Here is a 53,083-nt window from a genome sequence, read left to right as displayed (position 1 = left end):
ACGAGCGTCCGCACGAGCGACAGCCCGCCGCCCTCGCTGTCCGCGGGGGACTCGAAGAGCGCCTCCTGCTCCGCCTCGGGGATCCCCGATCCGTTGTCGCTGACCCGCAGCGTGACGGCGTTCGGATCCCGATCGACGACGATCTCGATCTCGGGCTCGTCGGCGTCGTTGTGCTCGGCGGCGTTCTCCAGGAGGTTGTCCACGACCGACCGGAGTCCGGCGTTCGCGGTGACGGGCGCTCGGTCCGGCAGGTCGGCCACGACCGGGATGTCGAACGCGTTTTCGGTCCGGGTGGCGATTTCGGCGGTCATCGACGCCAGATCGACCGTGTCGAGGTCGGGCTCGCCGATCAGCGTGTTCGTGATCGCCCGCGTGGTCTCGATCCGCCTGAGCGCTTCTTCGGACTTCTCTTCGATGGTCGCCGCGGAGTCGGGACCGCGGGCCGCGTCGCCGCTCTCGTCGCCGGCGAGGAGTTCGGCGTGGCCGCGGATCACGTTCAGGTCGTTGCGGAGGTCGTGCCGGATGAGGCTGTTGACGAAGGTCAGCGCGTCGGTGACAGTCCGCGCCCGGCGGGCGTCCCGCAGCGCCTGGACGTTGTAGTACCCGGACACGACGCCGGCCAGGCCGCCGGCCTCGGCCGCGATCAACAGCGGGAAGACGGGCTCTGTGGGCGTCCGCCCCTCGAAGAGCCGAACGAGGAAGGTCGCGCCGATCGCCGCCACGAACAGCGCGCTCCCGCCGAAACACCACTGGGCGATCCGGCGGTGGTCCGGGGCCGAGAGCCCGCGCGTGGAGAGCCAGTACCCGGCGTATGCGAGCGCGAGCGCGGGCACGCCGTCCATCACGAGCGCGGCGACCGGCCCGCCCACGCTGCGCAGGGCTCTGGTCTCTTGCCTGTAATGGACGAGCGCGCCCAGGAACAGCATCACGCCGTACCCGACGATGAGCCACGGGTACGGGTCCCGGCCTCTTCGATCCATACTCGCACATCGTCGGTGCCGGTGATGAGTATTGTGACAGACGAATCCGCCGACCGCGACCCGGTGGATTCCGTTCTCGAAGCGGGGTTTCGTTTCCTCGGCGGCTCACCACAATGGGGCTCGATGCCCGTCGATTTCTCCTAATAGTCCTGACAAGAGCGGGGATCGAAATACTGCGATGGGGAAGTGGGCATTTAGCGTTACGTCGATGGTTCTTTTTCTTTCTTTCAGACCCTATCTGACGTAAAACACCGCGTTAGATCCGTATGCGCCGGCCGGGAATCCCGCGAGTGAACCGAGTGAGCGAGGGGGACGTCGGCCGGCAAACGACCGCGGGGAGTGCGCCGGCCGGGAATTGAACCACGGTCGCTCTGCTCGCTGCGCTCGCGACGCTCCCTGATTCAATTCCCGTTTGCGATTTCGCTGCTCACTTCGTTCGCAGCAGAAATGCGCCGGCCGGGAATTGAACCCGGGCTAGTGGCTTGGGAAGCCACTGTCCTACCACTGGACCACCGGCGCGCAGTTGAAATAGAGCCACAGCCTCGACTTAAGGATGACGGAACGCCGAACCGCCGTCTCACGCGTCCAGCCGGTAGAAGAGCGCCTCGAAGTCGTCGCCGCTCAACTCTTCCATATGCGACTCCGACTCCGCTCTGAGCTCTTGGATTTCGGCCTCCAGGCTCTGGAATCGCTCGTCGGACTCCAGTTCCGACTTCGGCAGTTCGGCGAGCAGCGCCTCCCGCTGTGAGAGGCGCATAAAGAACTCCCGGACGGTTTTTGTGTACTCCGACCGGCGGAGCAGTCGGTCGATGACGTCCCCGAGTTGGCTCTCCTCGACCGGCTTTGTGATGTAGGCGTCGAAGCCCATCTCCAGGATGTCGAAGTCGGGATCGACGGCCGTGATCATCGCGACGGCGCACTCCGGGAACTCCGCGCGGACCTTCTGGAGCACCTCGTCGCCCGACATCCCCGGCATCCGACGGTCCAAGAGTACCACGTCGACTGACTCGTCCACCCGTTCGACCGCGGTCGTGCCGTCGTAGGCCGTCTCGACGGCGTAGTCGTCCGCGAGCCACGACGCATACAGGTCGGCCAGGTCGCGCTCGTCGTCGACGATCAGAACGTTCGGACGGTCGGCCATTGTGTCGGCTCTACTGATTTGTGGGTCGTCGGAGAAATAAGTCTTCTTCCGGCCGCCGGGCCCTCGTGGCGTCTCCGTCTTCTGACCTAGCCACGCGCCGTTCTGCGACGATTCCGGACGTCAAGATTTATTGTCCGCCTCCAGTAGTGTTCGGTATGCGAGACGACGAGGACGAGTCCCACGCGGTCGACGACGACCGCTCCTCGTCGCTTTCGGACCTTGCCGATCGGCTCGACGACGATCCCGAGGTCGACACGGACAGGGGCATAGACGACGCCGACGAGGGCACCAAGCCGACGCTCTCGGACCTGGCCGACTCGATCAGCCGACGGCGCGGGGCCGGCGCCGACGTCGACGACGCGGACCTCGCGGAGTGGGACTTCGTCTCCGGCGACGCGGCGGACGGCGAGCCGCTGGACCCCAAGACCGAAGCCGTCCTGGAGCTGACCGGCGAAGCCGCGAACGTCCTCCTCAGCGGCCCCGGAGACGTCCCGGCCGAAGAGAGCCTCTGCTCGCGGCTGATGTCTTCTTCGGACGATGGGCCGGTCAATCTGCTCGTGATCGCGATCACCGAGACGCCGAGCGAGCGGCTCTCGGTCCTGGAGAACTACCTCTCGGGGCCGGTCGGCGAGACGGCGGTCGTCGACGTCCGGAACTACAACCGCGAGGTCAACTACGAGCAGTACGACGGCCCCGTCGACGTCCGCACCGTCTCCAGTCCGCAGGACCTCCGCCGGATCGGCATCGTGACGAGCAAACTCCTCTCCAACTGGGAGGAGGCGCCCGGCGAGACGCGGCTGTGCTTTCACTCGCTGTCGGACCTGCTCCGCCTGAACGACGACCGCCAGCGGGTGTTTCGATTCCTCCACGTGCTTCGGGGTCGGGTCCGCGCCGCCGGCGCGCGCGCGCACTTCCACCTCGATCCCACCCGACACGACGACCCCGACGTCGGGACGTTCGAGTCGCTGTTCGATACGGTGTTGCAGTTCGACGAGGACGGCTCCGTCTCGCTGTTGTAACCGAGCTTCGCCTGAGGACCTGGCCGCCGCCCGCTACGCGTCGCCGTCGCCGTTCTCCTCGCGCCGGAGCTCTTCGAGGTCGCCGAACGGACTGTCGCTCCGTGTCGGCTCCGCGTCCCGTTCGGACGCGTCAGACGTCGATCCGTCGCTCGCGTCCCCCGAGTCCGCTGTCCCGCCGAACTCGAACCCGGAGCCGTCGTCCGAGCCCGTCGACCCGGTCGAGTCTGTCGTGTCCACGGGATCGTCCGCCCGCCGTTCGTCGGCCTCGCTCCCTCCGCCGAGCGCGGATCCGTCGTCGCCGAAGGGGGTCTCCAGGTCGATCGACTCCGGCGGCCGCTCGACGTCGTCGTCGCCCTTGTCGATATCGCCGGCGTCGTCGGCCTCGGTGTGTCGCTGGCCACGGCTTCGACCTCCCGGCTCCGCGCTCGCGTCCGCGTCGTCGCTCGCGGCCGACGAGGGGCCTCCCGAGGTCCGATCGTCGACGGTTTCGTCCAGTTCCGGCGGGGTGTCGAGCCCGTCGGCGGGCTCTGTCGGTCCGCCGGTCGGCGGTGCGTCCGTCCCGCGGTCGTCAGAGCGACCCCGCCTCGGCTCTCGCTCCTCTCGCGTCCGCTCTCCACTCGGCAGCGGTCCCGAGCGGTCTCCCGTCGCTGACCGGCGCCCGTCGCGTCCGTCGCTCGCGGTCGTCACGACGGTGTCGGTGAAGAGCCACCATCGACTCTCGGTCTCGACGCCGGACAGCGGTGCGTCGCAGTGCGGACAGTACGGCTGGGCGAGCAGATCGAGGTCGATCTCCTCCCCGCAGGCCGCACACTCGCCGGCGTGCGCGTCGTGGGCCGCGGCCTCCTGTTTGATCGACTGGAGGGCGTCCCGCTCCTCGCGGAGCCGTTCGAGCTCCCGTTCTTGGCGCGACCCCGCGCTTTCGATCTCGTGTTCGAGCCCGTCGGTCCGATCGAGGAGGTACTCCAGGATCGTCTGGAGGCTGTCGAACTCCGCGTCCAGCCACGCTTCGACCTGCTCGTGTTCGTCTTCCAGCGCGGCCTGTCGATCCGTGAGCTCCGCTTCCACGGCTTCGATCCGCCCCGTGAGTGCCGTCTCTGTCGACTCCGTGCTCGCGGCTACCTCGTCGAGTTCCGACTCGACCTCGCTCAGGCGCTCCGCGAGGGCGTCGAACAGCTGGTCGAGCGTCTGCCCGTGTTCGACTTCGGACTCCAGGCCGGTTTCGAGCGCTTCCAACTCCGATTCGAGGTCGTCGATCCGTGCTTCGAGTTCGGCGGCCGTCGGCGTCGCCTCCGCCCGTGAGTCGTCGGCCTCGCCGTGCTCTCCGTCGGGCTGGTCGCGGCGCCGCGGCGCGGATCCGTTGCTCGGTTGTCCCGGCTCGGAGCCGTCGTCGTCGGGAAATCGATCCCCGCTTCCGGGGGTCGCATCGCGTCTGCGGATCGGCGCTCCGGCCCCGCCGGAGTCGTCGAGCAGCTGGGTCATCTCGGTGAGCGTCCAGTACGACGAGACGAGCTGCTCGAAGACTTCCTCGCGCGACATTCCCTGGCTTTCGGCCTGTTGGTCGAGCCACGCCTCAAAGGACGTGCTCGCGGAGTCGTCGCCACCAGGGAATTCGTCGGACATTCGATGCGTTCCTGACCTGTGTAGCCACAGCGACGACAAAAGTTTTGTTGCGAAAGCGGTAATCCGGCGGTATGGCTCCGCCCGGCTGTCGCGTAATCCCTGTCTGTCTCCCGCCCTTCTCCACCGATGGCGTTTGAACACCGAGCCAAGCTGTTCGTCAGCGAGAACGTCCGCCTCATCGCGGGGGTGCTGCTCGTCCTGGGCCTCCTCTGTTTCGCCGGCGCGGGCTACGTGTTCGTCACGCCGACGACCCAGACGCTGACAGAACAGACCGACCAGCAGACCTTCAGCACGCGCGTCGACGAGAGCGCGCTCGTGACCCAGGCGACCCCGCTGTACGACGAGGGCGAACGGATCGAGAACCGCTCTGTGTACTTCACGGGGATCTCGCCCGAACTCACCTTCACGATGAACACGAGCGTCCCCGCCGACCAGCAGGTGGAGGTCCACCAGCAGCTGTCGCTGGAGCTCCTCGGCGTTCGGGGCGACCAGCCCTTCTACCGCTCGGAGCGGTCGATCGTTGATACGACCCGGCAGGTCCAGGACGGACTGGTCTCGACGACGGCCACGGTGAACGTCTCCGACGTCTCCCAAGAGCTCGCGGTGCTCGTCGAGGAGGTCGGCAACGCCGGGCAGTTCCTGCTCCGGCTCCAGATGAACGTCACCTACCGCACCGACGCGTACCAGGGGTCGTTGCAGTCGACGGTCCCCTTCGTCATCTCCGGGAACTCCTACTACGTCGACGGGACGCTCTCGGCCGAGCGCACGGAGTCGACGACGGTCACCCGGGAGATCACCCGACCGCCGAGCCCCGTCGAGTACGGCGCACTCGCGGTCCTCGGGCTCCTGATGGTCGGCGCCGCGGCCGCGGTCACGCGGGTCGAAGACCGGGTGGATCCCGAGGAGCTGCGGACGCGCATCGCCCACGACCAACACCAGGAGTGGATCTCCCGCGGGCAGTTCCCCACCGACTCCGAGAAGCAGTACATCTCGATTCTCACCCTCGAAGACCTCGTCGACGTCGCGATCGACACGAACCGCCGGGTCATCCACGACCCGCAGATCGACGCCTACGCGGTGATCGACAGCTCCGAGATCTACTACTACGCGCTGGAGGACGTCGAAGCCGGCGAGTGGCTGGAGATCTGAGTCGGCGGCGAAATCCCTCTCGGTATCGACAGCGACGTCGACGGCGATCCACATCCACATCCACATTCACATCGACGGCGACGTCGACACTGCCTCTTGCTCTCGCTCGCGCTCGCGCGCCGATCCCGGTACGCCTTCTCAGAGGAACCGCCGCTTGAGCTGCTGGACGAACGTGACGTTCCGCTTTTCGGAGCGCATCCGGATCGGGCCGATGCCGACCGCGATGAGCCCGCTCGCGACCGTGCCCAGCGTCAGGACGAGGTCGATCGCGGCGACGGCGGCGAGCGGATGCACGGCGTGCAGCGAGAGCAGCAGCGACCGCGGGAGGATCGGCAGGTACCGCCACTGTGAGATGCTCCGCGTGTACGCGCCCGTCTCCTCGGGCGCTGAGATCAGCAGCTGCGTCGTCTGCTCGGAGCGCATCTCGACGATGAACGCCGACCTAGACACCGACACCCCCTCGCTCTTCGGCTCGATCACCGTGAGGACGGGAATGTAGCCATCGTTGGTGACGGTGTACTCCACGGAGTTTTGTCCGCCGACGGGGAGCACGAGCGGGTCCTCGTTCGGCGACTCCGAACTGACGATGTCGAAGGAGGTCGTCCCCGAGGGCAACACCATACTGGCGGTCGCCGGCGCCGTGACGATGAGGACGAGCACGACCAGGAACGTCGAGGTCTTGATGTAGTTCCCGCGGCGCCTGTTCCGCCCGCCGGTCGACCGGTCGCTCGTCACCGCGTCGACGACGAAGCCGACGGCGATGATGGCGACGCCGACCCACACGAGCGACTGCGCCGACCCGCCCCCGCCGAGGAGCGCGCCGATCCCGGTCGCCGCCATCGCGCCGGTGGCGAACTCCTGGACGGTGACGACGGCGACGCCGAGGTTCCGGAGCACGATCACCTGACCGTTGAATTCGAGCGCCTGCGCGACGATCTGCTCCCGGTCGACGGGCGGCTCGGCGCCCGCCTGGTCGGTGAAGGGGTTGGCGTCGCCCCTGGTGATGTACCCCTCCTCCGTCTCCCTGACGATCCGGTGGGTCGTGAGCCCGCCGCCGTGGAGCTCCTCGGCCTGGAACGTGACCACGTCGCCGGATTCGATCGGCCCCGCGACCGCCATCGGGACCGCGACGAAGCCGTCGCCGGGGTTCATCGTGGGCGCCATACTGCCGGTCTCGACGTAGCCCAAGAGCACGGGCTGGCCGGCCGCCTGGCCGAACAGCATCGCGCCGACGGCCGCAAAGAGCAGCAGCAAGACCGCGTACTCCAGGACCTTCGAGACCTTCACGCGCGGCGATAGGAAGTCGATCGGTATAACGCTTGATCCGCGGCGCGCTCGCGACGCCACTCTACGGCGCGGCGGACTCGACGGCCTCCAAGAGCTCCTCCTGGTCGTAGGGCTTGACCAGGTACACGTCGGCGCCCGCCTCCAGCGCGCGCTCGCGCACGTCCGCGCCGGCGGCGACGGTGCTGACGACCACGCCGACGCCCCGATCGATCTCCTTGATCGCCTCGGTCGCCTCGATGCCGGTCCCCTCGTGGAGATTGAGGTCCATCACGACGACGTCGGCCCCGTTCTCGCGGACCGCCTCGACCGCCCCGTCGGCCGTCGTGACGATGTCGACGACGTCGTGGACGCCGCGGAGATACCGCTCGATGAGGGTCGCTTGCATACCGATGTCTTCGGCGATCAGGACGTCTGCCATCTCGGTGGGGGCTCCTCGCCGACCGCGTGGTGCTCCAAGCCGACGCGTCTCGGACCGGGGGCGTGCTACGAATCGCTAACACACCGTACGCAACTGCTGGAGATAACGACCCGCTGGACTTGAAACTGTCCCTTAGGCCGGTCAATGTCTGTGTGAAAACCGTAGATGACGACGAATTCCGACTGTCGAACATCTCACGCCAAATTTAATGCGGCAACTACGTGAGAGGAAACACGGATGACATATTTCCTCGCTCGAACTGCGTCAGGTACGGTGAGGGGATCTGCATTCCGTGTGTCGATGCTGTCGCAGTCGTCTTCGACCCCTCCGACTGTATTGGATGCGACAGAACAGACGCCGGATCTGCACCTCGGATCTAAACAGGAAACGATGATATGACGCGCGATCACTCTGGAGATGTCTCGGACGGCCAGTCGGAGGACACAGCGAGCCGTCGCGCATATCTCCTCGGACTCGTGAGCGCGGCCTTCGCGTTCGGGGGAGTCAAACTGGTCCTCGACGGTGGTGCGTTCGCATCTGAACCCCAGTCGAGGGAGGTGAGCCTTGATGTTGCCGAGGATCAGTCGAACGCCGTCGTGGGGGTGGCAGTCTCCAGTCCGGTCGGACGGAATCCGAAAGACCCGCTGGTCACCCTCGAAAACAACACCCTGTCGAGTGCGACGGCGACGGTCTCACTCGATGACCCTGCCGATGGAACGCTGTACGGGCCCGAAGGAGACACGGGAGCGTCGGTCACCTTTCCCCTCCCGTTCGGTGAGTCGGAGTCCGTCGAGATCCGATCGGCAGTCGACGATGGCGAGAAAATCGCGTTCACGATCGCAGTCAGAAGCTCCGAGTTCACGTTCGAGGCCCAGCGGGAGACGACCGCGGTGAAGCGTGCGGTCCGGATTACCGCTCTGGACCAGTTCGTCTCCAACCCCGACCAGAACAGTTGGTCCGTGGGCGGACTTCGGATCCGCGACAACGACGCTGACGACGATCTGCGCGAGGTCGAATACGAGATCGCGGACAGCGACGGAACAGTACGAGCGACTCGGACAGACACCGCGACCGGTGGCGAGTATCGCGTTGACTCACTCGCGATCCATCCCGACGATTCTGCATACGACGTCCGATCGGGACATCCGTACACCCTGCACGTCAGGGCCCTCGACGCGGATGGCAACTATGCTCAGATCTCTCGAACGGCGTCCTCCTCGGACGACAGCGTCAGCGGCGACAGTTCGACCGCGGTCTCGTCGGAGTAGCCGAAGCCACAGAACACGGATGCGTCTTCGCCGAATTCGGCTGGAAAATCCGGATAAATAGCCGATTAAGCGCAGTCTAGTCCGCTACAAGCCCGCCTTTCGATTTGCTCGCTCGGCTTGAATCCGCTTCAAGCGGCGGAATACAAAGTGGGTGTAGTGGTAAGGAGTAGGTGGAGGCGCGGTCCCCCCGCGCCAAGGAGCACACAACAATGGCACTCAACAGACGCAACATACTGGTCGGACTCGGAGCATTGGTCGGCGGTGGCGGAGCACTCGTGGGTACGGGCGCGTTCACTAGCGTGAGCGCGGCTCGTTCCGTGAGCGTGGAAACGGCTGGAGACGGAAGTGCGTTCCTCGGCATCAGCGAGAATAGTGAGTACATTGTCGACGATTCAGACGGTACTATGCGGTTTGAACTGGCCGGATCGGATTCAACTACTGCCACCAGTAATAACAGTAGCACTGGGTTCAACAATAACGCAATAACGACACTAGCCAACGTTGCAACTCTTACGAACAACTCACAAGACGGTGATCAGGTCTCGATCGGTCTAGCATCTGACAGTAATGCATCTGCTAACGCCGATGCAAACTCGGATGAGGCTACTGTCGAACTACCTGATGCCGATGTCACTTTCCACGTTGGACAAATCGATGACAGTGATGATTCTGCTGTCCCGGTTTCTTCCGGCAGTTCAACGAGTCTCCACGTAGTCGTCGACACGACAGTGTCAAGAGGAGGCAGCAACTCAGGTAATCTCACGATTATCGCAGAAGACGAAAGCGAAAATCCGGGAACGGGAACGTCCTCGTAATAGTTCCGTCACTTACAAGTACTCGACATTCACCAACGTTAACATATGAAACGCAGACAAGTCATCACGGCATTCGGAACGCTCGCAATCGGCACTGGGACGGCGCTCGGGACGGGCGCGTTTAGCGCGACGTCGTCGAGTAGTCAAGCATCGATGAGTATCGTCACGCAGAGCGACGCTAATCTGGACGTTGTCCCCGGAAATGGCGTTTCCGGAGGTAGCGACGATATGAAAAATGGACGGCTGACGGGGGCCGAAATCAGCGACCTGGGTTACGACGACCTACCGCTCGCAGTCGTTGAGGATGTCGGACAGGGAATGGTGAACGTTCAGGTGTTCGTCGCAGTCGGAACGACGACGGACTTCAGCGAACTGCTCCAGATCGACAACAACGACGATGGGGCCTACAACGTGGGCTTCGAGTTCACCGGGTTCGGAGCTGCGGTCAACGGTGGCCCGATAAAGGAAAGTAACGTTCCGAACATATTCACGTTCTATAAGGGTGCCAACACGAGCGGCGAAATTTCGGGACTCAATCTCGAATCCGGCGGCACTCCCGACACGAGTAAGATGGTCGAGGTTGGTAGCGGAAGCAGCTCGCAGGTCACTCTGGGATACGACGGTACCGTTACCGACCTCACAGACGCCTACAAATCTGCCGCAGGGAACTTCAGCGGCAACACGAACAAGGACTGGATAGGCGACGGTAACGGGTATGAGGATAATGATGACGACGACTCGGCCACGGACACGAAGGAACTAGTCAATCAAGTTACCGCAGTCGCCAGCGCGGTCGAATAGAGCGAATAACGACAGCGGTATCCGACGACGGACTTCACAGCCACCCTTCGTGGCTCACTTATCACTACCATCCCTCCACAATATGAGATAATCAGATGCTCACCCGCCGCCAACTCGTCGCCGGCCTCGGAAGCGCCGCGGTCAGCGGCGGCATCGTCAGTTCCACGGCGGCCTTCACCGCGACTTCGTCCAGCTCCGAAGCGTCCTTCACCATAGTCTATCCCGACCTCATCGAACTCCGCGCGGTCAACGACCCGCCGGTCCACGTCGAGACGAACGACGCGGGCCTCGTCACGAAACTCACGCCCGGTGCCGACACGGGGCTCAACGAACGCGCGATCACGCGCTTCGCGGAGATCGTGAAGGTCGTGAACTCCGGCACGGTCGACCTCACCGGGATCTACTTCGACTTCGAGGTCGAGAGCGACGTCCTCAGTTCCGGGACGATGGACGACATCGAAGCGGCGCTGTCGATCACGGCGGGCCCGGAGACGCTCGATTCGACCGGCACGTCCGGCGACGACCTCCTCGCCGTGAGCGACGCGCCCGACGTGACCGACGGGGTTCTCTCGCCGGGCGAATCGGTCCCGTTCGGCCTCCAGGTCGACCTGATCCCCGACCACGGCGACAGTTCGCTATCGGCGCTCCCGCCCGACAACGGGGGCGTCTCGGCCGACGACTACTCCGTCACGCTCAGCGTGACCGTGACCGACGAGTGACCGCAGACCAAGATTATTTGTAAGTGTCGGCAAATATGTTGGGTAGTCAATGGGACAGCGCGCGTCAGGTGAGTTGCAGGCCGATACGGACGCCGACGCGGGGGACTCCGCGGACGAAGCTCTCCACAAAGACGAGATCTTCGACCTGATGAGCAATCACCGCCGCCGGTACGCCATCCACTACCTGAAGGGGGCCGACGATCCCGTCCCGCTCGCGGAGCTCGCCGAACAGGTCGCCGCGTGGGAACACGACAAGCGGGTCGAGGAGATCGCCTCCGCCGAGCGGAAGACGACCTACACGTCCCTCCAGCAGACGCACCTCCCGCGGCTCGACCGCGCCGGCGTCGTCGACTTCGAGGACGGCGAGGTCGAACTCGAAGACCGGGTCGAGCGGCTCGACATCTACCTCGACATCGTCCCGGCGAACTCGATCTCGTGGGGGATGTACTACCTCGGGCTGTCGGCCTTCGCGATTCTCGTGCTCGCGGCGCTGTGGGTCGATTTCCTCCCGACCGACGGGGTCCCCGTGTTGGCGTATCCCGCGGTCCTCATCGCGATGTTCGCGGTCTCTGCGGGATACCACGCCTACGTGAATCACAAGTACCGCTTCGAGAACTTGGAGCGGCCGCCGTGAGGGACCGGGACGACGAACGTCGAACGCCGACCGGTCCCGATCTTCAGCCGGCCTGGACGCTCCCCTGCGCGGGCGTCCCGGTCACGGTCACGCCGCTCGGACTGTAGACGACCGTCGAGTCGCGGTCCTGAAGCACCGCCTTGTCGATCGCGAGCGTCGCCGACGCCTGATTGAGGGTGAGCGTCGCCTGACCGTTCGTCGAGGAGATCTCGGCGCCGTCAAGCGTCATATCGCCCGACGAGGTGAGCTTGATCTTCTTGCTCGTCTCGATGACTGCACTGCTCGCGCGCAACTTCGCGTTCGACTTGAGCTTGATCTTTCCGTTCTTACTCTCGACGGTCGCGTCCGTGACCGTGAGTTCGCCCGACTCTGCGGTGAGCTTGGTCTTCTTGGCCGCCGTGATCGTCGCCCCCGACGCGTCGACACTGGGACCTTTCAGCTTGACCTTCCCGTTCTTGGAGTCGACGGTGGCGTCGGCGACCGCGAGCGTGCCGGACTCCGATTCCATTTTGATCTTCTTGGTCGTTGTGATCGTGGCACCGGTCGCGTCGACCGGATAGCCCTTGAGCTTGATCTTCCCGTTCTTACTCTCGACGGTCGCGTCGGCGAGCGTGAGCGTGCCGGACTCCGATTTCATTTTGATCTTCTTGGCCGCCGTGATCGTCGCCCCCGACGCGTCGACACTGGGACCTTTCAGCTTGATCTTCCCGTTCTCGGAGTCGACGGTGGCGTCGGCGACCGCGAGCGTGCCGGACTCCGATTCCATTTTGATCTTCTTGGTCGTTGTGATCGTGGCACCGGTCGCGTCGACCGGATAGCCCTTGAGCTTGATCTTCCCGTTGTTACTCTCGACGGTCGCGTCCGTGAGCGTGAGCCCGCCCGACTCTGCGGTGAGCTTGACCTTCTTTTTCGCCGTGATGGTCGTCCCGCTGGTCGTGACCTCGGACGCCTTGAGCTTGAGCTTCTCGTTCTGGCTGTCGACGGTCGAGTCACGCAACGAGATGGCGCCCCCCTCAGCTTCGATCTTGAGTTTCTTGTTGGTCGCCAGCGTCGCCTCGCCGACGGTGACCGACTTCGCCTTGATTTGTACCTTCCCGGTGTAGTCGAGCGTCTCGCCGCCGGCCGCGATCACGAGGTGCGCGCTGTCGTTCTGGAAACTGGGAATCTCGTCGCGCGGGACGATCCGCTCGCCCTCGTCGTAGGCGTAGTCGTGATCGTCGTCGACGTACGCGACTGCGTCGCCCGGCGGCTGCCCCGGCTCCGGCGGTCGGTTCCCTGCGGTCCGCCCCGGACAGTCGTACTCGACCGGGACTTCGAGGGTCGCGTCTTTGATCGTCGCCGACTGTCCCGTCGCCTCGACGATCTCGACGGTCAGCGTCGCCGTGCCGGACCCGCCGTTCGGCGGCGAACAGGTAACCTCCAGGGGGGTGCGCCCACCCTGTCTGATCGTGGTGGTCTCGGAGGGGTTCTGGACCGCCAGGGCGTCCGTGTCCACGCTCGCTTCGTACTCGACGGTCATCGAGGACTCGAGGTTGTTCTCCAGTTCGGCGACCGTTGTCGCGCTCCCCGGCTGAGTTACCTCGTTGTTCGTGTCGATGATCGCGATGAACGCCTCGCTGTCTCCCGCGACGGCGACGTCGACCGGCCGGTCGCCCGCGATGGTGCTGAAGCTCCCCGTGGGCACGATGGTGAGCATCGCGCCCAGAATGACGAGCGACAGCCCGATATACTGGAACGACCGCTGCATCGGGATCTACGGGAAGCTACACACCGCATTGTCTTGTGTACTTCGACTGGCAGACACGTCTCGCGGCGGGAAGCCCGCTCGATCCCGCCCTCAGAGGTCGAGGCCCTCGCTGTGGCTGTGCCCGTCGTCGGGGAACGTCCCCTCTACGACCGCGTCCCGGTACGCCTCGATCGCGTCGCGCATCTCGCCGCGCACGTCGCCGAAGGCCCTCGCGAACGACGGTACGGACGGCGAGAATCCCACGGCGTCGTTGACGACGAGCACCTGTCCGTCGGTGTCGGGGCCGGCGCCGATCCCGATGACGGGAATCTCCAGGGCCTCCGTCACCGCGGCTCCGACCTCGCGGGGCACGTGCTCCATCACGAGCCCGAAGGCGCCCGCCTCCTGGTGGGCCTCCGCGAGGTCCAGAATCTCGGCGGCCTGCTCCTCTGTGGTCCCCTGGCGGGCGTACCCGCCGATGCCGTGGACGTGTTGCGGCGTCAGCCCGAGGTGGGCCATCACGGGAATCCCCACCTGGGTCAGCCGCTCTGTCAGCTCGACGGTGTGCGGCCCGGACTCGATCTTGACCGCCTGTGCGCCCGCCTCCTTCAGGAGCCGGCCGGCGTTCGCGACGCTCTCGGCGGAGTCGACGCCGTAGGAGAGGAACGGCAGGTCAGAGATGACGAGCGCCTCGTCGACGGCGCGGGCCACGGCCGCGGTCGCCCGTGCGACGTCGTCCATCGTCACCGGGATCGTCGAGTCGTAGCCGAGCATCGCGTTCCCCAGGCTGTCGCCGACGAGCACGCTGTCGATCCCCGCCTCGTCGACGAGCTCGGCCGTCGGGGCGTCGTAGGCCGTGAGCATCGTGATCGGCTCGTCCTGTTCCCGGAGGTCCGCGACTGTGACCATATCCCATCCATTCCCGAGGAGGCCCTTGAATGGCTACGCTCCGTCGCCGTTACCGTCACCGTCGCCGTCTCCGTTGCCGTCACCGTCGCCGTCGTCGGGGCTCTCCGTGTCCCCGTCCGGCCTCCCACGCCCGGATCAGCGTCCACAGCGTTCGGTTCGTGGGGACGTCGATCCCGGCCTCCCGCGCCCGCTCGACCACGTACCCGTTGATCACGTCGATCTCGGTCCGCCGACCCCGCCGGACGTCGTGGCACATCGACGACTCGTTTTCCGCGGTCGCGTCGACGACCGCCTCGACCGCCTCGATCGTCTCCCCCCCGCCGAGGTCGACGCCGACCGCCTGAGCCGTCGCGGCGACCTCGCGGGCGATCGGCGCCACGAGGTCGGCCGCCGGCGGAGCGGCGAGCGCGCCGTTCTCGACGCGAGCGAGCGCGGTCGTGGGGTTGATCGCGGCGTTGACCGCGAGTTTCTCCCAGAGCCGCTTGCGAATGCCGTCGGCGTCGGCCCGCTCGGCGTCGACCCCCGCCGCGCGGAACGCCTCGGCGACTTCGCCGGCGACGTCATCGCAGTCGCGCGGTTCCCAGGGACCGACGACGAGGTCGCCCGCGCCGTTCCACGCCACCTCGCCGGGGGCCTCCCGGACCGCGCCGTAGCTCGTCGTCCCTCCGAGGACCGGGCAGTCGAGCGCCTCCGCGAGCACGTCCTCGTTGCCCATCCCGTTCTGGAGCGAGCAGACCGCCCGGAAGTCCCCGGTCCGGAGCTCGCGGGCCGCGCTCTCGGTGTCGAAGGCCTTCACCGTCACGAGCGCGAGGTCCGCCGCGAGATCGGTCCCGTCGGTCGTCGCGTCCGGCCGGACTGTGAACGCCTCGCGACCGGTGATCCGGAGGCCCTCCTGCCGGATCGCGTCGACGTGGGCCTCCCGGCCGACGAGGGTGACGCCGTGGTCGGGAACGCGCGCCAGCAGGCCGCCGAGGAGGCTCCCGATGCTCCCCGCGCCGAAGACGACGATCTCCATATCGGGGCCACACCGCGGACCGAAAAAGCCGTTCCGCCCGCCGCTCCCGCCGCCTGCACCCTCCGCGAAAAGTGTACGCGTGTCCACAGATCCGCCGGGACGGGTGAGTATTAGTGTCCCGAGGCGGTACTCACTACCGATGACCACGGACCAAGCGGTCCTCGAAGCAGACGCACCGCTCGATCTCCGCCTCTCGGAGTCGGAACTCGAAGCGACCGCCGACCACCTCGCCTCGTTCGTCGCAGACACCGTCGAGGCCGCCGGCGCCAAGGGGGCCGTCCTCGGCCTCTCGGGCGGCATCGACAGCACCACGGTCGCGTACCTGGCGGCCGAGGCGCTCGGCCCGGAGCACGTCCACGGGCTCGTGATGCCGAGCGTCGCGAACACCGAGGACAACATGAGCGACGCCGAGTGGGTCGCCCAGGAGCTGGGGCTGGAGTACGACGTCGTCGAGATCCAGCCAATCGCCGAGACGTTCTTCGACGCCTTCCCGGAGGCCGCAGACGACCGCACCGCCGCGGGGAACGTCTACGTCCGCACCCGCGCCGTGCTGAACTACTTCGTCGCCAACCACGAGGACAAGGTCGTCCTCGGGACGGGCAACCGCTCGGAGGCGCTGACGGGCTACTTCACGAAGTACGGCGACCAGGCGGTCGACTGCAACCCGATCGGGAACCTCTACAAACAGCAGGTCCGCCAGCTCGCGGCCCACCTGGGCGCGCCCGAGCGCCTGGTGACGAAGACGCCCTCCGCGGAGATGTGGACCGGCCAGACCGACGAGGAGGAGATGGGCCTCGACTACGACACCCTCGACGCCGTCCTCGCGCTCCACGTCGACGGTCCGCTCTCCGTGGCCGCAACGGTCCGGCAGCTGGACGTGACCGAAGACCAGATCGAGCGCGTCGTCGAACTCTACGAGGGGAGCGCCCACAAGCGGTCGATGCCGCCCGCGCCGGAGCCGCTGCACCGCTGATCATTCTCCTCCGCACGCCCGTTCCGCGCCGTCCCCTGCCCGACCGCGATGCTTTTAGCCCGAGACCGACGATGCTCCGCCGATGCGACTCGGAATCCTCGGGACGCTCCAGCTGGCGGCCACGCTGATCTTCGCCGCGCCCGTCGCCGTCTTCGGCCTCTCCCGGCTCGCGGCCGGCGAGACGCTCCTCGGGGCCGGCGCCGTCGTCGTCGCCGTCGGGATGGTCGCCCTCCCGCAGTACCTCACGACGCCGAGCGACCTCCCCGGCGAAGCGGCCGAGCGGGTCGTCGGCGCGGTCGTCAAAGAGCCCGAGGACGACGAGAACTGACGCCTCCTCCGGCGGTCGGGCTCTATTTGCCGCGCCGAGGCGCGAACGACGGCTCGCCGTCGCCCACCGTCTCGTATCCGTCTTCCGTGACGACGACCGCCGCTCCCAGTCTGACACAGCCCTCGTCGGGATCAACGACGCTCGGCGCGACCGCCAGCACCGTTCCCGGCCGCAGTTCCGCACCGCTCGCGAACGGCCGCTCCCGCGCCGAGAGTCCGATTCCGTGGACCGTCGCGAGCGGCCCGCGCGCCGACTGCCCGCCCGGATCGAACCCGAACGCGGCCACCTCGGCGTCGGCCTCGCGGGCCACGGTCGCGGCGTCGACGCCGGGTTCGACCTCGCCGAGTGCGGCGTCGAGCGCGGCCTCGACCGCGACGTAAGCCCGCCGCTCCCAGCCGCCGTCGCTGTCGACGGCGAACGTCCGCGCACAGGCGCCGTGGTAGCCGTGCGGCCCCTGCGGCGCGACCTCGATCCGGATCGGTTCGGCCCGGCGGATCGCGCTCTCCGGCTCGGACGCGTCGCCGTCAGGCGTGGTCGCCCCCGCCGAGACGACCGTGTTGCCGGCGCCCCGGACCCCGCGCCGCGCGAGGTCGGCGTCGATCTCCCGCCGGAGCCGCTCGGCGGTGAGCGGCTCGTCCCGCCACCGGAGCCCGCCGTCCGCGACGTCGGCCGCCGCCAGAATCGACTCCGCGTGTCGGACGGCCCCGATCCCCGCCCGCTGGACGGCGCGGATCGCGCCGCGTTCGTCCGCCGATTTCGTCGCTCGCGCCGCTCGGACGGCGTTCGTCGAGCGCAGGCCGTAGCCCGCGCGTTCGAGGTAGACGGCGGCGTCGTGGGGGATCGTCGCGGGCGTGAGGACGACGGCGTCCGCGTTCGGTCCTGTGAGCGCGTCGTCGAGGACGGCCGCGGCGCGCTCGCCGGGCGGGGCTCTGAGACTCTCGGTCGCGACGCGCCCGTCGAACTGTCGGCGGGCGCGCTCCGTGTACCCCTCGGGCGCACACAGCACGCGCTCGTCGGCGACGCGGACGAAGGCGTACTCGCGCTCGGGGCCGTCGAACCCCGTCAGATATTCGAGATCGGCGTCGCTCCCGTCGCCGACCGCGACGAAGCCGACGGGGTCGTCGCTGCCGCCGCGCTCGTCCAGCTCGGTCAGCAGATTCTCCACGAAGCCGTCGTCGATCCGGGGCCGCTCGGGGAGGTCGTCTCCGGGCACGCTTCGCCGTCAGGCGTCCGGCTCGGGCGCCGGCGCCTCGCCCTCCTGGGCCGCCTCCAGCAGGTCCTCGACGGACTCGTCGCGGATCTCGTTGTGGAGGAGCACGCTCACCGGGAGCGTCGGCGCGCCGCTGACGAGGTTCTCGAGGAGGACGAGCCGCTCGCGCGCCCGCGACATCCCGACGTAGAAGACCCGGCGCTCGTTGTCGGTGAGGATCGGCACGGGGTCGGTGCTGGAGGTGAACTCCTCGACGCCCGCCACCTCCTCGTCGTCGACGGAGGCGGCCATCTGCTCGACGACCTTCTCGGTCAGGTCGGTCGCGACGAAGACGTGGTCGGCCTCGCGACCCTTCGCGGAGTGGATCGTCCCGATCCGGACGCGGTTCGGATCCATTCCCCTGTATTCGCCGTCGAAGTACGCCTCGACGGAGTTGCGCTGGAACGAAGTGACCTTCCGGAGCATGTCGCCCGCCGAGTCGGCGTCGGGCGCGAAGGGCGCGAACTCGTTGATCACGTCGGGGTCGACCGTCATCTCGGTCAGGTCCTCGACGCCCGCTTCCTCTTTCAGGTCGTCGATGCGGTCGAACAGCTCGTCGCGGTCGTTCGTCCCGAACGCCGAGTCCTGGAGCATGTCCGCGAGCCGGCGCGCCTGGAGGCCGTCCAGCGGCTCGTCGCGGTCGAGGGCCTCGATGCCGCGGACGTACTGGGTCAGCCGGTCGGTCCACATCCGTTGATCCGTCAGGGCCGAGAAGGGCATCCCCAGCGGGAGGAACTCGTCGATGAACTGGAACAGCTGGTAGCGCGCGCGGAACAGCACCATGATCGTCTCGTCGTCGTCGCCCTGCTCGATGGTGTAGCGGACGTTCCGCGCGAGGTCGAGCATCGACGGGGAGTCGATCCCCTCGACGGTGCCGCCCTCCTTCCGGGGCTTCAGGTCCTTCTCCTGGCGCTTGTCGATGTGGCGGATCTCCTGATTGACGACGTTCAGGACGCGCGAGGGGAGGCGGTACGAATTGGGAAGCACCTCGTCTTCGTCGCGCTCGGCGTCCAGGAGGAGGTTCGGGTCCGCGCCCTGCCAGGCGTAGACGACCTGGTCGTCGTCGCCGGCGATGAGGACCCGCTCCATGTGCGGCTTCCACTCCTCGTAGACGTCGTACTGGAGGGTCGTGATGTCCTGGAACTCGTCGATCACGAGGTAGTCGACGTGGGGGACGAGCGAGCGCTGCTTCACGCGTTCGAGCATGTCCGCGAAGCCGACGAGGCCGTGTTCGCCCTTGTGGGCGCGCCACGCGCGGATCACGTCCGGCACGTCGATCCGGTCGTCGTCGGAGGGCCACGTCGGGGTGTACTTGTTGCCCTCCTGGGCGTTCGGGTCGATCTCCGGCGGGAGCCGCACCTCGTCGACGTTCCACTGGAAGGGGACGTCGTACCAGTCGGCGACGTCCCGGCGGGTCCGCTGGAGCCACTGGCTCGTCGCGATGATCTTGTTGCCGATCGTCGTCGACCGGGCGGTCCGGCGGCCGGCGCCGCCGTACTCGTCTTCGAACTCGATGCCGTAGTCCTCGCAGAACTCCTTTTTGTCACTCTCGCCGACGACGTCGTTGCGAGAGAGGTCCAGTAGCTCGTAGGCCTTCGCGTGCATCGTCGCGACGTTGCCCTTCAGCGCCCGCGGGCTCACGTCGAGCCGCTCTGCGAGTCGCTCGCGCACCTCGGCGGCCGCCGCGCGGGTGTACGAGACGACGAGGATGTCGCGAATCGTGATTTCGTCCTGCTCTAGGAGTCCGTCGACTCGATCGAGCAGTGCCGTCGTCTTCCCGCTGCCGGGGCCACCGAACAGCCGGGTGACCGTCGCGTCCGAGTCGCTCATTGGACACGTTCACGCACTTGTACCTGATAAACTACCTGTTTCGAAAATGTAATTGTGGAGACGTTCGCGCCGCGCGAGGAACGGACTCAGGCCCGCGGATCCCACCCACAGACGCCGCAGTCGGTCGCCGCGGAGTCGTGAAGCGCACCGCACTCCGGACACTGCTTTTTGTTATACGATGTCTCCCACTCTACAGTTTCCATATCGTGACCGCGGTCGTCGAGGAACTGGTCGAACAGGGCATCGTCGGAGCTCGGTGCTGAGGCCATACACGCTATGGTATGGCGTACCAATACTTAGTTGTACTGCCGCGTTTCGCCCCGTGAGAATCAGAAAACTGCAGATCGGGTGTCAGCCTAGACCGAATCGAGCTCGTAGAGCGATCCGTACTTGTCGGTGACGTACTCGACGAAGGCGTCGGCGGTGAACGGCTCGCCGGTCGCCCGTTCGACCAGTTCGTCGGTCTCGTAGCGCGCGCCGTGGCGGTGGACGTTGTCGGTGAGCCACTCGTGGAGCGTCTCGAAGTCGCCCTCGCGGACCTCTTCGTCGAGCGCGTCCGCGCCGACGTCGTCCTCTATGGCGGCGTACAACTGCGCGGCCATCGCCGAGCCGAGCGAGTACGTGGGGAAGTACCCGAAGTTGCCGTGGCTCCAGTGGATGTCCTGGAGGCAGCCCTCGGCGTCGTTCTCGGGGCGGATTCCGAGGTACTCCTCGTACTTGTCGTTCCAGACCGCCGGCACCTCATCGACGTCGAGGTCGCCCGCGATCAGCGCGCGCTCGATCTCGAACCGGATCACGATGTGGAGGTGGTAGGTGAGTTCGTCGGCCTCGACGCGGATGAGGTTGTCCTCGTACACCTGGTTCGCCGTCTCGTAGGCCTCCCGCGGCGTCACCGACTCGGCCTGCGGGAAGTGCTCGGCGACGGTCGGCAGGAACGACTCCCAGAACGCCTGCGAGCGCCCGACGTGGTTCTCCCAGAGCCGCGATTGGGACTCGTGGACCGAGAGGTCGCGGTCCTGGCCCAGCGGCGAGCCGTAGTGCTCGTCGGGGAGCCCGAGCGTGTAGGTCGCGTGGCCGAACTCGTGGATCGTCGAGAGGAGCGACCCCAGCGGGTCGGCCTCGTCGAACCGGGTCGTCACCCGCGCGTCGAAGGTCGTCCCCGTCGAGAACGGATGCGAGGCGGTGTCGAGCCGCCCCCGCTCCCACGGGTAGCCGAGCGTCGAGAGCGCGTCCCGACAGAGCGCCTCCTGATCGTCGGCGGGGTACGTTCCCAGCGAGGTGAACGCGTCGGTCGTCAGGTCGACCTCCGAGGCCCTGATCTCCTCGATCATCGGCACGAGCGTCTCCCGGATGTCCGCGAGGATCGACTCCGCGCGCTCCAGAAAGAGACACGGCTCGAAGTCCTCGAAGAGCACCTCGTAGGCGTCGCGGTCGGGGTCGACGTGCTCGGCGTACTCCCGCTTGAGTTCGACGTGCTTCTCTAAGTACGGCGCGAACGTCTCGAAGTCGCTTTCGGCCTTCGCCTCCTCCCACGCCGACAGCGCCTCCGAGGAGGTCGTCGACATCTCCTCGACCAGCTCGGCGGGCACGGCGTCGGCGCGCTCGTACTCGCGGCGGATCTCGCGCACGACGGCCGCCCGCTCGGCGGTCAGCTCGGCCGCGTCGAGCTCGCCGAGCGCCGACCCGACCGCGTCGTCGGTCAGGAGGTCGTGGGAGACCGACGACAGCGTCGAGAGCTGCTGGGACCGAGCCGGCGTCCCGCCCTCGGGCATCATCACCTGCTGGTCCCACGAGAGGAGCCCGCCCGCCTCGCGGACGTTCGTCACGCGCCGGTACTGGTCCAGAAGCGTCTCGTAGGCCGCCGGGGGCTCGCCGCCCTCGCCGTCGCCCGTACCGTCGCCCGCAGCGTCGGATGCGTCTGTCGCCATCGTCGAAGCCTGGGAGGCGCGCGCGTATCAAGCCGACGCCTCCGGCGACGGGCCGGGACGCCGGCGATCGGACGTCGATCGCTCGCGGACGCGCCGCTACTCGGCCGGCCACCGCTCGGCGAGCCCCCGGTAGATCCGGTAGCACCGCGACAGGACGTCGAGGGCGACCGACTCCCCGGCGGTGTGGGCCTCGCCGGGCTCGGCGGCACCGACGACGACGCAGTCCGTCCCGGCGTCGGCGAGCCACCCCGCGTCGGTCGCGTGCGGCTTGGTGACGTGTTCGGGCGTCGCGTCCTGTGCCGCGCCGGCGGCGGCGAGCGCCGCGTCGGCGAAGCCGGCGTCGCCGCACGCCATCGGCGGGAGGTCCTGATCGACCGTCCACTCGACGCCGTCGACGGCCTCGACGCGCTCCAGCGGCGCGCGCTCCCCGGGGACGGTTCGCTCGTCGACGGTCACGGTCGCGGACTCGGGAATGACGTTCCACGCCGACCCGCCCTCGATCCCGGTGACGACGACGCTTCCGTTCACCGCCTGGCCCAGCACCGTCGCCGTCGGGGCGTCGAGGTCGCGGACGACGTCGACGGCGTCGCAGGCGCGGTAGACGGCGTTTTCGCCCGCCGCGGGCTCGCTGGCGTGCGCGGCGCTCCCCCGCGCGGTGATCGTCGACCCGCGGCGGCCGCGGTGGGCGACCGCCACGTCGGTCTGGCCGTCGCCCGCGTAGTTCGTCGAGCCCTCGCCGACGACCGCGTAGTCCGGCGCGAAGCCGTCGCCGAGTGCGGCGCGGGCGCCCACGCCGCCCTGCTCCTCGCCGACGAAGGAGGCGAAGACCAGTTCGGCCGCGGGCTCGGCGTCGCGGAAGGCGAGCATCGCGGCCGCCAGCGACCCCTTCATGTCGGCCGTGCCGCGGCCGTACAGCCGGCCGTCGCGCTCGTCGACGACGTACTCGGCTTCGGCTTCGGCCTCGTCTCCCCTCGCCCCCCGGCCCGATCCGTCACGGAGTTGTGACTCGTCGGGCTCGACCACGTCGTGGTGGCCGACCAGCGCGAGCGACTCCTCTCCCCGGCCCCGCCGGGCGAAGACGTTGCCGTGATCGTCCCGTCGGACTGCGGCGGTGGTCTCCTCGCGGAGCCACGACTCGATGGCGTCGCCCGCGGCCGTCTCGTCGTCGTGGCTCGGGATCGAGACCAGCCGTCGCGTCAGCGCCTCTACCTCGCTCTCGTTCGCGCGCACACCGGAGTGTCGCCGCCATCCGTTGAAAAGGCTCGGGCTCGCGTCTTGCCGCCGGCCCGGTGAAGCGGCGAATCTGTGGCCCAACGGAGCACAAAAGTGGCGAGCGCCCGAACCGACGGCGGTGCGAACCTACGAAGTCCAGGAGACAGACCCCGACTACGAGGGCGTGGTGTAGGTCGAACGCGACCGGCCGACTCCCGGCGCCGGCGAGGCGCTCGTCCGGATCCGGGCGGCGTCGCTGAACTACCGCGACCTCGCGATCGCGGACTCCGAACTGATCTACCCCGGCACCGACTTCCCGGTCGTCCCCCTCTCGGACGGCGCGGGCGAGGTCGTCGCGGTCGGCGACGGCGTCTCTGACCTGTCGGAGGGCGACCGCGTCGCGACGCCGTTCGCGCCCGACTGGATCGACGGCCCCAGCGCGCCCGAGAAAGTCGCGCGCTCGACCGGCGGCAACGTCGACGGCGCGCTGGCGGAGTACGCGGTCTTCCCCGCCGAGAGCCTCACGACGCTCCCCGAGCACCTCTCCTACGAGCAGGGCGCGACGCTCTCCTGCGCCGGCCTGACGGCGTGGCGCGCGCTTGCGGAGGACGGCGACCTCGGCGCCGGCGAGTCGGTGCTGGCGCTCGGCACCGGCGGCGTCTCGACGTTCGCGCTCCAGTTCGCGAAGCTCCACGGGGCGGAGGTCGTCGTCACCTCCTCCAGCGACGAGACGCTCGACCGCGCCCGCGACCTCGGCGCCGACGAGACGATCAACTACGAGGCGACGCCCGAGTGGGGGCCGGTCGTCGCCGAGGAACTGGGCGGCGTCGACCACGTGGTCGAGGTCGGCGGCTCCAACACGCTCGAACAGTCGCTCCAGGCCGCCTCCCACGGCGGCCACGTCCACCTCATCGGCGTCCTCGCCGGTCAGGCGGGCCAGGTCGACCTCTCGCCGATCCTGGCGAAGGCGCTCGACGTCGAGGGCGTCATCGGCGTCGGGAGCCAGGCGATGTTCGAGCGGATGACCGAAGCGATGCGCGTCGCGGGGCTGGAGCCCGTCGTCGACCGCGTCTTCGACTTCGACGAAGCGAGGGAGGCCTACCGCTACGTCGAGGCCGGAAACCACCAGGGCAAGGTCGTGATCAGCGTCGACTGAGAGCAATCAGTATGAGGATCAGGCCTCGACGGCCCGCTCTTCGAAGAACGCGAGGTCGTGGATCCGGCTGTCCTGGGTGAGTTCGGGGTGGAACGACGTCCCCACGACGACCCCGTCGCGGACGGCGACCGGGCGGCCGTCCCACTCGGCCAGCACCTCCACGCCGTCGCCGACCTCGTCGATGACGGGCGCGCGGATGAACACCGCCGGGAACGGCTCGTCGAGGCCGGCGACGTCCAGCGGCGCCTCGAAGCTGTCGACCTGCCGGCCGAAGGCGTTGCGGTCGACGGTCGCGTCCAGGACGTCGAGCGTGTCGACGCGGTCGTCCTTGGCGTCCCGCGAGGCGACGATGAGCCCCGCGCAGGTCGCGAGGACGGGCTTTTCGGCCTCGACGTGCGCGACGATCTCCTCGTCGATGCCCTCGCGGGCGAGGAGTCGCGAGATCGCGGTCGACTCCCCGCCCGGCAGGAGCAACACGTCGCAGTCGGGGACGTGCCCCGACTGTCTGATCTCGACTACCTCGACCTCCTCGCCGTGGGCCGCGCCGGCGCGCCGGATCGCGGCGGCGTGTTCGGAGACGTCGCCCTGGACGGCGACGACACCCGCTCGTAACATACGCGTGGCTCGGGGGTGAGTGGACAAAAAGCGTCCGTTCGTCCCGCCGATCTCAGATCGCGACGACGTTCAGGACGAGCACGCCGATCCCGAAGAGGAGTCCGAACGCGACGACGGTCTTGGGGTCGATGCGGATGGCGTTGCGATCCTCGGCGTCGAAGTAGCGAACGAGGCCCGCGCTCGACATCAGGCCGCCGCTGTTCTGGCCGCTGCTCATACTCCCCCGTCGGTGGTCCGGCGCCTAAACGTTTCGGATGCGCGGTTCCGCGGTCGCCGACTCGACCGGCCGCGACTGCGGCGGAGTCCGCTTCCGGGCGGATTTGATCCTGTGGAAACGCTTATGCGACGCCCCGCGTTACGTCGCTACGCACACGATGACCGTCCGAGTACTCGACTTCTACGCCGACTGGTGCGGCCCGTGTAAGAAACAGGACCCGATCCTCGACGAACTCGAATCGGAGTACGGCGACGTCGACTTTCAGAAGATCGACGTCGACGAGGAACAGGACCTCGCGAATCAGTACCAGGTCCGCTCGCTGCCGACGGTCGTCGTCGAGCGGGACGGCGAGATCGTCGACCGCTTCGTCGGCTTCACCCAGCGCGAGGACATCGAAGACGCGCTCAATCGGGCCGCCCAGCCGGCCGGCGCCTGACCCGGGCCCGACCACCGAATTCCGCCGCCGCCGCTCTATTCCGCCTTTTCGGCCCCGACCGCACGACCCGGAGTCGCCCGTCTCGCAAGCGTTATACTGCCGCGTCCGGTAGCAGGGCGTATGCCAAAGAACGAGGCCGCGGTCGACCGGATGCTGGAAAAGCAGATCTGTATGCGCTGCAACGCGCGGAACCCCCAGCGCGCCGAGCAGTGCCGCAAGTGCGGGTACAAGAACCTTCGACCCAAGTCGAAGGAACGCCGCACCGCGTAATCGACGGTCTCGCTTCTCTCGCCGTCTCCGACGCGTCAGCGGCAGCGCTCTTCTAACCGAATCTTCGGCGCCCGCCGACAGCGACCCACAAAAAAAGAACGTCGGACCGCTCTACGCCCCTCGGGCCCACAGCACCGTCGCGTCGACGGCGTCCGCGAGGTCGCGCTTGTGCGTCACCGCGAGCGCGATCGTCAGTCCGACGCCGTACAGCGCGATGGCGATCCACCCGTAGCCGACGAGCGCGGCGTCGATCCCGGCGACGAGCCCCGCCGTCCACGCGCCGGTGAAGACCGCCCACCCGACGAGCGCCGCGACGTACGCGTAGAGCGGCGCGCCGTTTCGGCCGCGCGGCGTCCGCTACGGCGCGTAGTAGTACTCGCCCTGTTTCTTCTGCTTGCGGTCCAGCTGCGATCCGGGCTTGTTGATCCGGGGGCGCTGGGTCCGCTCGTCGCGGCGGAACGTGATGTCCAGGTCCGCGAGGAAGTCGTTCATCCCCGCGCGCATCTCCTGGGGCGCCGCGGCGTGGCCGTACTCGGAGGGCTCGCCGTCGAACACCATCAGCCGGTCCGCGAGCAGGTCGATCATATAGATGTCGTGGTCGATGACGAGCACCGTCTCGTCGTGGTTCTCGGCGTACCGCCGGATGGCGCTCGTCGCCTGCACGCGCTGTTCGACGTCCAAGTGCGCCGAGGGCTCGTCCATCACGTACAGGTCGGCGTCCTCGGAGAGACACGCCGCGATGGCGACGCGCTGGCGCTCACCGCCCGAGAGGTCGTCCAGGTTCCGCTCTATGATCCGGTCGAGCTGGAGCGGGTCCGCGACCTCGGTCTTCCAGTAGGAGGTGCCGAAGTCGTCGGTGATCGACGAGAGGAAGGCGTCGACGCGCATCGGCTGGTCGATCTCGATGTACTGCGGCTTGTAGGAGATGTCGAGCCGGAAGTCGAGTTCGCCCTCGTCGGGGGAGAGCGCGCCCGTGAAGAGCTTCGCGAGCGTCGACTTCCCGATCCCGTTGGGACCGACGACGCCCAGGACCTCCGACTCGTAGATCGTCCCGGCCTCGACTTCGAGAGCGAACTCGCCCTCGCCGTAGGACTTCCGGAGCTCGGGGTAGTCGACGAGCGGCGTCGACTTCGAGGTCTCGCGGGGGGCGTGCTCGTGGAACTCGATCTCGTTCGGCCGGATCCGCATATTCTCGTTGGAGAGATAGCCCGTGAGGTACTCGTTGATGCCGTTCCTGACGGACTTCGGGTCGGTGATGACGCCGAAGGCGCCGGGCTCACCGTAGGCGACGTGGAGGGTGTCGGCGAGGAGATCCAGGATTGCGAGGTCGTGTTCGACCGCCAGCACCGCGCGGTCTTCCTCCTCGGCGAGCTCGCGGATCAGCCGCGCCGCCGTGACGCGCTGGCCGATGTCGAGGTACGGCGAGATCTCGTCGAGGAAGTAGAAGTCCCGGTCGCGAGCCAGCGTGGCCGCGAGCGCGACCCGCTGGAGCTCGCCGCCCGAGAGCGTATCGAGCGGCTGGTCGACGACCGGGCGGATGCCCAGCCGGTCGATGTAGTCGTCGAGCGCGCCGCGCTCGTCGGTCGACTCCAGGAGATCGATCGTCGTGCCGTCGAACTGCTTGGGGAGCTGGTCGACGTACTGGGGCTTGCGCGCGATCGACACCTCGTCGTTCCGCACGCGCTCGACGTAGGTCTGGAGCTCGGTCCCGCGGAAGCGGTCGAGGACGGCCTCCCAGGTCGGCTCTTCGTCGTGGGCGCCGAGGTTCGGCACCATCTCGCCCGCGAGCGCCCGGACGGCGGTCGTCTTCCCGATCCCGTTCGGCCCGAGGATCCCGGTCACGGAACCCGATTCGGGGACCGGCAGCCCGTAGAGCGCGAAGGCGTTCTCGCCGTAGCGGTGGACCGGCTCCTGGTCCAGCTCGGTGGGCAGATTGATGATCTCGATGGCGTCGAAGGGACACTTCTCGACGCAGATGCCGCAGGTCTCCCCGAGGCAGACCTCCTCCGAAATGCGAATCTGGTCGGGGTCGCCGTCGAAGGGCTCGTCCTCCTCGTAGTACTCGCCGCGTGTGACGATGCACTCCTTTCCGGTTCGATTGGGCGGGCAGTAGTTCGCACACTCGTAGCTGCAGCGGTCGGGCTGACACCGATCGAGATCGACGACCGCGATGCTGTCGTCCGCCATAGCTTACAGCGCGACGCCCTCGGTCAGGAGAATGCCGAACGTGATGAACCACAGCGCGAACGTCATGAACGCCACGTAGAGGTAGTCCTTCGCCCCGAAGTCGGAGACGTCGATCCCGCCCAGCCGCAGGATCGGGAACTGGAGGACGACGAACCCCGCGACGATCATCAGCGTCTGTCGGCTCGTCGCGGCGGCCGCGTCGGTCCCGACGACGCTCGCCGACGCCAGCGCGGCGACGACGCCGGCGAGACAGGCGAGGGTGGTGACCGTGACCCCCCGGAGGTGATCGGAGAGTCCGCTCTGCGTTTCCGTAGCCATAGGTACGCCTCCGATACCCGGCGTCAAAAGCCGTTCGTTCCCGTAGCGCCGGTGCGGCGCCCGGTCCGCATTCGAAGTCGTTAAGAGCGCCACGGCGGTAGCGTGACCAACTCGCTGGTCGAACGGGACGCCAGCGGGCACCCGAGGGATCGGGACGAAATGTGGGCCGGCGTCGAACGCCGCCCGAATCGCAAGCGCCCGTGGTGACACAATGGCACGAAGCTTCTACTCCCACATCAAGGACGCGTGGAAGCAGCCCGGCGACGGCAAGCTCGCCGAGCTGCAGTGGCAACGAAAGCAGGAGTGGCGCGACCAGGGCGCCATCGTCCGCGTCGACCGACCGACGCGCCTCGACAAGGCCCGCGAGCTCGGCTACAAGGCCAAGCAGGGCATCGTCGTGGTGCGCGTCTCCGTCCGCAAGGGCGGCGCCCGCAAGCAGCGCTTCAAGGCCGGCCGCCGGTCGAAGCGCCAGGGCGTCAACCGCATCGGCCGCCGCAAGAGCATCCAGCGCATCGCCGAGGAACGGGCCGCGCGCAAGCACCCGAACCTCCGGACGCTCGCCTCCTACTGGGTCGGCGAAGACGGCTCCCAGAAGTGGCACGAGGTGATCCTCGTCGATCCCGAGCACCCCGCGATCGAGAACGACGACGACCTCAACTGGATCTGCAGCGACGACCAGAAGGGCCGGGCGTTCCGCGGCCTCACCAACGCCGGCAAGTCCAACCGCGGCCTCCGGACTCGCGGCAAGGGCGCCGAGCACACCCGTCCGAGCATCTCCTCGGACCGCCGGCGCGGAAAGTAACGGCGCGGCCGTCCCTCGACGCTCCGATCGGACTCTCCGTTTTTTCGCGCGGACAATCCTGAGAGTGGCCACTTCGAGCACATAACGACGCCTTCGACTCCTCGCTCGCGAGAATCGCCCTCCTCTTTTTTCAATACCGACTGACCACCGCGGGTATGGAACTCGAAGGCGACTCACAGTGTCCGAAGTGCCGATCCGACGACGTCGAGGCCGAGGAGGGCGGCCTGCGGGTCTGCGGGAACTGCGGGCTCCGCTGGCAGGCCTGACGACGGCGGGTCCGGCCGCGACCACACCGTTTTTTCGGAGCTGATCCGCCAGCGGCGACTCCGTCGCCCGGTCAGAATGGCGCCTCGGGGCCGTTGGTCGGCCCCTCGTCGGGAGCGGCCGCCGATCCCGTCGACGATGAGCGGTCCTCGGTCGGGCCGTCCCAGGCGTCGAAGCCGCCGCGGAGGCTCGACACGTCCGTGTCGAGGTGGCGGTCCAGCATCGACGCGACCCGCTTGGAGCTCTTGCCGACGTAACAGGCGACGACGACCTCGTCGGCCCGCGCCCACGCCGCGTCGAGGGCGGCCGTCGAGAGGCGGTTCGGCGGGACGTTCACCGCGCCCGCGACGTGGCCGTCGGCGTAGGAGGCGGGGTCCCTGATGTCGACGACCGAGACCGCGGGGTCGTCGTCGGCGTGAGCGTCCGCATCCGAGTCGCCGTCGCCATCGCCGCTCCCGTCGTCGACGTCGTCGAGTCGCGCACGCAGCGCCGCGGGCGTGATCTCGTCTACCATCTCGCCTCACTCTACGGCCCGCCGCGGAAACACGCTTCGGTCCCGCCTCGGGATCGACCTCACTCGCGTGGGTCCCGATCCGGGCCGGGGTACTCGCCGCCCGCGACCTCCCCGTAGAGGCCCTCGGGATCGAACAGCGTCGCGAACGCCCGCGGGTGGCGGGCGCTCACCGACAGGCGGCCGCCGAGCGTCGCGCTCGCCTGCGTCGAGAGGAGTCGCTCGTCGAGGGACAGCAGGTGCATCGCGCCGCCGCGGTACGCCGAGGCGAGCGCCGGGTGGTCGCCGACGGGCTGGGAGACGGGCTCGCGCCACACGTCGACCCGTTCGCGCCAGTCCGCCGCGAGGGCGTCGTCGGCGAGGTCGGCCACGACCGCCGCGGCGTCGTCCACGAGCGGGTCGCTCGCGACGAGGGTCGTCCAGGAGTGGGCCCGGAGGTGATCGAGCGCGCGCCGGGCGTCGCCGTCGACCAGGAGGTCGGCCGCGAGGACGTCGGCGTCGGCGACGACGCGCGCCGGCCCGGACTCCGCCGGCGGCGACACGTCGCCGTCGCTCCCGGTCGCGTCGCTACCGTTTCGCTCCCGATCGCGGACCCGTTCGAGCGCCCGGCCGATCGCCGCCTCCTCGATGTCGGCCTCGGCCGCCCGATCGAAGAGCGCGCCCCACGACTCCATACCCTCATCTTCGGGGGCCGCGCGCAAGAAGGCTACCGGTTTCGGCCGTCGCGGAGAAGGGAACGTGTGGGCCGGCCGGCGATCGCGGGCGGTCGAAGCTAGATCAGGAGCTGGATGTCGGCCTCGGCCATATCCTGGATGGCCGTCGCCGCGCCGACGCCCGTGCGGACGCCGTCGTAGAAGTCGTCCTCGTCGTAGCCCATCAGGTCGATCGTCATCTGACAGGCCTGGAACTCCACGCCCATCTCCAGGGAGGTCTCGATGAGCTCTTCGATGGTCGCGGTGTCGTTGTCTTCGATCCGCCGTTCCATCATCGAGGTCGTGACGCGGTCCATCCCGGGGAGCGCGCCGACGACGTTCGGGACCGGCATATTGGGGTTGCCGACCGAACTGAGCTTGAGGTCCGTCGAGCGCTCCTCGTGGAGGATGTCCAGACCCCAGAAGGTGTGGAAGACCGTCACCTCGTAGCCGAACGCGGCGGCCGTGCTCGCCAGGATGAGCGGGGGATACGCCATGTCGAGCGTCCCCTTCGTGGCGATGATGGACATCTTCTTTCCGCCGTCGTCGGCGTCGTCGCCCTCGGCCAGCCGCGCTTCGAGTTCGTCGACGCGCGCGGCCAGCTCCGCGCGCGCCGGCGGCTCGCCGGCGTCTCCGGGGGCGTTCTCGCCGGCGTCGGGGGTGTCCGTGCTCATATTAGAAGCTGAACACCTGGTCGGCGTCGTCGACGGCTTCGAGGAAGGTCGCTGCGCCGGCGAACTTCGTCGTCACGTCGTCGTCGATGGCCTCCTGGTCCCACGCGAGCATGTCCAGCGTGGTCGTGCAGGCGACCGTCGTGACGGCGTCGCCGCCGTCGGCGACGAACGCGTCCAGGAGGTCGTAGGGGTTCGGCATCCCCTCCTCGAGCAGCGGCTGGATCTCCGAGACGTCCTTTTCGCCCTCCAGGAGGTGCGTGAGACCGTCGAACGTGAAGTAGACGAGCACCTCCATGTCCGACGCCAGCGCGGTGTGCCCGAGGTTCATCGCCATCGCGAGGCTCTTCGGGCTGTCGCTGTCGACGATGATTCCGATCTTCTCCATCGTTCACTCCGTCTTGCGCACGTAGTGCTTGTACACGTCGTCGCCCTCGACCTGGTCCAGCATCTCGACGCCGTCGGTGCCGGACGCCCAGCCGTCGAGGTCGCTCATACTGCCGGGGTCCGTGGCGACCACTTCCAGCACGTCGCCCTCGTCGAGGTCGTCGACGGCGGACTTCGTCTTCACGACCGGCATCGGACACGAGGCACCTTTCACGTCGAGCGTCTCCGTGATGTCGAAATTCACACTCATTGTAGGTCCGCTCCTTGTTCGTATTGGAGCTACTGCACAATATCAATGCGGAGATTAAAAGAATGTCGGTTCTTGTATCTACGGTACACTTCTACTCCCGCGAATTTTCTGACCCAATATGCGGTCGCGCTCGGAAACGCGCGGAAAACAGTACTAACTGATCGCAGTGAACGGCAGATGTGCGGACATATTGGAATCAGAACTGTCTCTCGGCTTCGTCTGCCGTTTGGTCGGCGTGTCGCTTCCGTTTCTCCCGACCATCTATATTGCATAAAGTACGAATTACTATGCAAACTCTTTTGTGCGCCTACCCGGTACGAACGGATGCACAATATGGATCCCGAAGACTTCCCGACGCCCGACGCGGACGTCGAGAGTGTCGACCCGGAAACGCTCAAGGACCGCATCGACGCCGGCGAGGACGTCACGATCCTCGACGCGCGGATGCAGTCCGACTACGAGGAGTGGCGCATCGACGGCGAGAACGTCACCTCGATCAACGTCCCGTACTTCCAGTTCCTCGACGAGGAGATCGACGACGACGTCCTCGCTTCGATCCCCGACGACCGCGAGGTCACCGTCCTGTGCGCGAAGGGCGGCGCCAGCGAGTACGTCGCGGGCACGCTCGCAGAACGGGGATACGACGTCGATCACCTCGAAGACGGAATGAACGGCTGGGCGCGCATCTACGAGCGCGTCGAGGTCGCCAGATACGACGGCGCCGGCACCCTCTATCAGTACCAGCGCCCCTCCTCGGGCTGTCTCGGCTACCTGCTCGTCGCCGGCGGCGAGGCGGCCGTCGTCGACCCGCTGCGGGCGTTCACCGACCGCTACCTCGACGACGCCGACGAGCTCGGCGCCGACCTCGTCTACGCCTTCGATACGCACATCCACGCGGACCACATCTCGGGCGTGCGCGACCTCGACGACGAGGGCGTCGAGGGCGTCCTCCCCGCGAACGCGGTCGACCGCGGCGTCACCTACGCCGACGAGCTGACGACGGCCGCCGACGGCGACACCTTCGAGGTCGACGAAGCGACCGTCGAAGCTATCTACACGCCGGGCCACACTACCGGTATGACCTCCTACCTGCTCGGTGGGAGCCTGCTCGCGACCGGCGACGGGCTCTTCGTCGAGAGCGTCGCCCGCCCCGACCTCGAAGAGGGCGACGAGGGCGCGCCCGACGCCGCGCGGATGCTCTACGAGTCGCTCCAAGAGCGCGTGCTCTCGCTCCCCGACGACACGCTCGTCGGCGGTGCCCACTTCAGCGACGCCGCCGAGCCCGCCGCCGACGGGACCTACACGGCCCCGATCGGCGACCTGAAAGCGGACATGGACGCGCTCTCGATGGACGAGGACGCGTTCGTCGACCTGATCCTCGCGGACATGCCGCCGCGGCCGGCCAACTACGAGGAGATCATCGCGACCAACCTCGGACAGCACGCCGTCGACGACGAGGAGGCGTTCACCCTCGAACTCGGCCCGAACAACTGCGCGGCGAGCCAGGAATCGCTCGCGGGTGACTGATCGGGCCGATGGTCGCTGATCCGGTACCGCTCCAGCTGTTCGCCGAGCTGTTCCCCGACGGGATCAGCCGCTACGCCGTCGGCGGACTGCTCGTGGGCCTCGGCGCGGTCGTGATCTACGTCGGGACCGGCATCGCCGCCGGCGCGAGCACGTTCCTGGAATCGACGCTGTCGTACGTCTCCGAGCAGTCCCGGTTCCAGCGATACGTCGGCTCGCGGGACTGGCGCGTCGTGTTCACGTTCGGGATCATCCTGGGCGCGTTCGCCTTCGCCGCGACCGTCCAGTCGGGCGTGATCACGACGTCGCTCTACGAGCCCGGCTCGACGGGCCAACTGTACGAGGCCCTCGGCGTGACGCTGTGGACGACGGACGTCCAGCCGTGGCGGCTGTTCCTCGGCGGCGTCCTGGTCGGGATCGGCACCCGGATCGGCAAGGGGTGTACCTCCGGCCACGGCGTCTGCGGCGTCGGCTCGGCCTCGAAGACGTCGCTCGTCGGGGTGGCGACGTTCCTCTTCGTCGCCATCGTGACCGCGCAGGTCGTCGCCGCTTTGGGGGTGAGTCCATAAGATGGCTGATCGGCATCCCCTCTTTATGCCGCTGATCCTCGTCGGCGGGCTGATCTTCGGCTTCGGCCTCGGCTTCAGCCAGATGGCCCGGCCGGAGGTCGTGCTGAATTTCCTCCAGTTTGAGGACTTCGGCCTGATCTTCGTGATGTTCGGCGCCGCGATCGTCACCGGGATCGGCTTCGCCGTGATGCCCCGGATCCGCGACGCCGCGCCGCTGACGGGCGACCCATACGAGCGGCGGCTCAAGCCCTTCGACCGGAACGTCCTCGTCGGGGGCGCGATCTTCGGCGTCGGCTGGGGGCTCTCGGGCATCTGCCCCGGCGCGGCCTACGCCAGCCTGGGCGTCGGCAACGTCACCATCCTGTGGGCGCTCGCCGGGATGTTCGTCGGCGCGTACCTCCAGGGCTACGTCCGGAGCTGAGCCCGCCTCTTCCGCGTCGGGATCGTCCCCGACCCCGACCGCGTGAGCGCCCTCGCCACGCCCGCGCCCGCGACGATCCCGATCCACTGCCGACCACTCTTCCCTCCCCGCCGACGTTGGTTTCGCCTGTCAGCCTGGGATAATTACCAGACTGCGACAGGATGTGTGCTAGAAGTCTGCCTCTCGTCTGACGCGGTTTTAAGTCACGAACGGCCGATCACACACTCGGGCGCGCACCGACGGCCTCACGGGGCTTCGCCTCGTGATGGGAGCGCTCGCACGTCCCGCTCGTTCGATCGCCTCGCGGTCGCGAGTCCCAGTGTGGGCGCTCCCGTCGCTCCCATCCTCCCACCGCGCGCCCGGCACGCGGCGTTGCACCCCGGTTCGACGGCGTCGTCGTCCCCCCGGCGACGCACTCGACCGCCTTTCGGCGCTCGTTCCCTCACTCGCCCAGCAGCGCCGCTCGCGTCCGTTCGAGCCCGTCGTCGTCGACCACGAGCGCGAGCTGGTCGCCGGCCTCGACGACGGTCCCGGGGAGGGGAATCGTCATCTCCTCGCGCTCGCGACCGTGCGCGTAGATCCGCCCGAAGTCGCCGAGGTCGATCTCGTTGACCTTCTGTCCGACCACCGGCGCGTCCGCGGGGATCGTCACCGTCGTGAGCCGGAGCTGCTCTGTGAGCTCGCCGAGCGCGCTGAAGCTCCCGCCGAGGAGCGCCGTCTTCGCGCCCGCGGCGCCCAGCCGCTCGGGGTAGACGACCTCGTCGACGTCCTCCTCGTAGCGCTCGTAGATCTCCTCCCGGTAGTCCTCGCTGATCCGCATCACCACGCGACAGCCGAAGCCCTTGCCGATCATACAGGCCGCGAAGTTGCTGTTCGGATCGCCGGTGAAGCCGCCGAGCGCGACGGCGTTCTCGACGCCGGCCCGCTTCAGCACCGACTCGTTGGTCCCGTCGCCCTCGACGACCTCGAAGCCGGCCTCGCGGGCCCGTTCGGCCTTGTCGGGGTCGTTCTCGACGACGACGACCGCCCGGCCCTCCTCGTGGAGGATCCGCGCGGTCCGCGCGCCCACCCGTCCGTACCCGACGATGATGAACGTCATATGCCAACGTAACGCACTCCGCACACAAAAGCGTGGACCCGCACGGAGCCGGGAAGTCCGGGACGGGAGCGGAGGGCACGCGGCGTCGACTCATAGTGATTGCTCTCGTCTCTTACCGCCGAACGCCACCCCGGTAACGGCGTTCGGCGGTAAACAGTGAGCGTAATTACTATCACTCGGCGTCCGCGGCGCTCGCCGCCAGGAGGCGCTCGCGAATCGACTCGACGAGATCGGAGAGCCGCTCGGTGCCGAACAGCGCCACGAGGAGCGCGCCGACGCTGTCGAAGACGAGATCCTGGATCGTGTCCTTCAGCCCGTACTGGATCAGGACGGCCTCCGCGCCCGCCGCGTCCGCCGCGAGCCGCCCGACGAACTCGACGACCTCCCAGAACACGCCGAGCGCGAGCGTGAAGAGGAGCAGGAACACCGAGAGGAACCGCGGGGGAAAGGAGACGGCCTCCGAGTGGAGGTCGATGGCGCGGGTGGCGGCGTAGCCCACGGCGGCGACGAGCGCGGCCGAGAACGTGTGTGTCAAGTGATCGTACCACACGACACTCTCGTAGAGGCCGATCATCCCGAGCGTGTGGAGGAGCACCGAAAGCGTCACCACGAGCGTGAGCCCCGGCGAGAGGCGGAGATTCCAGTCCCGCCGGAGGAGCGCGGGCAGGTAGGTCACGCCGAGGGCGAAGACGGCGTTGACGACGACCCCGAGGTTCAGCGTCGCGACGCCGACGCCGAGGACGACCGCGATGGTCATCCGCATCGCGCTCGCTGCGAGCCGCGCGGCCGTCGTCCGGGAGGGAAGCCGCATAGCCGGCCGTTCGCGGCCCGCGGTGAAAAACGGGAGCCCCGCGAATCTGGCGCATTCCTCGCCACACGTGCTAGCGCGACACGCGAAACTGTCTTACGCCGGATTCGCCTACCACGCGGTGATGATGGCTACCACGCACGCGCTCGCGGGCGTCGTGCTCGCCGTGACCGTCGGCGCGCTGTTCCCCGAGAGCGCGGCCGGAACGTCGCTCCTGCCGGTCGCCGCCGCGGCGCTGGGCGGCCTGTTCCCGGACTTCGACCTCTACGCCGGCCACCGCCGGACGCTCCACTTCCCGGTGTACTTCGGCGTCGCCGCCGCCCTCGCGACCCCCGTCGCGGTCGCGGTCGGGACGCCCCTCGCCGTCGGCGCGGCCCTGTTCCTCGCCGCCGCGGCGCTGCACTCGGCGATGGACGCCCTCGGCGGCGGGCTCGAACTGAAGCCGTGGCTCGGGACCTCCGAGCGGGCCGTCTACAGCCACTACCACGGCCGGTGGATCCGCCCCCGCCGGTGGATCCGCTACGACGGCGCCCCCGAGGACCTCGCGCTCGCGGTCGGCTTCGCGGTCCCCGCGGCGTTCGTCCTCGACGGCCTCGCCGAGTCGGTCGTTTTCGCCGCCGTCGCGGTCTCGGCCGTCTACGTGTTGCTGCGGAAGCCGATGGTGCTCGCCGCCGAAGTCGTCGTCGACGCGCTCCCCGATCAGCTCGTGGCCCGCCTTCCGGCCCGGTTCGTCGAGGACTTCCGGTAATCGTTTTCGCTTCTGCCGTCGCTGGGTGCGGCCCTCGCCCTCTACCGCGCTCTTTTCCGACGTCGCGATCAGGCCATCGACAAGGTCGACACGACGAGTCCGACGAGGAACACCGCCAGCGCGACGACGGTGCTCCACCGCGACCACGCCGACTCCCCGGACCCGCCCTCGCGGGTGAACACGAACACCACGCCCGCGAGTGCCAGTAGCAGTACCGCCGCAGCGTACACGGTGTACAGTATCCCTGCCATATGCTATGAATTATCACGATATTACAAAAAGGTGGACCCGATCGGGGCCGCGGGAACCGGGGACTGCGGCGGGCCAAAGGGTAATGTCGATCCCCCTGTTACGGGGTGGTATGCGAATCGAACTCAGGGTCTGCAAGCACTGCCACGAGGGCGAACACGGAAACGAGCAGAAGACCGCCGTGACGCGGGATATGGTCCGGTGCGCAAAGCAGGTCAGGGAGTACAAGGACCTCGTGAGCCTCGACGGCGTGTACATCACGATGGTCGAAGAGGGCGACCCCGGCGGCGCGGAGGCGCTTCCGGCCATCGTCGCCCGCATCGAGAACGACCAGGTCGCCCTGTCGGACACCCAGCTCGTGATGGAAGACCAGGACGGCAATATGCTCGTCTACCCGGAGCCCGAGGACATCCTGAACGTCCTCACGCGCAACATCGACCAGATACAGGAACAGACGCGACAGGACGTCACCGTCGAACTCTCCGAGCAGGGCGCGAAGCTCCTCTGAGCGGAGAGGCGTAACATACTAAATGGGAGAACGGCGACGGCCCCGGTCAGTCTTCTGCGGGCTCGCCGCCGTCGGTGGCGGTGCGACCGTCCTCGCTGACTTCCTTTTCGAGTTCGCGCTCCCAGCGGACGCGCAGCACGTTCCCGTACATCGACAGCACGAGGCCGAAGAGCAGGACGAAGATGCCGATGTTGATCCCGACGGTCAAGAGGAGGTTCGTCGGCCCGCCGCCGACGGCGAGCTCGCGGGGGACGGGATACCCCTCGTCGAACAGGCTCCCCAACAGCACCGAGACGATGCCGATGACGACGAACGAGCCCACCACCGTCGAGGCCCACCGCCAGGAAGGCGACAGCGACAGATTCCCGATGCCGGTGCCCTCCGGCTCCCCGTCGCCGTGGTGCTCCGGGACCATGCTCCGCGGGATGAACGCCTTCGTCTCGATGGGGTAGAACGCGGGGTGGAAGCCGTGTTCGTAGATGTGGAACATCACGCCCATCAGCATAATGACGCCGAGCAGTCCATGGAAGACGACGAACGCCATCGCGGCCGCCTTCGTCGCGAAGAGCTCCATAATCCCGGTCTTGCTCCAGATGAGCAGCCCCGAGATGGTCAGAAGCGTCAGCTCGATGGCGAAGATGAACACGACGCCCTTGCCGACGTACGACAGCAGGGGCACCTCGTCGGCCGTGTGACCGGCGAACTGTCGGGCGTTGGGATGGCGTTCGTCGACCCGTCCGAGCATAAACCTGATGTCCTGGACGAACGCCTCTATGTCTCCCCGTTCGGGGAGGATCTCGCGGAAGTTGCTCCGGCCGGTCGGAGAGACCACCTGGAGGACGATCCAGAACACGACGAGAGCGACGAGGCCGGCCCCGGCGACCCGGTGAACGGCCGCCACGCCCGCGGTGCCGCCCATCAGGCTCACCAGCCACCACAGCTCGTCGTTGAACATGATGCCGTAGCCGGTGAAAAACAGGAAGAACACGTCGAGCGCCAGAAGCGAGTGGAAGACCGTGGTGACGCGCGTGAACTTCCCGTGATCGAGATTGGTCATTCGGACGCACCCCCCTCACCGCCGGTGGTGCCGCCGTCGGCGGCGACGGCCTCCCCGCCCGTCTCGCCGGGCTGGCGCATTCGGTTGGCCAGCCGCCGGAACGCCGCCCAGTGGAGGAACACCATCAGGAGGATGAAAAGCCCCATCAGGACGTCGGCGGCGTGGACCAGGGCGACGAGGAAGTCCAGCGCGGGGATGGTGTTCCCGACCACCCAATCGGCCCCGACCCCGCGGTTGGGACCGGTCGCCGTCGGACCCACCCGGAACAGCGTCTCGTAGAACGGGCCGAACCCCGAGGCCCACCAGATGGACAGCGCCGCCACCGCGACCCCGACGAGCGCGCTGAGGTAGACCTGCCAGGCATCGTACCCCCGGACCTCGGGGAGGTCCTCCGCGTGGCTCATGCGAACTCACCCGCGTTCTCGCCGAAGATCACGTTCATAGCGGTTTCGTTGAAGAAGACGCCGCTGTCGCGCTTTTCCATCTCGTCGGCGATCTCGCCGGGCGAGCCGACGAGGATGGCGTCGGTGGCGCACTCCTCGGCGCAGGCCGGGCCCTTGCCGACGTCCTGGCGCTCTTCGCACATCGTACACTTGTCCATCGTCCCGCCCGTGCCGAACAGCTTGGCGGCCCCCTCGTCCTCCTCGGGGAACTGCGGCGCGCCGAACGGACAGGCCGACAGGCAGTACTGACAGCCGATACAGAGGTCGTCGCGGACGTCGACGAAGTCGCCGTCGGTCTTGATGAGCGAGTCGGTCGGACAGACCGACACGCAGGGCGCGTCCGAGCAGTGGTAACACTGCATCGGAATGGCCGTCTCGCCGGGGTTTTCGCCGGCCTCCAGCGCCCGGCCGCTGGCGGCGTTCATCCCGTCGGCGCCCTCTTGCCCCTCCAGCATCGTCGAGATGCTGATCCGCTGTTCGTCCCGCGGCACGTCCCACGTCCGCTTGCAGGCGACGACGCACCCACCGCAGTCGATGCAGGCCTCCACGTCGGGGAAGATGCGGGTCCCCTCGCCGACACTCATCACGCCGTCACTCATTACTTCCTTAGATGATTTTGACATTCGGTGTCACTCCTATTGGACCGTCTTGCTGTCGCGGACGTCGAAGTCCTTCTGGAGGCCCACGCCCTCGCGGTCCTGCGGGAACTCGATGTCGACGTCCATGTTGAGCTGTTCGAGCAGTTCCGGCGTCGCCGGCCGGACGGCGACCATCGACACCTTCGTCTCCTGCATCTGGGTCTCGACGTCGTAGCCGCGCGCCGTGATGGCGTTGGCCGAGTCGCCGATCGCGTAGGGGACCATCCCCTCGGGGTATTTGTCCTCGAGGCTCTGGCCCTTGAAGACGCCGCCCCAGTGGTACGGCAGGAACACCTCGCTGTCGTTGGGGCGGTCTGTCACGCGCGCCTTCACCAGCACGGAGCCCCTGTCGGTCGAGGAGACGACCACGAGGTCGCCGCCGTCGACGCCGAGCTCGTCGGCCTTCGCGGGCGTCATCTCGGCGTACATATGCGGCTGCAGGTCGGCGGTGTGGATGTTGTTCCGCGTCTCCGCGCCGCCGCCCTGGTGTTCGACCTGCCGGCCGGTCGTCATGATCGTATCGAGGTCCGGCCCGTCGCCGTCGCCGTGGATGATGTCCGTCGCCCGCTGCTGTTCGACGGCGTTGTTCTGGTCGAGCCGGTAGAAGTTGAGCTGTTGGCCGTTCGCGGGCCACTCTTCGACCAGGTCCGGCCGCGGGCTCTCGATGGGCTCGCGGTGGACCGGCACCTTGTCGAGGAAGTTCCAGACGACCGCCCGCGCCCGCCCGCGTCCGGTCGGCGCGTCGACCTGCCGGTAGTCGTACTGCTCGTAGAACGCCTCGTCGATGTCCTTGTCCATCAGCGGGTTCTGATTCAGGGCCTGCGCGGCCGTGTAGACCGACTGATCCGGGTTCAGCGCGTGTTCCTGCGGGATCGTGAGCTCGTCCGATTGGGTGTCCCGTGTCGGATCGAGCACGCTCTCGGGGAAGGTGGTCTTCCAGCCCGGATACTCGGGCACGCCGTGGACCATCCCATCCTCGGCGCTCTCGCGTTCGCCCGCCCAGTCGGGGTCGTATGGATCGCGCAGGAGGCTCAGCGCGTCCGCCTGGCTGTCGTAGGTGTCGCCGACGGCGTCGAGCGTCTCCTGGAAGGGGTACGGTTCGTCCGTCGGCATCGCGTCCCAGTCCTCGGGGGTCGGCGCCTGCACGCCCCAGCGCGCGCGGAAGTCCTGGCCGCCCTCGCGGGGGTCCCAGTCGTCGTTCCAGATGATGGGCGTCCCCGGGTGGCCCTCGCCCCAGCAGGGCCAGGGGAGCATCCAGTACTCGCCCTCGACGGGCGTCCCCGGCGCGGCCTGCAGGTCCTCGTCGGAGAACGCGTAGTCGTACTCCAGGTGCTGCTGGAGGCGCTCGGGCGTCTGGCGGTAGCCGATGGTCATCGTCCCGAGGTTGAACTCCCGGATGACCGACTCGTAACTGGACTTGCCGTTGTGGATCTCCGGACCCTCGCCCCAGTCGAAGTGCTCGCCGAAGCCCAGGCGGTCGGCCAGTTCCTGCATGATCTGCAGGTCGGGCTTGGAGTTGTGCTTCGGCGGGCCGACCGGCTCGGACCACTGGGTCGAGCGGTGGGAGTTGGTCAGCGAGCGGTAGTGCTCGTACTGGCTGGAGGCCGGCAACAGCAACACCGGCGGGCCGTCCTCGTAGTCGGGGAGGACGCTCGCCACGGAGGGGAACAGGTCGATGACCACGAGCAGGTCGAGGTTCTCCATCCCCTCTTTCATCTGTTCCATCTCGCTGATGGAGTTCGCCGAGTGGCCCCAGAACACCGCGATCTTCAGCTGCTCGGGCTGGTAGATCGGCGTCTCCTGATACCGGTCGCCCTGATCGAGCGCCGCCTCGAACCACCGGGCGACCGTCAGCCCGTTCTGGAACATCATCGAGTTCTCGGCGGGGTTCGTCGGCCCGTGACCCGGAGCGTCCCGGCTCGCCGGGAGGTCGACGTCCTCCGAGCCCTCGTACTGCGGGCTCTGTCTGATGTACTTGTCCGGCGGCATCAGCTCGAACCGCTCGTACATATCCGCGAACGAGGTGGAGCCGCTCGTCTGCGGCGTGTTGTCCCACACGTCGGCCCACCACGACCAGCCGCCGGGCGTCAGCCCGTAGTACCCCGGCAGGATGTGGCTCGCCACCGCGAGGTCCGTCGCGCCCTGGACGTTGGCGTGGCCGCGCATCACCTGCAGGCCGCCGCCGACGCGCGCCGAGCTTCCGGACGCGAGGCTCGTGAGCGCGTACGAGCGGATGTTCTGGGTGCCGTTGTTGTGCTGGGTGCCGCCCATCGCCCACTCGATCTGGACGTGCGGGCGGTTCTCGGCGATGAGGTCCGCGATGCGCTCGATGTCCTCGACCGAGACCCAGGTGATGTCGGAGACGGTCTCCTTGTCGTAGCGGTCGAGTTCCGCGGCCGCGTCCTCCCAGCCCTGGACGCGGTCTGTCAGCATGTTCTGGCCGCTGTCGTCGGCGTCGGGGTCGACCGCCAGCCCGTGGCGGTCCCGGAGGTCCTTGATGACCCCCATCATCAGCGCCACGTCGGTCCCGGGACGGAACCGGACGAACTCGTCGGCGTGGGCCGCGGTCTTGGTGAACCGCGGGTCCAGACAGAGGATGGTCCCGCCGCGCTTCTGGCCCTCCAGGATGTGCTGCATCGCGATGGGGTGGGCCTCGGCGGGGTTCTGCCCGACGATGATGTTGAGCTCGAAGTTCCGATAGTCGTTGATCGTGTTCGTCATCGCGCCGTAGCCCCACGTGTTCGCGAGGCCGGCGACGGTCGTCGAGTGGCAGATCCGCGCCTGGTGGTCGATGTTGTTCGTGCCCATGAACGCCGCCAGCTTCCTGATGGCGTAGGACTCCTCGTTGGAGTGGTGGGCGCTGCCGAGCAACATCACGCTCTCGCGGCTGAGTTCCTGGTCGACGTCGACGGCGTCCGACGGGCTCGTCGGATCGTCGGGCCACAGCGCCCGGATGTCCGTGGCCAGCCGGTCGTAGGCGTCGTCCCACGAGAGCTTGCGCCACTCGCCGTCCTCCTGTATCATCGGGTGCTTGACCCGCTTTTCGGAGTGTTCGGTCTCGTAGATGCCGGCCCCCTTCGAACACAGCGACCCGCTGTTTATCGGGTGTTCTTCCCACGGCTCCATTCCGACGAACGCGTCGCCCTGCTTTTCGCCCAGGAAGCCGCACCCGACCGAACAGTAGTTACAGATCGTCTTCGAACGCTCACCCGTGGTGTCTTGCCCGTCGACCTCGCCCTCGCCCTGTGCGAGTGCCTGCCCGACGCCTCCACCAGCCAGCGTCAGCCCCCCCGCCAAGGCGCTCGCTTTCAGGAACGACCGCCGGTCGAGGTCGAGCGATACCGGTTCAGCACTCATACACAACCCCTCGGTATGCGAATTGGTAGCATAGCCGACTCCCATAGTGCTTCCGCGCAATCTATAATAAAAGTTAATGTCGTATTTAGGGCGCCCTAAACCAAAATCCAGTAATTTTCGCTGGAAGTGAAACGGCATTCAGTTTCGATTCGGCGATTCGGCGAAAGGCATTTGGGTAGGTCACTCATGCCACAGGCTATGAACGTCGGCGCCTTCGTGTGTTCCTGTGGTGGCTCCTGTGACATCGATCTCGAGTCCGTTCGGGACGGCGTCCGCGACGTCGACGTGGTCGCCAGCTCCGAACTGCTCTGTCAGGACGGGCGGGAGCCGATGGCCCAGGTCATCGAGGAGTACGACCTCGACCAGGTCATCGCGACGACGCCCGCCGACGGTTGCCAGGCGCGCATCCGCGAGGTCGCGGACGCACAGGGGCTCCACCCCGACGCCACCGCGTTCGTCGACCACCGCGAGGGCGCCGCCTGGGTCCACGACGAGCAGGCGGCCACAGAGAAGGTGGCGCGCCTGATCAACCGCACGTACGCCGGCCTCGAACAGGAGGCCATCTCGCGGACCGTCTCCCGCGACGCGGGCGACAGCGTGGCGGTCGTCGGCGACGCCGAGGGCGCGGCGGCGCTCGCCGACACGGCCGACGTGACGCTGATCGCCGACGGCCGGGACTTCGCTGACGTCGAGGAACTGTCGGACGTGACCGTCGAGCGCGGCCGCGTGACGGCGGTCGAGGGGCACTTCGGCGCCTTCGATGTGAGGCTGGAGGCGCGGGTCACAGACGACTGCATCGACTGTATGGAGTGCGTCCGGGAGGGGCCCGACGGGATGGTGACCGCCGACCCCGTCGACGTCGCGCCCGAGGCCGACGGCGGCGAGTGGGTCGAGGTCTGTCCGACCGACGCGATCGACCTCGACGGCGTCGAGCGGACGCTCACCTTCGATCAGGTGGTGATCCCGGGCGCCCGGCCCGCGGCCCCGGCCGGCGAGGTCGGGCTCTACACCAGCCAGATCGACGCCGGCACCGTCGCGGCCGTCGAGTCCCGCCTCGGCGGCATCGAACACCCGCAGTACCTCGATCTCGATATGGACGTGTGCGCGTCCGGCGCGTCCAGTCAGCGGGGGTGCAACGAGTGCGTCGACGCCTGTCCCCACGGCGCCGTCGACCGGGTCACCGTCGACGAGGTGGCCTTCGACGAGGTGGCCTGCCAGGACTGCGGCGCCTGCACGAGTTCGTGTCCGACGGGCGCGACGGGGCTCAGAGAGCCCTCCAACGAGCGCATCGCCCGCGAGGTGGAGGCTCTCCTGACCGCCGAGAACGACGAGGGCGGGTGGTTCTCGTGGGGGAGCGACGCCGCCATCGAGACCGAGGTGGTCGCGTTCGTCTGCTCGGAGCGGGCCGCAGAGCGCCTCCGGGCCTACGGCCGCCGCGCCCGTCACGCCGACGACGTCGACTACCCGCCGGTCCTGCCCGTCGAGGTCAACTGCACGGACACGGTCGGCGAGGCCCACGTGATGCACGCGCTCGCCGCGGGCGCCGACGGCGTGGCCGTCGTCGGGTGCGGCGGCGACTGCCTGCACTCGGGGCCCGACCCGAAGGTCGAGCTGGTCGAGCGGCTGAACCGCGCGACGACGGACCTCGGCCTCGGCGAGCGCGTCGGCTTCTTCGCGCCCGAGACCGAGGGGCCGGACTCGTTCGTCGCGGAGCTGTCGACGTTCGTCGACGGGCTCGGTGAGTCGCCGGTCCCGGCGGGCGAACACGTCGCCGAGGGCCGCGCCCGCGACGTCGCCGCCGGCGCCGGGAGCGGCGGTGCCGCGATGGCCGACGGCGGCCCGCGACCGCCCGGCGGCGACGGTCACGGCCCCGCGTTCAACAGCCACGAGTGGACCCTAGAGAGCGTGCGGGCCATCACCGACCACGTCGACCCCGAGCGCGACCTCGTCCGCGGGCTGAAGGACTTCGGCTGGATGGAGGTCTCGGACGCCTGCAACCTCACGCCGACGTGTACGAACCTCTGTCCGACCGACGCCGTCCAGCGCACCGACGAGGCGGACCTGCTGTTCAACCACGAGCGCTGCGTCAACTGCGGCCTCTGCGAGGAGGGCTGTCCCGAGACGGCCATCACGATGCGGGACGGCCTGGACCTCTCGCGGCTGCCCGAGAACCGCGGCGGCGAGGCCTGGGAGACGGTCTACGAGGGCGAGATCCTGGAGTGCGTCCGGTGCGGCAAGCCCTTCACGAGCGTCGAGTCCGCCGAGAAGATCCAAGACGAGGTCGGCGAGCAGGTGGCCGGCATCGCCCCCGACAGCGACCACAGCATCTTCGAGTACTGCAGCGACTGTCGCGCGGGGCTCCTCTTCCAGCGGGGTGAGAACTGATGGACGACGCCGCCGTCTACGACGCCCGCCTCGAACTGGTGGACTTCTGCATCGAGGTGTTCTGGGACACGCCGGGCGAGGAGTTCGTCGCCGAGCTGTTGGACGGGTCGGTGTCGATGCCCGACGACCCGATCACCGACCACATCGACGAGGGCTTCGAGCGGCTCGAAGCCTGGCGCGAGCGCAACCGCGACCGCTCGCCCGAGTCGGTCCACCAGGAACTGGAGCGGGAGTACACCCTCCTGTTCGTCGGGCCGCGTCCCCCCGTGCTCCCCCACGAGACGTACTACCGGGACGACACCGACTTCCTCGGGGAGGGGCTGGCCGAGGTGTCGGCCAGCTACGCGGCCGCCGGGTGGAGCCCCCCGGAGGAGTACCCCGAAGAGGACGACTTCATCGCCGTCGAGTTGGCCTTCCTGCGGCACCTGATCGAGCGCCAGCGGCGGGGCGACGCGGAGACGGTCGGCTTCGAGCGGGTGTTCATCGAAGAGCACCTCCAGCAGTGGGTCGATCCGTTCCTCGCGGAGATGCGCGAGGAGGCCGACGACGGGCTGTTCCTCGCGGCCGCGCTGCTCTTCCGTGGGCTCGTCACCTTCGAGGACGAACTGGTCGCCCAGCTCGCCTGAGGCGCTAGCCCGCGCGGTAGACGGCGGCGAAGGAGGTCGCGAGCGCGACGGCCGCCAGCGCGACGGCCACGGGCGTCGACTGCTCGACGGTCCGCTCCATGATGTGGTAGGCGGTCCAGCTCTGTTCGAACTCCGCGAGCAGGGCCACGAAGCCGACGGCGCCGACGACGATACACAGCACCACGAGACTCGCGAGGGCGACCGACCCGGCGTACCGGCCGGTCTCACGCATCGTCGATCACCGCCCGGCCGACGACCAAGATCACGAACAGCGGGCCGAGCACGACGAGCAGCCGGCTGACGAAGACGGCGGTGTAACTGAGCGTCGACTGCAGGTGAATCGCCCAGTGCCAGGTGCCCTTCACCTCGGCGATGATGGCGACGGTGCCGACGAGCAACAGCGACAGGCCCAGAAGCGACGTCAGGAGGTACACCGCGATGCGGACGTACCCCAGGGCGGTCGCGGCGTCGATTCCCATCCGGTCGTCGGACTCTACGGCCATCCGCCCACCTCCCGGCGATAGATGTCGAAGAGCACGAGGAAGAACACGACGGCACCGACGCCGAGGATGGTGACGGCCAGCCGCGGCGACAGCGGCAGATTCGGCCCGGCGTGGATGGGAACGAGTGTCACACACACGGGAATACGGGCAGAGTAAGTAAACGCTTGCGCCCACGCAACGCTTTTGTCGACGTGCCCCTAGGCGCGTGCAATGTCATCACGCCGCACAGTACTGGGCACACTGGCCGGCCTCTGCAGCAGCCTCGGGCTCTCGGGCTGTATGCGCGTTCTCGGAGAGCGCGCGCCGACGCCCGCGGACCTGCCGCCGAATCCGCACGCCGAGGGCCTGCCCGACCGCCAGCACGCCTGGGACGGCGCGCTCCGGAGCGACCGCCACGGCAATCCCCTGCCGCCCCGCCACCACCGCGTGCTCCTCTTGGACCTGGACACGACGCCCGACGACGACGACGCCCGGACCGTCGAGCGGGCGATGCGCACGCTGGAGGGCGCCTACGACTGGGGTCCCGGCGGCCTGTTCCACATGCTGGCGTGGGGGTCGCGGTACTTCGAGCGGCGCGGGCGGCTCGACTCCGGGCCCATCAGGGAACCGCGGGTCATCTCCCGGACCGACGACCCGGACCTCCTCGCGTTCGACGCCGCGGTGGTCTTGGCCAGCGACGTGCCCTCGCACCTGGCTGCGGCCGAGAGCGCGCTCCGCGGGGACCGCGAGACGCTGAACGGCGTGTCCGTCGACGCCCACCTCGCCGACGTGTTCACCGTCCGCGGTCGCCGAACGGGGTTCGTCGGCGAGGGGCTCCCCGCGGCACACACGGACGCCGAGGGGGTGCCCGCGGGCGCCGTCCCCGAGGACGCGCCGCTCTTTACGGGCTTCTTTTCGGGGCGGCAGGGCACCCAGGCCACCGAGGACCGGGTCACCATCGCGGACGGCCCCTACGAGGGCGGGACGACGATGCACCTCTCGCGGCTCGATGAGTCGCTGTCGGTCTGGTGGGACCTGAGCGAGTCCGAACGGGTCGAGCGGATGTTCGCCGGCGACGTCGACCCCGCGGACCTGGCGGACTTCGAGACCACGGTCCCCTTCACGGGCGGGGTAGCAGAGCGCGTCGCGGACCACGGCGTCGCGGGGCACCACGAGAAGGTCGCCCGCGCCCGCGAGGACGGTCGGCCGATCATCCTCCGGCGGGACTTCAACACCGTCGACGGCGGGCAGGCGGGCCTCCACTTCCTCTCGTTGCAGGCGTCGCTCGCGGACTTCGAGAAGACGCGACGAGCGATGAACGGGTGGTACCTCCGCGACGACCACGAGGACGTGACCGACCGCTCGAACAACGGCCTGTTGAACTTCATCACGGTCGCTTCTCGGGCGAACTTCTACGTCCCGCCCCGGCGGAATCGGGCCTTCCCCTGATCTTCGGTTACTCCTCGTCGGGCGCGGTCACGTCGCCGTCGACCTCGCCGGGACTTATGTCGACCGGCCAGACGCCGTGGTCCCAGACCTTGAACCCGTTGTACTCCTCGACGGCCCCCTCCGGCTCGTAGTCCGTCTCGTGGTGTGCCATACCACACCAGTCTGCGGGCCGGCGGCTTAACGTTTGTGTCGGGGACAGCCGGTCGCCGTTCGCCGGCGGTCGCACTCTCCGGCTGTGGTGATTATCGCAGGACAATACCGGGAGCGGGAGTAAGACCGAACGGAAGCGGGAGCGAGAACGCGAGAATGAGACCGAGACCGAAATCGGGGGCCAGCGGTCTCAGGTCGGCGGCGCGTTCGGCGGCCGCTCCTCGTCGTCGTCGAGGAAGACGCTGGCGAAGAGGTCGACGTGCAGTTTCAGGACCGCCGCCTCGTCGATGCCCGCCTCCGCGGCCTGGGATTCGAGGAACGCGGCGAGGTCGTCGGTCGGCTCGTAGCGCACCTCCCGGCCGTCGACGGTGAATTCGACCTCGTGGACGCCCGCGACGAGGTGTTCGATCTCCAGGAGGGCCTGCTCGACCTTGGTCTCCAAGGCCTCCTCGGTGTCCATCAGCCGCTGTTCGCCCCACTCTTCGGCCGCCGCGTGAAAGCGGTCGTCGACGGTGAACGAGAGGGTCAATACGAGACCCCCTCGCCCTCGAAGGCCGTCTCCCAGAGCGTCTCCTCGCCGCACTCCGGACACTCCTGTTTGAGTTCCGACCGCTCGAACCGCCCGAGGTTGGCCATCGTCCCGCAGACGGAACACTCGAAGTACGGCATCACTGGGGGGGCCAGGTCTCGGGTGCGGGATCGGCTTCCGTGACCTCGCTGTAGAGGCCGACGAGCAGGCCGAGGAACGCGATCAACACGAGGAGCCCGACGACGCCGCCGACGGCCGTCCGACCGACGTACGCCGACGTGTCGAAGGCCATCCAGTTGAACTGTCCCGCTATGTCCAGTATCGTCAGCACCGTCCACAGCGTCGCGACCAGTATCGCGACGGTGACGATGCGCGCCTCCCTGAGTGCCGTTCGCAAGCTCATTGTGTACGCCTCTCACGGATATTACACACCGGCCGTCAAAAAACTATGTCACGCACCCTCGTGGTCCCAGCCGGCCTTCTCGGCGGCCTCCGACAGCGGGAGGAACTCCCAGTTGGCCCGCTCGGCGATGCCCTCCTCGCCCTCGCGGCCGACAAGCACCAGCCGCTCGGCGTAGAACATCGAGTTCTCGTCGATGTCGGCGAGCCGCTCGGCCGGCTCCATCCCCGATCCGTTGAAGAAGTCCAGATCGAGGTGGTGGTCCCGCTGGAACTTGTTGAGGACGTGCGCGGGGACGCCGCCGACGATGCCGATCCAGTCCGCCCAGCGGTTCGCGTCGGCGAACGCCCCCGACGGATTCGCCAGCGCCGTCGCCGCCTCGTAGGTCAGCGCCAGCGTCATCTCGTCCACGCCGCGGCCGTGCGGGCCGGCGTTCTCCGCGTCGGATCCGCTCGCCGCGTCCGCGTCGGCCCCGTCGGCCGCGCTCGACTCGCCTCCGGCGGCGCCGCCCGCACCGCCGCCCTCCTTCGGAATGCCGACGGGCTTGTCCTTGTCCGAGCGGGGGACGTGCGGGACCCGCGTCTCGGCGGGGTCGGCCCGGGCCGCCTCGCCGTTGGCCGCGGCGTCGACGGTCTCGGATCCGTCGTCGGAGCCCGGGCTTCCGGGTGGTGCTGATACGTCTGCGGCCGCTGTTCCGTCGTCGCGGTCGCCCCCGGGTGCCGTGTTCTCGGGACTGAGCCAGTCGCCGTCGTCCGAATCGTCCTCGCGCTCGCCCCCGGTCGTCAGTTCGTCCAGATTTACGTGGTCGGTCATCGTTCGAGTGGCCTCCCCGCGCCCGGCGCGTACTCGGCCTGCGGTCCGCCGTCGGAAGCGGGGTGTGTCATCTGGTGCCACAAGCGTACGTCGAGTGATAAAGTTTCCGCGGGACGGCGCTCCGGTCGCTCGGCATACCTGAGGCCGTTCGGACGAACACGCGAGAGAAAGAGCTTAGACCGGGAAAGAACGCCGGGACTCTCGTCCTTACCAAGGACTTGCTTTACCGAGGAGGCTTTCGGCCCTGAAAGCGGCTACCTTTGCCGCAAACTTCCACTTTGCGTGTTTCTTATCTCTTTATCAACAACGCTACTTATAAAAGAATTGGGTATTCGGCCCCGTATGTCGTCTGTGGACACCGGAAAACGACAACCGTGTTCGGGTGAGCGTTGCCGCACCCGTCACATCAGAATTGTGTAGGGTTCGAGTAGTTCAGCTGAATGGCCCATTTCATCGAGCCGGGCAAACGTGACGAGAGAACTCAGCCCTGTCGTTGGACGATATACAAGTGGATGAATAACCCGAGGATGCCCAAGAACCCTAAGACGACACCACGAAGTTGTGGATTGGAGAACTCCCGTTTCTTCGAATCGGAATACACGTAGTAGCCGACAGTCGGCCAAAATACAAGCAAGTACAGGCCGACTCGAATCAACAGACCGTTGTAAGCGGTTAGGAGACTCATCTCGTTCTCACTTCATCGACACGGGGAACCATATCGAGAAGTCAGTCAGGAGCTGAAAAATATCTGCCGGCGTATATCCAACTATTTAGTCGTCATCAGCGGTGTACGCGCCGCCCCGACGCTTGATACGCGCGACGACGAGCCGCTGGTCGTCCTGCCGGAAGCTCACTGAGAGCCGGAACTCCCCGACGCGTATCTTCTTGTACGGGCTGTTCTGGAGTGGCTCACCGTAGTCCGGCGGGTCGCGCCACGGCGAGGAGACGATTTCATCGAGCTTGTCGAGTATCCGGTCTTGGTCGGTGGGGGACAGTCCGTCGAGGTCGTCTTCGGCCGTCGAGGAGAGTTCCCACGTCCACCCGTCGTCACTCATCCGTGCCGAACCGCTCGCGGGCCTCCTCTGCGCTCGTCGTTCGCCCCTCGCGGATGTCCTCCTCGGCTTCGAGCAGGGCGACGAGTTCGTCGCGGTCGAACGTCGGGAACTCGACGGCGTCTCGAAGCGTGTACCGAATGAACTCGCTTCGGCTGTTGAACCCGCGTCCCTGCCACGTATCGTCTATCTGTTCGAGGAACGACTCGGTGAGTTTGAAGTTGACCGTGGCGATGTCGTCTCCGCCGTCGTCGTTTGTGGCCGCTTCGGACATATAGACGTAATACGATGGTCTTACCAATAGTCGTTTCGGCGGAATCTCACTGGCCGCGTAACCGACGTGGATAGCCGCATCGAGGAGCAGTTCTATCACATTCCTGACTACGGTTCATCGTCCGTCCCGTGAGTGTGGATTAGCGAAATCCGGGGTGTCACCTGAGGGGACGCGCCCCCGGTCGATTTCGGGTCTAATCCGCCGCTGTCTGTGAATTAGTTTGTGTGTCCTGACAGTTTGACGAATCGCATTACGGCGAGGGATGCCCTGTTTAGCGAGAGAAGCGAATCTTGAACGGGTTTCGTTCAAGCGAGCGTAGTCAGAAAAGTGTGCGTACAAGGAGTGTACGGCATAAAGAGCCTGAGGCGGGATTTGAACCCGCGCTCTCGTCCTTACCAAGACGTTGACACCTTCCGTGGCCTGAAACTGGAGTTTTGTCCGGATTCAGGCAACACGTTGTCTATCGGTGTGTTGAGTGTCGACGCTGTCCTGGGATTCTGCCGTATTTTCGGGTGCTGGCAGGTTTCTCCGTCACTGTAGTATTATCTTGCATCCCCTTGAAACACCGGGCAAGCAGGCTTCGGGCCTGAGACATAATCCGAGGTCTGTGCGGCGAGTTAACTCTTCAATCTACCAGCTCTACAGAAAGAGTTCTCTGATCATTTTGCTCCGCTTTCCGTCCCGCATCAAGCAGCTTCTGCAATGCTTTCCGGCAGTCACCGGACTGCTCCGCCACCTGTTCAGCGATCGCCTCAATGACCTCATCCGGGACCGCACCTGGCCTGAACGCTTGCTCCACCCGCTTCTCAAGAATCTCTGCGAGCCGGGACGCGGTATACGGATTGAACTGGAGTGTCTGACAGTTCAAACGTGACCGACTACGTGGATCTAGCTCGACCTGACGCGGCGGCTGATTGGAAACCATTACCAGGCCGAGACTGTTATCGCTTTCCTCGTTGACCAGCTGGAGATCGTAGATAACTTCGGTCGGATCCTCCAGTTGATCGAACTCATCTAACGCGACAGCAACACCTCGGTTCTTATCCAGCCACTCCCCAATCTTCGACAACAACTCGTCGACCGGTCTCCCTTTCCGTGGAGCCGGATATCCGAGCTGGATCAGTAACTCGGTCAGGAGACTTGGCCGAGTGTTGTACTGCCAGCAGTTGATATACACAGCCTTCGACGTCGTCTCTTCCTCCAACCGATCGAAGACGTACCGGACAACAGTTGTCTTCCCAACGCCGGCAGGACCATACACTAACAGGTTTTCAGGAGTCTTCCGACGTGTCACAGGCCGCACCGCCTCCACAACACGCTGAACCTCAGACTGTCTTCCAACCGGCTTCCCCGGCCGATAACTCGTATCCAGATAAGTCTCGTTGCGGAGAACACCGCGGCCACTATTCTTGGATCCAAACATAGAGAATGAACCAGAAGCCTGAGTTTCAAAAACCCGTGTCGGGGGTAGACTTCACTTGATACCACGAACCTTCCAATTCAGACGCTCGTAGTAGCTCTTCAACAAAGCAGAACTGCACGCATCAGTTACGCGATCTGACCGGTCATAGTGTTAGAAATAGTGAGACCGATTTCATTCAAAGTGCCAATAGCCGTGCTTGTTAGATTCAGTCGATCACATCGAGACCGTTCTGACTCCTCCAGTAGAGCTTGAATCTGCATCTTCGATGCATTGCTGATCCTC

At 67.3% G+C, this 53,083-nt stretch carries 60 protein-coding genes, 1 tRNA gene and 1 pseudogene (1 of these 62 cut by a window edge); 21 read left to right on the top strand and 41 right to left on the bottom strand.

What is annotated here, in order from left to right; translation table 11 throughout:
• The 3 genes from ACQUQ0_RS14110 to ACQUQ0_RS14100 all read right to left on the bottom strand — a co-directional run.
• Positions 1-980, bottom strand: the 5' portion of a protein-coding gene (locus ACQUQ0_RS14110; RefSeq protein WP_435185978.1) for an ATP-binding protein. Its footprint begins 106 nt before the window's first position; the window shows 980 of its 1,086 coding nt (coding positions 1-980); the start codon lies at positions 978-980; the stop codon falls past the left edge of the window.
• Between the two features lie 448 nt (positions 981-1,428).
• Positions 1,429-1,499, bottom strand: a tRNA-Gly gene (locus ACQUQ0_RS14105).
• A 58-nt stretch (positions 1,500-1,557) separates the two neighbouring features.
• Positions 1,558-2,121, bottom strand: a complete 564-nt coding sequence (locus ACQUQ0_RS14100; protein ID WP_435185975.1) for a response regulator — start codon at positions 2,119-2,121, stop codon at positions 1,558-1,560.
• 155 nt (positions 2,122-2,276) lie between these two features.
• Here ACQUQ0_RS14100 and ACQUQ0_RS14095 point away from each other — a divergent pair, with 155 nt between their 5' ends.
• Positions 2,277-3,140 (top strand): DUF7504 family protein, encoded by an 864-nt coding sequence (locus tag ACQUQ0_RS14095; protein WP_435185973.1) that lies wholly within the window; start codon positions 2,277-2,279, stop codon positions 3,138-3,140.
• Positions 3,141-3,173: 33 nt separating this feature from the next.
• Here the strand turns inward: ACQUQ0_RS14095 and ACQUQ0_RS14090 are convergent, their stop codons facing one another.
• A complete protein-coding gene (locus ACQUQ0_RS14090) occupies positions 3,174-4,760 on the bottom strand; it encodes a hypothetical protein (protein WP_435185971.1) in 1,587 nt (528 codons plus the stop codon).
• Positions 4,761-4,886: 126 nt separating this feature from the next.
• On the opposite strand from ACQUQ0_RS14090, the gene ACQUQ0_RS14085 reads away from it, so the two are divergent.
• Positions 4,887-5,909, top strand: a complete 1,023-nt coding sequence (locus ACQUQ0_RS14085) for a DUF5305 domain-containing protein (protein ID WP_435185970.1) — start codon at positions 4,887-4,889, stop codon at positions 5,907-5,909.
• Between the two features lie 138 nt (positions 5,910-6,047).
• Here the strand turns inward: ACQUQ0_RS14085 and ACQUQ0_RS14080 are convergent, their stop codons facing one another.
• Together ACQUQ0_RS14080 and ACQUQ0_RS14075 are read right to left on the bottom strand one after the other, a co-directional pair.
• Positions 6,048-7,196, bottom strand: a complete 1,149-nt coding sequence (locus tag ACQUQ0_RS14080) for a signal peptidase I (protein WP_435185968.1) — start codon at positions 7,194-7,196, stop codon at positions 6,048-6,050.
• Positions 7,197-7,257: 61 nt separating this feature from the next.
• Positions 7,258-7,614 (bottom strand): response regulator, encoded by a 357-nt coding sequence (locus tag ACQUQ0_RS14075; RefSeq protein ID WP_435185966.1) that lies wholly within the window; start codon positions 7,612-7,614, stop codon positions 7,258-7,260.
• A gap of 395 nt (positions 7,615-8,009) precedes the next feature.
• Here ACQUQ0_RS14075 and ACQUQ0_RS14070 point away from each other — a divergent pair, with 395 nt between their 5' ends.
• The 5 genes from ACQUQ0_RS14070 to ACQUQ0_RS14050 all read left to right on the top strand — a co-directional run bounded on the left by ACQUQ0_RS14070 (position 8,010) and on the right by ACQUQ0_RS14050 (position 11,851).
• Positions 8,010-8,882, top strand: coding sequence for a hypothetical protein (locus ACQUQ0_RS14070; protein WP_435185964.1), 873 nt, complete (start codon positions 8,010-8,012; stop codon positions 8,880-8,882).
• A 209-nt stretch (positions 8,883-9,091) separates the two neighbouring features.
• On the top strand, positions 9,092-9,697 hold the full coding sequence (locus ACQUQ0_RS14065; protein ID WP_435185962.1) for a hypothetical protein: 606 nt from the start codon (positions 9,092-9,094) through the stop codon (positions 9,695-9,697).
• 45 nt (positions 9,698-9,742) lie between these two features.
• Entirely contained in the window at positions 9,743-10,498 is a 756-nt protein-coding gene (locus ACQUQ0_RS14060; RefSeq protein WP_435185959.1) for a hypothetical protein, read from the top strand.
• 95 nt (positions 10,499-10,593) lie between these two features.
• Positions 10,594-11,217 (top strand): hypothetical protein, encoded by a 624-nt coding sequence (locus ACQUQ0_RS14055; RefSeq protein ID WP_435185957.1) that lies wholly within the window; start codon positions 10,594-10,596, stop codon positions 11,215-11,217.
• A gap of 49 nt (positions 11,218-11,266) precedes the next feature.
• Positions 11,267-11,851, top strand: coding sequence for a DUF7344 domain-containing protein (locus ACQUQ0_RS14050; protein ID WP_435185955.1), 585 nt, complete (start codon positions 11,267-11,269; stop codon positions 11,849-11,851).
• A 43-nt stretch (positions 11,852-11,894) separates the two neighbouring features.
• Here ACQUQ0_RS14050 and ACQUQ0_RS14045 read toward each other — a convergent pair whose 3' ends face one another.
• The 3 genes from ACQUQ0_RS14045 to ACQUQ0_RS14035 all read right to left on the bottom strand — a co-directional run bounded on the left by ACQUQ0_RS14045 (position 11,895) and on the right by ACQUQ0_RS14035 (position 15,501).
• Positions 11,895-13,598, bottom strand: a complete 1,704-nt coding sequence (locus ACQUQ0_RS14045; protein ID WP_435185953.1) for a hypothetical protein — start codon at positions 13,596-13,598, stop codon at positions 11,895-11,897.
• Between the two features lie 90 nt (positions 13,599-13,688).
• Positions 13,689-14,486 carry a 3-methyl-2-oxobutanoate hydroxymethyltransferase gene (gene panB, locus ACQUQ0_RS14040; RefSeq protein WP_435185951.1) on the bottom strand — a complete coding sequence of 266 codons (798 nt, stop codon included), beginning with the start codon at positions 14,484-14,486 and terminating at the stop codon, positions 13,689-13,691.
• A 79-nt stretch (positions 14,487-14,565) separates the two neighbouring features.
• Entirely contained in the window at positions 14,566-15,501 is a 936-nt protein-coding gene (locus ACQUQ0_RS14035; RefSeq protein ID WP_435185949.1) for a ketopantoate reductase family protein, read from the bottom strand.
• Positions 15,502-15,640: 139 nt separating this feature from the next.
• Between ACQUQ0_RS14035 and ACQUQ0_RS14030 the strand changes: the two genes are divergently transcribed.
• Positions 15,641-16,474, top strand: a complete 834-nt coding sequence (locus ACQUQ0_RS14030; protein ID WP_435185947.1) for an NAD+ synthase — start codon at positions 15,641-15,643, stop codon at positions 16,472-16,474.
• 82 nt (positions 16,475-16,556) lie between these two features.
• Complete coding sequence (locus ACQUQ0_RS14025; RefSeq protein WP_435185945.1) at positions 16,557-16,802, top strand: DUF7533 family protein; 246 nt, start codon at positions 16,557-16,559, stop codon at positions 16,800-16,802.
• 22 nt (positions 16,803-16,824) lie between these two features.
• On the opposite strand, the gene ACQUQ0_RS14020 is transcribed toward ACQUQ0_RS14025, so the two are convergent.
• From ACQUQ0_RS14020 to ACQUQ0_RS14000, 5 genes are all read right to left on the bottom strand, one after another.
• The gene (locus tag ACQUQ0_RS14020) at positions 16,825-18,015 is read right to left on the bottom strand and encodes a M24 family metallopeptidase (RefSeq protein ID WP_435185943.1); all 1,191 of its coding nucleotides are present in this window, start codon (positions 18,013-18,015) and stop codon (positions 16,825-16,827) included.
• Positions 18,016-18,024: 9 nt separating this feature from the next.
• Complete coding sequence (locus tag ACQUQ0_RS14015; RefSeq protein ID WP_435185941.1) at positions 18,025-19,881, bottom strand: UvrD-helicase domain-containing protein; 1,857 nt, start codon at positions 19,879-19,881, stop codon at positions 18,025-18,027.
• 86 nt (positions 19,882-19,967) lie between these two features.
• Positions 19,968-20,150 (bottom strand): HVO_0416 family zinc finger protein, encoded by a 183-nt coding sequence (locus tag ACQUQ0_RS14010; protein WP_435185939.1) that lies wholly within the window; start codon positions 20,148-20,150, stop codon positions 19,968-19,970.
• An 87-nt stretch (positions 20,151-20,237) separates the two neighbouring features.
• Positions 20,238-21,809, bottom strand: a complete 1,572-nt coding sequence (locus tag ACQUQ0_RS14005) for a carboxypeptidase M32 (protein ID WP_435185937.1) — start codon at positions 21,807-21,809, stop codon at positions 20,238-20,240.
• 96 nt (positions 21,810-21,905) lie between these two features.
• Positions 21,906-23,039, bottom strand: a complete 1,134-nt coding sequence (locus ACQUQ0_RS14000) for a M20 family metallopeptidase (protein WP_435185935.1) — start codon at positions 23,037-23,039, stop codon at positions 21,906-21,908.
• A 121-nt stretch (positions 23,040-23,160) separates the two neighbouring features.
• On the opposite strand from ACQUQ0_RS14000, the pseudogene ACQUQ0_RS13995 reads away from it, so the two are divergent.
• Positions 23,161-24,177, top strand: a pseudogene (locus ACQUQ0_RS13995) (zinc-dependent alcohol dehydrogenase family protein).
• 18 nt (positions 24,178-24,195) lie between these two features.
• Here ACQUQ0_RS13995 and pdxT read toward each other — a convergent pair.
• Together pdxT and ACQUQ0_RS13985 are read right to left on the bottom strand one after the other, a co-directional pair.
• Positions 24,196-24,792: a pyridoxal 5'-phosphate synthase glutaminase subunit PdxT gene (gene pdxT / locus ACQUQ0_RS13990; protein ID WP_372387175.1), complete on the bottom strand. Its 597-nt coding sequence runs from the start codon at positions 24,790-24,792 to the stop codon at positions 24,196-24,198.
• A gap of 52 nt (positions 24,793-24,844) precedes the next feature.
• Positions 24,845-25,009, bottom strand: coding sequence for a preprotein translocase subunit Sec61beta (locus ACQUQ0_RS13985; protein WP_372387176.1), 165 nt, complete (start codon positions 25,007-25,009; stop codon positions 24,845-24,847).
• Positions 25,010-25,166: 157 nt separating this feature from the next.
• On the opposite strand from ACQUQ0_RS13985, the gene trxA reads away from it, so the two are divergent.
• The gene (gene trxA / locus ACQUQ0_RS13980) at positions 25,167-25,445 is read left to right on the top strand and encodes a thioredoxin (RefSeq protein WP_435185932.1); all 279 of its coding nucleotides are present in this window, start codon (positions 25,167-25,169) and stop codon (positions 25,443-25,445) included.
• Between the two features lie 120 nt (positions 25,446-25,565).
• Positions 25,566-25,715, top strand: coding sequence for a 50S ribosomal protein L40e (locus tag ACQUQ0_RS13975; protein WP_372387180.1), 150 nt, complete (start codon positions 25,566-25,568; stop codon positions 25,713-25,715).
• A 357-nt stretch (positions 25,716-26,072) separates the two neighbouring features.
• Here the strand turns inward: ACQUQ0_RS13975 and ACQUQ0_RS13970 are convergent, their stop codons facing one another.
• Positions 26,073-27,902: a ribosome biogenesis/translation initiation ATPase RLI gene (locus tag ACQUQ0_RS13970; protein ID WP_435185930.1), complete on the bottom strand. Its 1,830-nt coding sequence runs from the start codon at positions 27,900-27,902 to the stop codon at positions 26,073-26,075.
• 3 nt (positions 27,903-27,905) lie between these two features.
• Positions 27,906-28,220 (bottom strand): hypothetical protein, encoded by a 315-nt coding sequence (locus ACQUQ0_RS13965; RefSeq protein WP_435185928.1) that lies wholly within the window; start codon positions 28,218-28,220, stop codon positions 27,906-27,908.
• Between the two features lie 211 nt (positions 28,221-28,431).
• Between ACQUQ0_RS13965 and ACQUQ0_RS13960 the strand changes: the two genes are divergently transcribed.
• A complete protein-coding gene (locus ACQUQ0_RS13960; protein ID WP_372387191.1) occupies positions 28,432-29,022 on the top strand; it encodes a 50S ribosomal protein L15e in 591 nt (196 codons plus the stop codon).
• A 337-nt stretch (positions 29,023-29,359) separates the two neighbouring features.
• Here ACQUQ0_RS13960 and ACQUQ0_RS13955 read toward each other — a convergent pair whose 3' ends face one another.
• The 5 genes from ACQUQ0_RS13955 to ACQUQ0_RS13935 all read right to left on the bottom strand — a co-directional run bounded on the left by ACQUQ0_RS13955 (position 29,360) and on the right by ACQUQ0_RS13935 (position 31,797).
• Positions 29,360-29,800, bottom strand: coding sequence for a rhodanese-like domain-containing protein (locus tag ACQUQ0_RS13955; protein ID WP_435185926.1), 441 nt, complete (start codon positions 29,798-29,800; stop codon positions 29,360-29,362).
• A 59-nt stretch (positions 29,801-29,859) separates the two neighbouring features.
• Positions 29,860-30,471: a DUF7384 family protein gene (locus ACQUQ0_RS13950; RefSeq protein WP_435185924.1), complete on the bottom strand. Its 612-nt coding sequence runs from the start codon at positions 30,469-30,471 to the stop codon at positions 29,860-29,862.
• Positions 30,472-30,569: 98 nt separating this feature from the next.
• Complete coding sequence (locus tag ACQUQ0_RS13945; RefSeq protein WP_435185922.1) at positions 30,570-31,163, bottom strand: DsrE/DsrF/DrsH-like family protein; 594 nt, start codon at positions 31,161-31,163, stop codon at positions 30,570-30,572.
• Between the two features lies 1 nt (position 31,164).
• Complete coding sequence (locus ACQUQ0_RS13940; RefSeq protein WP_435185920.1) at positions 31,165-31,548, bottom strand: DsrE family protein; 384 nt, start codon at positions 31,546-31,548, stop codon at positions 31,165-31,167.
• Between the two features lie 3 nt (positions 31,549-31,551).
• Positions 31,552-31,797, bottom strand: a complete 246-nt coding sequence (locus tag ACQUQ0_RS13935; RefSeq protein WP_435185918.1) for a sulfurtransferase TusA family protein — start codon at positions 31,795-31,797, stop codon at positions 31,552-31,554.
• A gap of 333 nt (positions 31,798-32,130) precedes the next feature.
• On the opposite strand from ACQUQ0_RS13935, the gene ACQUQ0_RS13930 reads away from it, so the two are divergent.
• From ACQUQ0_RS13930 to ACQUQ0_RS13920, 3 genes are read left to right on the top strand one after another with little or no spacing between them, the layout of a single operon-like run.
• On the top strand, positions 32,131-33,324 hold the full coding sequence (locus ACQUQ0_RS13930) for an MBL fold metallo-hydrolase (protein WP_435185916.1): 1,194 nt from the start codon (positions 32,131-32,133) through the stop codon (positions 33,322-33,324).
• An 8-nt stretch (positions 33,325-33,332) separates the two neighbouring features.
• Positions 33,333-33,890 (top strand): YeeE/YedE family protein, encoded by a 558-nt coding sequence (locus tag ACQUQ0_RS13925; RefSeq protein ID WP_435185914.1) that lies wholly within the window; start codon positions 33,333-33,335, stop codon positions 33,888-33,890.
• A 1-nt stretch (position 33,891) separates the two neighbouring features.
• Positions 33,892-34,311, top strand: a complete 420-nt coding sequence (locus ACQUQ0_RS13920; RefSeq protein ID WP_435185912.1) for a YeeE/YedE family protein — start codon at positions 33,892-33,894, stop codon at positions 34,309-34,311.
• A 442-nt stretch (positions 34,312-34,753) separates the two neighbouring features.
• Here the strand turns inward: ACQUQ0_RS13920 and ACQUQ0_RS13915 are convergent, their stop codons facing one another.
• Both ACQUQ0_RS13915 and ACQUQ0_RS13910 read right to left on the bottom strand, forming a co-directional pair.
• On the bottom strand, positions 34,754-35,410 hold the full coding sequence (locus ACQUQ0_RS13915) for a potassium channel family protein (protein WP_435185911.1): 657 nt from the start codon (positions 35,408-35,410) through the stop codon (positions 34,754-34,756).
• Between the two features lie 172 nt (positions 35,411-35,582).
• On the bottom strand, positions 35,583-36,221 hold the full coding sequence (locus ACQUQ0_RS13910; protein WP_435185909.1) for a hypothetical protein: 639 nt from the start codon (positions 36,219-36,221) through the stop codon (positions 35,583-35,585).
• A 121-nt stretch (positions 36,222-36,342) separates the two neighbouring features.
• Between ACQUQ0_RS13910 and ACQUQ0_RS13905 the strand changes: the two genes are divergently transcribed.
• Positions 36,343-36,966, top strand: a complete 624-nt coding sequence (locus ACQUQ0_RS13905) for a metal-dependent hydrolase (RefSeq protein ID WP_372387210.1) — start codon at positions 36,343-36,345, stop codon at positions 36,964-36,966.
• Positions 36,967-37,034: 68 nt separating this feature from the next.
• Here the strand turns inward: ACQUQ0_RS13905 and ACQUQ0_RS13900 are convergent, their stop codons facing one another.
• The gene (locus ACQUQ0_RS13900) at positions 37,035-37,217 is read right to left on the bottom strand and encodes a hypothetical protein (protein WP_372387212.1); all 183 of its coding nucleotides are present in this window, start codon (positions 37,215-37,217) and stop codon (positions 37,035-37,037) included.
• Positions 37,218-37,327: 110 nt separating this feature from the next.
• Here ACQUQ0_RS13900 and ACQUQ0_RS13895 point away from each other — a divergent pair, with 110 nt between their 5' ends.
• Positions 37,328-37,723 carry a hypothetical protein gene (locus ACQUQ0_RS13895; RefSeq protein ID WP_372387213.1) on the top strand — a complete coding sequence of 132 codons (396 nt, stop codon included), beginning with the start codon at positions 37,328-37,330 and terminating at the stop codon, positions 37,721-37,723.
• Positions 37,724-37,769: 46 nt separating this feature from the next.
• On the opposite strand, the gene ACQUQ0_RS13890 is transcribed toward ACQUQ0_RS13895, so the two are convergent.
• Genes ACQUQ0_RS13890 through ACQUQ0_RS13875 form a run of 4 tightly spaced genes read right to left on the bottom strand, consistent with a single transcriptional unit; the run spans position 37,770 to position 43,218 of the window.
• Positions 37,770-38,780, bottom strand: a complete 1,011-nt coding sequence (locus ACQUQ0_RS13890) for a cytochrome b/b6 domain-containing protein (RefSeq protein WP_435185907.1) — start codon at positions 38,778-38,780, stop codon at positions 37,770-37,772.
• Positions 38,777-39,184, bottom strand: coding sequence for a hypothetical protein (locus ACQUQ0_RS13885; RefSeq protein WP_435185906.1), 408 nt, complete (start codon positions 39,182-39,184; stop codon positions 38,777-38,779). Before ACQUQ0_RS13885 ends, ACQUQ0_RS13890 begins: the two co-directional genes overlap by 4 nt.
• Positions 39,181-39,822, bottom strand: coding sequence for a 4Fe-4S dicluster domain-containing protein (locus tag ACQUQ0_RS13880; protein WP_435185904.1), 642 nt, complete (start codon positions 39,820-39,822; stop codon positions 39,181-39,183). The genes ACQUQ0_RS13885 and ACQUQ0_RS13880 overlap by 4 nt, the downstream gene beginning before the upstream one ends.
• A gap of 36 nt (positions 39,823-39,858) precedes the next feature.
• Positions 39,859-43,218 carry a formate dehydrogenase subunit alpha gene (locus tag ACQUQ0_RS13875; RefSeq protein ID WP_435185902.1) on the bottom strand — a complete coding sequence of 1,120 codons (3,360 nt, stop codon included), beginning with the start codon at positions 43,216-43,218 and terminating at the stop codon, positions 39,859-39,861.
• A gap of 198 nt (positions 43,219-43,416) precedes the next feature.
• On the opposite strand from ACQUQ0_RS13875, the gene ACQUQ0_RS13870 reads away from it, so the two are divergent.
• Entirely contained in the window at positions 43,417-45,603 is a 2,187-nt protein-coding gene (locus tag ACQUQ0_RS13870; protein WP_435185901.1) for a hydrogenase iron-sulfur subunit, read from the top strand.
• Positions 45,603-46,229, top strand: coding sequence for a TorD/DmsD family molecular chaperone (locus ACQUQ0_RS13865; protein ID WP_372387222.1), 627 nt, complete (start codon positions 45,603-45,605; stop codon positions 46,227-46,229). Before ACQUQ0_RS13870 ends, ACQUQ0_RS13865 begins: the two co-directional genes overlap by 1 nt.
• A 4-nt stretch (positions 46,230-46,233) precedes the next feature.
• On the opposite strand, the gene ACQUQ0_RS13860 is transcribed toward ACQUQ0_RS13865, so the two are convergent.
• The 3 genes from ACQUQ0_RS13860 to ACQUQ0_RS13850 are packed head-to-tail and all read right to left on the bottom strand — an operon-like array spanning position 46,234 to position 46,863.
• On the bottom strand, positions 46,234-46,461 hold the full coding sequence (locus ACQUQ0_RS13860) for a hypothetical protein (RefSeq protein WP_372387224.1): 228 nt from the start codon (positions 46,459-46,461) through the stop codon (positions 46,234-46,236).
• Positions 46,454-46,732 (bottom strand): hypothetical protein, encoded by a 279-nt coding sequence (locus tag ACQUQ0_RS13855; RefSeq protein WP_435185899.1) that lies wholly within the window; start codon positions 46,730-46,732, stop codon positions 46,454-46,456. The genes ACQUQ0_RS13860 and ACQUQ0_RS13855 overlap by 8 nt, the downstream gene beginning before the upstream one ends.
• Positions 46,723-46,863, bottom strand: coding sequence for a hypothetical protein (locus ACQUQ0_RS13850; RefSeq protein WP_372387228.1), 141 nt, complete (start codon positions 46,861-46,863; stop codon positions 46,723-46,725). The genes ACQUQ0_RS13855 and ACQUQ0_RS13850 overlap by 10 nt, the downstream gene beginning before the upstream one ends.
• 79 nt (positions 46,864-46,942) lie before the next feature.
• Between ACQUQ0_RS13850 and ACQUQ0_RS13845 the strand changes: the two genes are divergently transcribed.
• Entirely contained in the window at positions 46,943-48,160 is a 1,218-nt protein-coding gene (locus ACQUQ0_RS13845) for a DUF7405 family protein (protein ID WP_435185897.1), read from the top strand.
• Between the two features lie 7 nt (positions 48,161-48,167).
• Here the strand turns inward: ACQUQ0_RS13845 and ACQUQ0_RS13840 are convergent, their stop codons facing one another.
• From ACQUQ0_RS13840 to ACQUQ0_RS13805, 8 genes are all read right to left on the bottom strand, one after another.
• Positions 48,168-48,311 carry a hypothetical protein gene (locus ACQUQ0_RS13840; RefSeq protein WP_435185895.1) on the bottom strand — a complete coding sequence of 48 codons (144 nt, stop codon included), beginning with the start codon at positions 48,309-48,311 and terminating at the stop codon, positions 48,168-48,170.
• 189 nt (positions 48,312-48,500) lie between these two features.
• On the bottom strand, positions 48,501-48,839 hold the full coding sequence (locus ACQUQ0_RS13835) for a hypothetical protein (protein ID WP_372387234.1): 339 nt from the start codon (positions 48,837-48,839) through the stop codon (positions 48,501-48,503).
• Positions 48,836-48,979, bottom strand: coding sequence for a hypothetical protein (locus tag ACQUQ0_RS13830; RefSeq protein ID WP_372387236.1), 144 nt, complete (start codon positions 48,977-48,979; stop codon positions 48,836-48,838). The genes ACQUQ0_RS13835 and ACQUQ0_RS13830 overlap by 4 nt, the downstream gene beginning before the upstream one ends.
• Positions 48,979-49,242 (bottom strand): hypothetical protein, encoded by a 264-nt coding sequence (locus ACQUQ0_RS13825; RefSeq protein WP_435185893.1) that lies wholly within the window; start codon positions 49,240-49,242, stop codon positions 48,979-48,981. The genes ACQUQ0_RS13830 and ACQUQ0_RS13825 overlap by 1 nt, the downstream gene beginning before the upstream one ends.
• Positions 49,243-49,290: 48 nt before the next feature.
• On the bottom strand, positions 49,291-50,052 hold the full coding sequence (locus ACQUQ0_RS13820; protein WP_435185890.1) for a DUF7124 domain-containing protein: 762 nt from the start codon (positions 50,050-50,052) through the stop codon (positions 49,291-49,293).
• Between the two features lie 770 nt (positions 50,053-50,822).
• Entirely contained in the window at positions 50,823-51,107 is a 285-nt protein-coding gene (locus ACQUQ0_RS13815; protein ID WP_435185888.1) for a type II toxin-antitoxin system RelE family toxin, read from the bottom strand.
• The gene (locus ACQUQ0_RS13810; protein ID WP_053969312.1) at positions 51,100-51,378 is read right to left on the bottom strand and encodes a ribbon-helix-helix domain-containing protein; all 279 of its coding nucleotides are present in this window, start codon (positions 51,376-51,378) and stop codon (positions 51,100-51,102) included. Before ACQUQ0_RS13810 ends, ACQUQ0_RS13815 begins: the two co-directional genes overlap by 8 nt.
• 625 nt (positions 51,379-52,003) lie before the next feature.
• Positions 52,004-52,801 (bottom strand): Cdc6/Cdc18 family protein, encoded by a 798-nt coding sequence (locus ACQUQ0_RS13805; protein ID WP_435185887.1) that lies wholly within the window; start codon positions 52,799-52,801, stop codon positions 52,004-52,006.
• Positions 52,802-53,083 lie beyond the last annotated feature (282 nt).

Source organism: Halobellus sp. EA9, from assembly GCF_051195055.1.
Taxonomy (GTDB): domain Archaea; phylum Halobacteriota; class Halobacteria; order Halobacteriales; family Haloferacaceae; genus Haloquadratum; species Haloquadratum rubicundus.
This window is presented reverse-complemented; position numbering and strand designations above follow the sequence as displayed.

Bases quoted from the DNA above. Each gene is read 5' to 3' on its own strand.
- ACQUQ0_RS14100 (WP_435185975.1), bottom strand. From the start codon at position 2,121: ATGGCCGACCGTCCGAACGTTCTGATCGTCGACGACGAGCGCGACCTG.
- ACQUQ0_RS14095 (WP_435185973.1), top strand. From the start codon at position 2,277: ATGCGAGACGACGAGGACGAGTCCCACGCGGTCGACGACGACCGCTCC.
- ACQUQ0_RS14090 (WP_435185971.1), bottom strand. From the start codon at position 4,760: ATGTCCGACGAATTCCCTGGTGGCGACGACTCCGCGAGCACGTCCTTT.
- ACQUQ0_RS14085 (WP_435185970.1), top strand. From the start codon at position 4,887: ATGGCGTTTGAACACCGAGCCAAGCTGTTCGTCAGCGAGAACGTCCGC.
- ACQUQ0_RS14075 (WP_435185966.1), bottom strand. From the start codon at position 7,614: ATGGCAGACGTCCTGATCGCCGAAGACATCGGTATGCAAGCGACCCTC.
- ACQUQ0_RS14070 (WP_435185964.1), top strand. From the start codon at position 8,010: ATGACGCGCGATCACTCTGGAGATGTCTCGGACGGCCAGTCGGAGGAC.
- ACQUQ0_RS14065 (WP_435185962.1), top strand. From the start codon at position 9,092: ATGGCACTCAACAGACGCAACATACTGGTCGGACTCGGAGCATTGGTC.
- ACQUQ0_RS14060 (WP_435185959.1), top strand. From the start codon at position 9,743: ATGAAACGCAGACAAGTCATCACGGCATTCGGAACGCTCGCAATCGGC.
- ACQUQ0_RS14055 (WP_435185957.1), top strand. From the start codon at position 10,594: ATGCTCACCCGCCGCCAACTCGTCGCCGGCCTCGGAAGCGCCGCGGTC.
- ACQUQ0_RS14050 (WP_435185955.1), top strand. From the start codon at position 11,267: ATGGGACAGCGCGCGTCAGGTGAGTTGCAGGCCGATACGGACGCCGAC.
- ACQUQ0_RS14045 (WP_435185953.1), bottom strand. From the start codon at position 13,598: ATGCAGCGGTCGTTCCAGTATATCGGGCTGTCGCTCGTCATTCTGGGC.
- panB (WP_435185951.1), bottom strand. From the start codon at position 14,486: ATGGTCACAGTCGCGGACCTCCGGGAACAGGACGAGCCGATCACGATG.
- ACQUQ0_RS14035 (WP_435185949.1), bottom strand. From the start codon at position 15,501: ATGGAGATCGTCGTCTTCGGCGCGGGGAGCATCGGGAGCCTCCTCGGC.
- ACQUQ0_RS14030 (WP_435185947.1), top strand. From the start codon at position 15,641: ATGACCACGGACCAAGCGGTCCTCGAAGCAGACGCACCGCTCGATCTC.
- ACQUQ0_RS14025 (WP_435185945.1), top strand. From the start codon at position 16,557: ATGCGACTCGGAATCCTCGGGACGCTCCAGCTGGCGGCCACGCTGATC.
- ACQUQ0_RS14015 (WP_435185941.1), bottom strand. From the start codon at position 19,881: ATGAGCGACTCGGACGCGACGGTCACCCGGCTGTTCGGTGGCCCCGGC.
- ACQUQ0_RS14010 (WP_435185939.1), bottom strand. From the start codon at position 20,150: ATGGCCTCAGCACCGAGCTCCGACGATGCCCTGTTCGACCAGTTCCTC.
- ACQUQ0_RS14005 (WP_435185937.1), bottom strand. From the start codon at position 21,809: ATGGCGACAGACGCATCCGACGCTGCGGGCGACGGTACGGGCGACGGC.
- pdxT (WP_372387175.1), bottom strand. From the start codon at position 24,792: ATGTTACGAGCGGGTGTCGTCGCCGTCCAGGGCGACGTCTCCGAACAC.
- ACQUQ0_RS13985 (WP_372387176.1), bottom strand. From the start codon at position 25,009: ATGAGCAGCGGCCAGAACAGCGGCGGCCTGATGTCGAGCGCGGGCCTC.
- trxA (WP_435185932.1), top strand. From the start codon at position 25,167: ATGACCGTCCGAGTACTCGACTTCTACGCCGACTGGTGCGGCCCGTGT.
- ACQUQ0_RS13975 (WP_372387180.1), top strand. From the start codon at position 25,566: ATGCCAAAGAACGAGGCCGCGGTCGACCGGATGCTGGAAAAGCAGATC.
- ACQUQ0_RS13970 (WP_435185930.1), bottom strand. From the start codon at position 27,902: ATGGCGGACGACAGCATCGCGGTCGTCGATCTCGATCGGTGTCAGCCC.
- ACQUQ0_RS13965 (WP_435185928.1), bottom strand. From the start codon at position 28,220: ATGGCTACGGAAACGCAGAGCGGACTCTCCGATCACCTCCGGGGGGTC.
- ACQUQ0_RS13960 (WP_372387191.1), top strand. From the start codon at position 28,432: ATGGCACGAAGCTTCTACTCCCACATCAAGGACGCGTGGAAGCAGCCC.
- ACQUQ0_RS13955 (WP_435185926.1), bottom strand. From the start codon at position 29,800: ATGGTAGACGAGATCACGCCCGCGGCGCTGCGTGCGCGACTCGACGAC.
- ACQUQ0_RS13950 (WP_435185924.1), bottom strand. From the start codon at position 30,471: ATGGAGTCGTGGGGCGCGCTCTTCGATCGGGCGGCCGAGGCCGACATC.
- ACQUQ0_RS13945 (WP_435185922.1), bottom strand. From the start codon at position 31,163: ATGAGCACGGACACCCCCGACGCCGGCGAGAACGCCCCCGGAGACGCC.
- ACQUQ0_RS13940 (WP_435185920.1), bottom strand. From the start codon at position 31,548: ATGGAGAAGATCGGAATCATCGTCGACAGCGACAGCCCGAAGAGCCTC.
- ACQUQ0_RS13935 (WP_435185918.1), bottom strand. From the start codon at position 31,797: ATGAGTGTGAATTTCGACATCACGGAGACGCTCGACGTGAAAGGTGCC.
- ACQUQ0_RS13930 (WP_435185916.1), top strand. From the start codon at position 32,131: ATGGATCCCGAAGACTTCCCGACGCCCGACGCGGACGTCGAGAGTGTC.
- ACQUQ0_RS13925 (WP_435185914.1), top strand. From the start codon at position 33,333: ATGGTCGCTGATCCGGTACCGCTCCAGCTGTTCGCCGAGCTGTTCCCC.
- ACQUQ0_RS13920 (WP_435185912.1), top strand. From the start codon at position 33,892: ATGGCTGATCGGCATCCCCTCTTTATGCCGCTGATCCTCGTCGGCGGG.
- ACQUQ0_RS13915 (WP_435185911.1), bottom strand. From the start codon at position 35,410: ATGACGTTCATCATCGTCGGGTACGGACGGGTGGGCGCGCGGACCGCG.
- ACQUQ0_RS13910 (WP_435185909.1), bottom strand. From the start codon at position 36,221: ATGCGGCTTCCCTCCCGGACGACGGCCGCGCGGCTCGCAGCGAGCGCG.
- ACQUQ0_RS13905 (WP_372387210.1), top strand. From the start codon at position 36,343: ATGATGGCTACCACGCACGCGCTCGCGGGCGTCGTGCTCGCCGTGACC.
- ACQUQ0_RS13900 (WP_372387212.1), bottom strand. From the start codon at position 37,217: ATGGCAGGGATACTGTACACCGTGTACGCTGCGGCGGTACTGCTACTG.
- ACQUQ0_RS13895 (WP_372387213.1), top strand. From the start codon at position 37,328: ATGCGAATCGAACTCAGGGTCTGCAAGCACTGCCACGAGGGCGAACAC.
- ACQUQ0_RS13890 (WP_435185907.1), bottom strand. From the start codon at position 38,780: ATGACCAATCTCGATCACGGGAAGTTCACGCGCGTCACCACGGTCTTC.
- ACQUQ0_RS13885 (WP_435185906.1), bottom strand. From the start codon at position 39,184: ATGAGCCACGCGGAGGACCTCCCCGAGGTCCGGGGGTACGATGCCTGG.
- ACQUQ0_RS13880 (WP_435185904.1), bottom strand. From the start codon at position 39,822: ATGAGTGACGGCGTGATGAGTGTCGGCGAGGGGACCCGCATCTTCCCC.
- ACQUQ0_RS13875 (WP_435185902.1), bottom strand. From the start codon at position 43,218: ATGAGTGCTGAACCGGTATCGCTCGACCTCGACCGGCGGTCGTTCCTG.
- ACQUQ0_RS13870 (WP_435185901.1), top strand. From the start codon at position 43,417: ATGAACGTCGGCGCCTTCGTGTGTTCCTGTGGTGGCTCCTGTGACATC.
- ACQUQ0_RS13865 (WP_372387222.1), top strand. From the start codon at position 45,603: ATGGACGACGCCGCCGTCTACGACGCCCGCCTCGAACTGGTGGACTTC.
- ACQUQ0_RS13860 (WP_372387224.1), bottom strand. From the start codon at position 46,461: ATGCGTGAGACCGGCCGGTACGCCGGGTCGGTCGCCCTCGCGAGTCTC.
- ACQUQ0_RS13855 (WP_435185899.1), bottom strand. From the start codon at position 46,732: ATGGCCGTAGAGTCCGACGACCGGATGGGAATCGACGCCGCGACCGCC.
- ACQUQ0_RS13845 (WP_435185897.1), top strand. From the start codon at position 46,943: ATGTCATCACGCCGCACAGTACTGGGCACACTGGCCGGCCTCTGCAGC.
- ACQUQ0_RS13840 (WP_435185895.1), bottom strand. From the start codon at position 48,311: ATGGCACACCACGAGACGGACTACGAGCCGGAGGGGGCCGTCGAGGAG.
- ACQUQ0_RS13830 (WP_372387236.1), bottom strand. From the start codon at position 48,979: ATGCCGTACTTCGAGTGTTCCGTCTGCGGGACGATGGCCAACCTCGGG.
- ACQUQ0_RS13825 (WP_435185893.1), bottom strand. From the start codon at position 49,242: ATGAGCTTGCGAACGGCACTCAGGGAGGCGCGCATCGTCACCGTCGCG.
- ACQUQ0_RS13820 (WP_435185890.1), bottom strand. From the start codon at position 50,052: ATGACCGACCACGTAAATCTGGACGAACTGACGACCGGGGGCGAGCGC.
- ACQUQ0_RS13815 (WP_435185888.1), bottom strand. From the start codon at position 51,107: ATGAGTGACGACGGGTGGACGTGGGAACTCTCCTCGACGGCCGAAGAC.
- ACQUQ0_RS13810 (WP_053969312.1), bottom strand. From the start codon at position 51,378: ATGTCCGAAGCGGCCACAAACGACGACGGCGGAGACGACATCGCCACG.
- ACQUQ0_RS13805 (WP_435185887.1), bottom strand. From the start codon at position 52,801: ATGTTTGGATCCAAGAATAGTGGCCGCGGTGTTCTCCGCAACGAGACT.